We start from the raw sequence: 57,671 nt of genomic DNA on the forward strand, positions 1-57,671 counted from the left end.
GTTATCTAGTTTTGAGAGAATAAGTTTTAAAAAAACACTTGATTTTCTCAAGAATACATAGTATAATGTTAAATGTCACTGAAATTGTCTGGTGATGATGGCGAAGAGGTCACACCCGTTCCCATGCCGAACACGGAAGTTAAGCTCTTCAGCGCCGATGGTAGTCGGGGGTTTCCCCCTGTGAGAGTAGGACATCGCCAGGCAGACTTCATTCCGCAGTAGCTCAGTGGTAGAGCTATCGGCTGTTAACCGATCGGTCGTAGGTTCGAATCCTACCTGCGGAGCCATTATTGGAGAGCTGTCCGAGTGGTCGAAGGAGCACGATTGGAAATCGTGTAGGCGGTCAACTCCGTCTCAAGGGTTCGAATCCCTTGCTCTCCGCCACTGATACCTATACATAATTACAATTGAAAGTCTGGGCCCGTTGGTCAAGCGGTTAAGACACCGCCCTTTCACGGCGGTAACACGGGTTCGAATCCCGTACGGGTCATTATATGATGGAGGATTAGCTCAGCTGGGAGAGCATCTGCCTTACAAGCAGAGGGTCGGCGGTTCGAGCCCGTCATCCTCCACCATTATCATCGCGGGGTGGAGCAGTTCGGTAGCTCGTCGGGCTCATAACCCGAAGGTCGCAGGTTCAAATCCTGCCCCCGCAACCAAATTATATGAATGAAATAAGGAGTGCCCGAAGGGTGCAACTAAAATAATTCAATACGGTCCGGTAGTTCAGTTGGTTAGAATGCCTGCCTGTCACGCAGGAGGTCGCGGGTTCGAGTCCCGTCCGGACCGCCATTTAAATAATAAGGCTCGGTAGCTCAGTTGGTAGAGCAACGGACTGAAAATCCGTGTGTCGGCGGTTCGATTCCGTCCCGAGCCACCACCTATGCCGGTGTAGCTCAATTGGTAGAGCAACTGACTTGTAATCAGTAGGTTGGGGGTTCAAGTCCTCTTGCCGGCACTGTTTTTTCAAAACTTAATGTGGAGGGGTAGCGAAGTGGCTAAACGCGGCGGACTGTAAATCCGCTCCCTCAGGGTTCGGCAGTTCGAATCTGCCCCCCTCCACCATTTATAGGGGCATAGTTTAACGGTAGAACAGAGGTCTCCAAAACCTCCGGTGTGGGTTCGATTCCTACTGCCCCTGCCAAATTTATGACATCTTGAGATTATGGCGGTTGTGGCGAAGTGGTTAACGCACCAGATTGTGGCTCTGGCACTCGTGGGTTCGATTCCCATCAATCGCCCCATATTATCATTGGGCTATAGCCAAGCGGTAAGGCAACGGACTTTGACTCCGTCATGCGTTGGTTCGAATCCAGCTAGCCCAGTCTCACTTTTATATCAACTGCATATGATGTATTAAGTCCCTAAGATGCGGAAGTAGTTCAGTGGTAGAACACCACCTTGCCAAGGTGGGGGTCGCGGGTTCGAATCCCGTCTTCCGCTCCAATTACGGCGGCATAGCCAAGTGGTAAGGCAGAGGTCTGCAAAACCTTTATCCCCGGTTCGAATCCGGGTGTCGCCTTTCTTTTGCCGGGGTGGTGGAATTGGCAGACACACAGGACTTAAAATCCTGCGGTAGGTGACTACCGTGCCGGTTCAAGTCCGGCCCTCGGCACCAATTTTACTTACTAAGTTGAATTGGTGTTTGTTCGTTTAAAGTTATAACTAATCATATTAATGATCTACATAAGTAGATCATTTTTTATTGTTTTGATTTATCAGCGGCTAAGTTTTGATACATGATCATAAAGCTGCTTCAGCTAAATCTCTTAACACTATTTTATTAATATATTTCCAAAAAAACTTTTTGAAATACGTTGACACTTTATAAGATCCATGATATATTTATATTCGTCGGTTAGATACGATGTAAAACTTGCCGGTGTGGCGGAATTGGCAGACGCGCACGACTCAAAATCGTGTTCCTTCTGGAGTGTCGGTTCGACCCCGACCACCGGTATACTGAAAAACCCGTTTCTCATTGGAAACGGGTTTTTATTTTTATTAAAGAAAAGGAGCTCAGCTAAGCTGGGCTCCTTTTTATATTTACTCAGCGTATTGGTCTATGATCTCTTCTAACACCTCTTCAAGACCTTCTGCATCTTCAAGCTCTAATTGGCTGAAGCGGACACGTACGAGCTGTTCTCCGTCATTATACATCTCTTCCAGCCATCCTCGCAGTCCTCTTGCTCTGCGGTCGACTTCGAAAATAATGTCTAAACCGTTTTCGTCTAAAAGAAAAATAACCTCTAATTCATCAAGCATCTGACGATAGTAGCCTGATGTCGGAACGAACTCGAATTCTTGAACAAATGGAAGTCTGCGCTGGAAGTAAGGCGCTTGTTCGCAGTCTGCTTCATGAAGGCGGAAGCCTAGGTTTTCGATGGCTTCCAGCACATTTTCAATCCAAGGGTGTGCCTCAACGAAAATGCGGTCATGGTCGGACTTATCGATACCGCCTTCGATATCAAGGTCTGTCACCACGGCGACTTCTACTTTTCCTACAGTAATCGGTGTATCTAGCGGTAGAGTGAATGAGAACGGAAATTGATGCTCTTCTCCAGGCTGAACGGTGAATGAACCAGTGACCCGGAAAGAATGAATTGTAGCGTATTTCCGGTGCTCTTCATCGTCTTTTACAATGACGTACCGTGTATTAAGCTGTACGTCAATATAGCGAATGTCCTGAGCGATTTTTCCGCCTTTGACATGTACAGTACCCCGTACTTCCTCTCCAGGATAATAGGCGTCTTTCTCTAAAATCGTATCTACTTTTGCAGCACCGATTCCGGCACTTGCAGCAAGCTTCTTAAAAAATGACATGTTAGATCTTCCCCTTTTTCTTTTTCTCAACAAATATACGTAAGAAAGAGGAAAAAAGATTCATTTGGTTCATACTTTTTTCCTATGATTCTTCAGGTTAAAGGACAGACTAAGAATAATACTGAAAGCAAAGGAGCGGATTGAAATGAATAAAGAAAGTATGGTTGCTGATAAATTACACAGAATGTTTTTGGCTGGTGAGCTGCAAATCACGGTAGAAGAGGATATCAATAATATATCTGAAAGGCTGAGAAACGGCGATCTCAGTTTAGACCGATTGGGCGGGGAAGATGCGTTTATAAAAGAAACAGTAAACGAGGCTTTAAGAAGAGTGGAGCAATAAAGGAAAGAGACGGTCTTTCATAAAATGAGAGACCGTCATTTTTTATGGCCTGTTTACAGTTCTCTGCAACATAAAAGCGAGTCGATTTAAAATGGTTTATCTAGGACAAAGCCTTTTTCCAACAGGAGTTCTGACAGTTCTCCATGCAGATAAACAGCTGCATCTAATTGATCATGCAATGCTCTTCGGAGGTGAGGGTTCGAGGTTTCCTTTATCGCGGCAGTGTACTTGTTAATGCTGTTTTTTGTTGTTGCTAAGAAATCAAGGGCAGTTGCAGGTATAGCTATGGCGTTAATCGGATCAAAGACATTGTTCAATGGCAAGCCACCTCCTGTACAGGATGTTATTTTCTTGTTCCCCTGATAAGAAAATATTTTGCTTTGTGTCTTGCTTTTATACAAAATGCTATAATGAATAACAAATTTTTCCGGGGGAGTGGGATGATGAAGCAGATTATTGCGATGGGCGGAGGGGGTTTTTCAATGGAGCCGGATAATTTGTCTCTCGATCAATATATCATCAATCAATCGGAGCGGAAGTCACCTCGCATTTGTTTTCTGCCGACGGCGAGCGGTGATTCCCAAAACTATGTTCAGCGGTTTTATGATGCTTTTCAAACACTGGATTGTGTGCCGTCTCATTTATCCTTATTTAAGCCGCCGACAACAGATTTACTATCTTTTGTTATGGAACAGGATGTAATATATGTTGGCGGGGGAAATACGAGGAATATGCTTGTACTGTGGAAGGAGTGGGGGCTGGATCTTATTCTCAGAGAAGCATGGAAGAACGGTTTGATTCTAGCTGGATTAAGTGCCGGTGCGATCTGCTGGTTTGAAGAAGGGGTCACAGATTCGGCCGGGCCGCTGACAAGTATGAAAAGTTTAGGTTTGTTGCAAGGGAGTTTTTGTCCTCATTATGATGGTGAAAAGGACCGGAGGCCGATATACCACCAGCTGATATCTAATGAATTTCTGAGTGATGGCTATGCGGCGGACGACGGAGCGGCTCTCCATTTCATAAATGATCAGCTGTTTCAGACAGTGAGTTCAAGACCGGGTGCAAAGGCATATCGGGTGATGATGGATGAATATGAAATAGCTGAAATCCAGCTGCCTGTCAAATATTTAGGATGAATTAGCTGAATATTATCTATATTCCCCTTTTTTTCAGATTGGTTTTATGTTAAGATGAGTGCGAAATCAATAGTTACTGGGGGTGCCCGCTATCGGGCTGAGAGAGAAGGCAAGCTTCTTAACCCTTTGGACCTGATCTGGTTCGTACCAGCGTGGGGAAGTAGAGGAATTGTTTTTATTATTGTCGTGCTGGGCAATAATATGTTTCTTTCTGACTGTAACCGGGTTCATTCATTTGAATCCGGTTTTTTGTGCTGGTTATGGGCTTGATTTTGTCCTTTCAAACGAAGAGAGGGGAAGGATAAGTAATGCAAAACAATTCAGTGCAGCAAGCCAACATTTCCATTATGTCGAGTTTTTCGGGGAGCAAGAAAGTGTACGTGGAGGGGTCTTCTTCGGACATCCAAGTGCCGATGAGGGAGATCGCATTGAGTCCGACGACGGGATCGTTCGGTGAAGAGGAAAACGCGCCTGTGCGTGTCTATGATACAAGCGGACCTTATACGGACCCTGATGTGACAATTAATATTGAAGAAGGTTTAAATCCTCTCCGCCAAAAATGGATCACAGAGCGCGGCGATGTGGAAGAGTATGAAGGACGGGCTGTAAAACCAGAAGATAACGGTTATAAAAAAGCAAATCCTAACGCAAGCTATCCCGGACTAAAGCGGAAACCGCTGAGGGCGAAGGCAGGTCAAAATGTCACGCAAATGCACTATGCCAAAAAGGGGATCATTACTCCTGAGATGGAGTTTATCGCCATTCGCGAGCATGTGTCTCCTGAGTTTGTCAGAGACGAGGTAGCCAGCGGCCGGGCGATCATTCCTTCAAACATTAATCACCCTGAAAGTGAGCCGATGATTATCGGAAGGAATTTTCATGTGAAGATCAATGCGAATATCGGGAATTCAGCCGTTACGTCATCCATTGAAGAAGAAGTGGAAAAAATGACGTGGGCCATACGCTGGGGAGCGGATACGATGATGGACCTTTCTACCGGAAAAGACATTCATACGACGCGTGAATGGATTATCCGCAATTGTCCTGTGCCCGTGGGGACTGTTCCGATTTATCAGGCGCTTGAAAAAGTAAACGGCGTAGCGGAGGATTTAACGTGGGACATTTATCGTGATACGCTGATCGAACAGGCAGAGCAGGGAGTGGATTATTTTACGATTCACGCAGGTGTTTTGCTTCGCTATGTGCCGCTGACTGCCAAACGGACAACCGGAATCGTGTCACGCGGGGGAGCAATTATGGCGCAGTGGTGTCTGGCTCACCATCAGGAAAGCTTCTTGTATACTCATTTTGAAGAAATTTGTGAAATCATGAAAATGTATGATATTGCTTTTTCTCTTGGGGACGGACTTCGTCCCGGATCAATCGCTGATGCCAATGACGAAGCGCAGTTTGCTGAATTAGAGACGCTTGGAGAGCTGACGCAAATTGCCTGGAAGCATGATGTTCAGGTGATGATTGAAGGGCCTGGGCATGTGCCGATGCATAAAATCAAAGAGAATGTCGATAAACAAATGGACATTTGCAAAGAAGCGCCTTTTTACACATTAGGGCCGCTGACAACAGATATTGCGCCGGGCTATGACCATATTACATCAGCGATCGGAGCGGCGATGATCGGCTGGTATGGGACAGCAATGCTTTGTTATGTAACGCCGAAGGAGCATTTGGGGCTGCCTAACCGTGACGATGTTCGGGAAGGGGTTATTACATATAAAATTGCGGCGCATGCGGCAGACCTTGCAAAAGGGCACCCCGGAGCGCAAATACGGGATGATGCTTTATCGAAAGCCCGTTTTGAATTCCGCTGGCGGGATCAGTTTAATCTATCCCTTGATCCGGAAAGAGCGCTTGAATATCATGATGAAACCCTGCCGGCAGAAGGAGCGAAAACCGCTCACTTTTGTTCCATGTGCGGTCCGAAGTTTTGCAGCATGAGAATTTCCCAGGATATTCGGGATTATGCGAAGGACAAAGAGATTAGTGAATGGGATGCTATTGAAGAGGGGATGAAGGAAAAAGCTGAAGAATTTGTGAATCAAGGCAGCCAGCTGTATAAATAATAGATTGACAGGCAAAATGGAATGCGTTTTAATATAGCTAATATCCATTTCCAATATTTGCCGATCGGGACACCGAAGGCTCTTATCTTTTAGATAAGGGCCTTTTTTGTATGAAAAAGGAGGGATCATTGATGGGAATCAAAAAAGAGAAGGGGAGAAAACGATTTAGGAAGCGAAAAACATACGGGAATCAAATTCTGCCGCTGGAGCTCCTGATTGAAAAAAACAAACGAGAGATTATGAACAGTACGGAGATGATGGAGGAAATTTATATGAAGATTGATGAGAAGCATACGGCAGTGCAATATAAAAAAACCCGCTAATGTATAGCGGGTTTTTGCATTCTATTAAGCATCTTTTTTAATCGGTAATCCAAGTCCTTCTGCCACGCGTTTTCCGTATTCAGGATCCGCTTTGTAGAAATGCCCGATTTGGCGAAGTTTGATTTCTTCTTTTTCTACCGGCTTCATGGCGTTAACGATATTTTCAACAAGGCGGGTGCGCTCATCTTCGCTCATTAAACGGTAGAGGTCACCGGCTTGTGTGTAGTGATCGTTGTGATCGTAGCTTACGCTGTCAGCCATCCCTTGTACCGGATATGCTGCTTGTTTATCCTCTGGTGATTCTTTCGGACCTCCGAAGCTGTTAGGCTCGTAATAAACGGATCCGCCGCCATTATTGTCAAAACGCATTTGTCCGTCACGCTGATAATTGTTCACTTCGTTGCGTGCGCGGTTGATTGGCAGCGCTTGATGGTTCGCACCGACACGGTAGCGGTGTGCATCATGATAAGCAAACAGTCTGCCTTGAAGCATTTTATCCGGAGAAACATCAATGCCAGGCACGAGTGTTCCAGGTGAGAATGTCGCTTGTTCTACTTCTGCAAAGTAGTTTTCCGGGTTTCTGTCAAGCACCATACGTCCGACCTCGATTAGCGGATAGTCTTTTTGAGACCAAACTTTTGTAACATCAAACGGGTCAAAGCGATACGTATTTGCATCTTCTAAAGGCATGATTTGCACATATAGTTTCCATGCAGGGAAATCACCATTTTCGATCGCGTTGAATAGATCTTCTGTATGGTAATCAGGGTTTTCACCGGCAATTTTTGCCGCCGTATGAACATCAAGGTTTTTCACGCCTTGTTCTGTTTTAAAGTGATATTTAATCCATACGCCTTCACCTTCGGCATTTGTCCATTTGAATGTATGGCTTCCAAAGCCGTGCATGTGACGAAGTGTCGCAGGAATTCCACGGTCTGACATCAGAATTGTCACTTGGTGCAGTGACTCTGGTGAAAGTGACCAGAAATCCCATACAGCCGTAGGGTTTTTCAGGTGTGTTTTTGGATCTCTTTTTTGTGTATGGATGAAATCAGGGAACTTAATCGCATCGCGGATGAAGAATACTGGAGTATTGTTGCCAACGATGTCGTAGTTTCCTTCTTCAGTATAGAATTTAACAGCAAATCCGCGCGGGTCGCGAACTGTGTCAGCCGAGCCAAGTTCACCGGCAACTGTTGAGAAACGGACGAACAACGGTGTGCGTTTGCCGACTTCAGAAAGGAAAGCGGCTTTCGTGTATTTTGTTACATCGTTTGTTACTTCAAAATATCCGTGTGCGCCTGCTCCTTTGGCGTGAACAACACGTTCAGGAACTCGTTCTCGGTTGAAATGGGCCAGTTTTTCGAGTAAATGTACATCTTGGATTAAAGTTGGTCCGCGAGAACCGGCAGTCATCGAATTTTGATTATCTCCAACCGGAGCGCCCCAGCTAGTTGTCAGTTTATTTGAACTCATGTTATCACCTCTTGGAATTTATAAGAACATAATATCATCTCTAAGTAAAAAGTCAATATTATTTTATAATTATTATAAAATAGTTATCTCTATTAAGCGATATCTAGTATTGAAATTATTGATAAACCCTTGTTGCAACAGTCTATAATAGAGAAAAAAGTTTTTCGGGAAATGATTTTTTTCTTTCCTACTTGCGAAACAAGCAGAGTAAGTGATAAACGAGGATGTTAAAAATCTTGTTTAAAAAAGAGTTGACATATCGGAATAATTTGAATTAACATGATATTCAAACAAAAAAACAATTGGGCAGCTGATCGGACCGCCGAAGGCTCTCATCTCTACAACGAACAGAGATGGGGGCCTTTTTGTTTTTTGAAGGCGGGGTTGGCAGAAAGAGAGGGATAAAAGTGGCTGTGACCATCAGCATCAAAGAAAAGGCATTTGTTCATGAAGGCCGCAAAACAACGGTCTTGGAGAACATTCAATTATCAATCGCGCCAGGTGAATTTCTAACAGTCATCGGACCGAGCGGGTGCGGAAAAAGCACTTTGTTAAAAATTATTGCAGGACTTGATTCTGAGTATGAGGGGAGTATTGAAATTAACGGACGCAGCGTAAGAGCTCCGGGTATTCAGCAAGGATTTATTTTTCAGGAGCATCGCCTCTTTCCTTGGCTGACGGTTGAGCAGAATATTGCCGCTGATTTGAACTTGAAAGACCCAAAAGTCAAACAGAAGGTGGATGAATTGATCGAGATTGTCAGATTGAAAGGATCGGAGAAAGCGTATCCGCGCGAGCTGTCAGGCGGTATGTCACAAAGAGTGGCTATCGCACGGGCTCTTCTGCGGGAGCCTGAGGTGCTGCTTTTAGATGAACCGTTTGGTGCACTCGACGCTTTTACAAGAAAACACCTGCAGGACGTGCTGCTGGATATATGGCGGAGGAAAAAAACAACGATGATACTCGTCACTCATGATATAGATGAATCTGTTTATTTAGGAAATGAGCTTGCGATCCTTAAGGCCAAACCGGGGAACATTCATAAGCTGATGCCCATTCATTTGGCGTATCCGCGAAACAGGACGACTCCGGATTTCCAAGTGATCAGACAGAAAGTGCTGTCGGAATTCGAGAAAACAGAAGAACTAGAGTACGCTGAAGGATCAGGGATATAGAAAGGGCGGAAGCAGAAATGAAAAAAAGACTCATCGTATTCGTTACCGTTTTTTTTCTGCTGGCAGGCTGCGGAGCAAATGGAGCCAGCGGTGACAGCAAACAATTGAAAGAGATCCGAATCGGTATTCAGCAAAGCTTGAGCCCGCTTTTGATTGCAAAGGAAAAAGGCTGGTTTGAAGATGCATTTGAAAAAGAAGGCATCAAGGTGAAGTGGGTGGAGTTTCAAAGCGGTCCGCCCCAATTTGAAGGCCTTGCGGCAGACAAACTTGATTTTTCTCAGGTCGGCAATTCACCTGTGATCTCGGGACAGGCGGCAGGCATTGATTTTAAAGAAATTGGCTTATCTCAGGATGGGTTGAAAGCGAACGGCATCCTTGTCAACCAAAACAGCGGCATTCAGGACGTCAAGGACTTAAAGGGAAAGAAAATTGCAGTCGCTAAAGGCAGCAGCGGTTTTGATTTTCTGTATAAAGCACTTGATCAAGTGGGACTGTCAGCTAATGATGTAACGATCATTCAGCTTCAGCCCGATGAAGCCGCCTCCGCGTTTGAAAACGGATCTGTTGATGCCTGGTCCATTTGGGAGCCGTACTTGTCTTTAGAAACAATCAAACACGGAGCAAAAATCCTTGTAAACGGGGAAAGCACAGATTTATATTCACCCGGATTTACTTTAGTAAGAACAAAGTTTGCGGAAGAGCACCCTGATGAAGTGGTCCGTTTTCTGAAGGTGTTTAATAAAGCCGTTGTGTGGCAAAAGGAACATCTGGATGAAGCCGCGGATTTGTATGCAGACATTAAAGATCTCGATAAAAAGGTCGTCGAAAATGTGCTGAAAAATACTGAGCCTCTGAATGAGGTCATCAGTGACGACATTGTGAAAGCGCAGCAGGAGACAGCAGATTTTCAATATCAAACGAAGGCAATAGACAAGAAGATTGATGTCAAAGAGGTTGTTGATAACACATTTATTAAAAAAGCGTTAAAGGAAAATTCCTCCGGAGGTGATCAATGATGAAGGCGGAGGCTGCAGGCTCGCTGCCCAAAACGAATACGGAAGCTGTCAAAAAAAAGCCCAGAAGGAAAAAATACGACTGGATGAAAGGGCTTTTGCTGCCCGCCGCCATCATTGCCATCTGGCAGATCATCGGCGGTCTTGGGGTTGTGTCTGCTACAGTGCTGCCTACGCCCGTTACAATCGTCCTGACCTTTAAAACACTTATTTTGTCTGGTGAGCTGTTCGGCCATCTGCAAATCAGCATCTATCGGGCGGCACTTGGTTTTTTGCTTGGCGCGGGGCTTGGCTTGATCTTCGGCATTTTGGCCGGATTCTCCAAACGAACGGAGCTGTATCTTGATCCGTCATTGCAAATGCTTAGAACCGTACCCCATCTGGCGGTTACGCCGTTGTTTATATTATGGTTCGGTTTTGATGAAGTATCTAAAATATTGCTGATTGCGCTAGGTGCCTTCTTTCCGGTCTACATTAATACATTTAACGGCATCCGCGGGGTTGATGCGAAGCTGTTTGAAGTTGCCCGGGTGCTTGAATTTAAATGGCATCAGCAGATTTCCAAAGTGATATTGCCTGCATCACTGCCAAATATATTGCTGGGCATTCGCTTATCGCTAGGTATTGCATGGCTCGGTCTTGTTGTGGCAGAGCTGATGGGCTCAAGCTCGGGTGTCGGCTACATGATTATGGATGCCAGACAGTTTTCACAAACGAACAAAGTGTTTGCAGGGATTATCATCTTTGCGGTGGTGGGAAAGCTGACGGATTCCTTTGTCAGGCTGCTTGAACGAAAACTATTAAAGTGGAGAAACAGTTACGAAGGGTAATCTATATAAAGGGGAGATGGGCATGGAAATTCTTTGGTTTATACCGACTCATGGAGACGCGAGGTATTTAGGATCTGAAAGCGATGGCCGGACTGCGGATCATCTTTACTTTAAACAAATCGCGCAGGCGGCAGACAGGCTGGGGTATACGGGTGTTCTACTGCCGACGGGAAGATCGTGCGAGGACCCGTGGCTTACAGCGTCGGCGCTGGCGGGAGAAACAAAGGATCTAAAGTTTTTAGTTGCGGTAAGACCCGGTTTAATGCAGCCTTCTCTGGCAGCCAGAATGACATCTACTTTAGACCGAATATCAGACGGCCGGCTGCTGATCAATGTTGTGGCAGGAGGCGATCCGTACGAGCTGGCTGGGGATGGCCTGTTTCTCAGCCATGATGAACGCTATGAAGCAACAGATGAATTTTTAACGGTTTGGCGGAGACTTTTGCGGGGAGAGACGGTTACCTATGAAGGAAAGCATATCAAAGTGGAAAACAGCAGTCTGCTTTTCCCGCCGCAGCAAGCGCCGCATCCGCCTATCTATTTTGGAGGATCCTCACAGGCGGGGATTGACGCTGCCGCAAAGCATACAGATGTGTATTTAACATGGGGCGAGCCGCCTGAACAAGTAAAAGAAAAGATTGAGAGAGTCAAAAAGCAAGCTGAAAAAGAGGGGAGATCCGTTCGATTTGGCATCAGGCTGCATGTCATTGCCCGTGAAACCGAGGAGGAGGCGTGGGAAGCGGCTGAACGCTTGATCAGCCACTTGGATGATGACACCATCGCCAAAGCGCAGGCAGCTCTAAGCCGATACGATTCTTCAGGCCAGCGCCGGATGGCCGTTCTTCATCAAGGCGATCGGGCGAAGCTTGAAATCAGCCCGAATCTGTGGGCGGGGATCGGACTGGTCAGAGGCGGGGCAGGCACAGCCCTTGTCGGTGATCCGCAGACTATTGCCGACCGGATAGCGGAGTACCAGGCACTCGGAATAGATTCGTTTATTTTCTCCGGCTATCCTCATTTAGAAGAAGCGTATTATTTTGCAGAGCTAGTGTTTCCTCTTTTGCCATTTGAAAATGAGCGGACAAGAAAACTTCAGAACAAAAGGGGAGAGGCGGTCGGGAATACTTATTTTGTTAAAGAGAAGAATGCCTCGGTTTAAGAAAAAATGAAATCGCCAGTATCAAGATGCGTTATTGTATGAAGCAGAATTGCATCATTCGAAACGGGCGGCTTTCAGCCGCCTGTTTTGACAAAGCGGTATGCTTGCTTTTTTTTAGTGTGCATGGTACATTTTAAATCGTAATTATTTCGATTTAACAAGGAGGCTTTGTCTTGGCTAAGAAATCAAAAGTAGCAAAAGAGTTAAAACGCCAGCAGCTTGTTGAACAATACGCCGCTATTAGACGCGAGCTAAAAGAAAAAGGAGATTACGAGGCACTCAGCAAGCTGCCGAGAGATTCAGCACCGGGAAGGCTCCACAATCGATGCATGGTAACGGGGCGCCCGAGAGGATATATGAGAAAGTTTAAAATGTCCAGAATCGCTTTCAGGGAGCTGGCCCATAAAGGCCAGATTCCCGGTGTGAAAAAAGCAAGCTGGTAAGAAAAAACTCCGGCCGATTACAGCGCGCCGGAGTTTTTTTCGTTTTTCTTGAAAGAGATGACGTAGGATAGGTGCTGAATGATCATGATAATAAACACAATAAGAATAGGGAAAAACGGAATACGCGATTGAAAAAGCGGATAAAAAATGAGAAGAACCGCTGCGGCAGGAAGAGAGAAGTAGACGGCGATATATGACGCGCGGCATGCTTTTGCCGTCATCATCCGCTCTCTTTCATCCTGCTCTTCAAATTCATCAGGCAAAAGAAGCTTTTTTGCAGCAGGGCGGCTTTTTTTCTGTAAGTATAAATAAACCGCAGACGCCGCAACAAACAGAATAAAGGGGGTGAGATTTAATTCAAACACCATCTCGCCGCTCTTTGTGCGGAAAAAAGACGCTATGCCTTCTGAAGCTTCAAAGTATGAAATCAGCGTCCAGCATGCAAGGCCAAATAACACAAGTTGAAATGCGGCTTTTGTTTTCATGCTCATCTTAGTTTTCCTCCTCTAACCAAAAGACATCCTCCATTTTCATGGAGAAGGCTTTGCAGATTTTCAGTGCTAACAGCAGTGAGGGAACATAATCGCCTTTTTCGATTGCTGCCACAGTCTGTCTTGTGGCACCGACTGTGTTTCCTAGTTTTTCCTGAGAATAGCCGAAGCGTGCCCTCAGTTCTTTTACTTTATTTTTCATCATAGCGTCTGTCCCCTTCACATTCTCAATTGATTACATTGTATAGTATACTTAACATTATGTAAATGAAACTTAACATCTTTACAAAAAGAAAACTTTTTTTCGACAAAATTTTTATATTCCCTTGACGAAAAATCAATAAACATGTAATATTAGAAAAGTCAGAGCGGTACTGTTACTGACAAACAGAAATGCGGGTGTAGTTTAGTGGTAAAACCTCAGCCTTCCAAGCTGATGTCGTGAGTTCGATTCTCATCACCCGCTCCATACATACGTTATTAACGCAGTGTTTCGTTTCTCAGATAAACGAAGTATTGCGTTTTTTTATGTAAAAAAGAACACGTTTTTCGTGTTCTTTTACGTAAGCCAATGTACTGTATGGATCCCGCCGTGAATTTGTTCAAACATTTTCGTTAATGATGATAAGAGTTTAACAGCGCTGCTTTTTTCAGTGGATGGCGGGAAAAAGATGATTTGCAGCATGTGCTTGGTCTCGCTTGAAACGGGATAACGATTGGCGCTGTTTTTCAAATCGCCAAATATGCCGTTTTCATCAGAGAAAAGCAGTATGTTTTGTTTTTCTCCCAAAGAGATGCGGACTGGCTCATGTAGCTTGCCGGCATCATAAATCATAATCGGCAGAGAATATTTTAATGCGAAAAAATCGATGGTGTCATGGGCTGAGTTCTTGCTTTCCCTGAATTGTTCTTTGGATATCGGGACCAGCATGTCCTCCATCGGGGTTGTTTCTCCTTCAAATAAAGGGTTAAGCTGTTTAAAGAGTTTCTGCCATTCCTTGACGAAGGGTTCATCTGATATTCCGCCGTCCGCATAATCGAAAAACAGGGATTCTTGAAATAGGCGGAGCCTGCCTTTCAGCATTTGCGGAGAGGAGCCCACTTCGATATTCTCATAAATCACAGCGGCCGCATGTAAGCCGGCTGCACGTTCAGTAATAACAGAATCAAGTTTGATATTCACAAGCATTCACTCCAGTTACGAGATATCAACCTATTATAAACGCTCTACCGTTTTATCACAAAGAAAGGAGGCTGTGCAAAACATGAACGTTTATCAGCTCAAAGAAGAATTAATTGAATACGCGAAAAGCATTGGCGTGGATAAGATTGGTTTTACGACCGCTGATACTTTTGACAGTTTAAAAGACCGTTTGATTCTGCAAGAATCATTAGGCTATCTTTCCGGCTTTGAAGAGCCTGATATCGAAAAAAGGGTGACGCCGACACTGCTTTTGCCGAAAGCGAAATCAATTGTGGCGATTGCTCTCGCATATCCTTCCAGAATGAAGGATGCGCCGAGAAGCACGAGAACGGAGCGCAGGGGCATTTTTTGCAGAGCCTCCTGGGGCAAAGACTACCATGATGTGCTGAGGGAAAAGCTCGATCTGCTGGAGGAATTTCTGAAAAGCAAGCACGAGGATATCAGAACAAAGTCAATGGTTGATACAGGTGAATTGTCTGATCGGGCGGTTGCAGAACGGGCCGGCATCGGATTCAGTGCGAAAAACTGTATGATCACAACGCCTGAGTACGGCTCTTATGTGTACTTGGCGGAAATGATCACAAATATCCCTTTTGAGCCAGATGTGCCGATTGAAGATATGTGCGGCTCTTGCACGAAATGTCTGGACGCCTGCCCGACAGGAGCATTAGTGAATCCGGGACAGCTTAATGCGCAGCGCTGCATCTCTTTTCTGACCCAGACAAAAGGATTTTTGCCTGATGAATTCCGGACAAAGATCGGGAACCGCCTGTATGGGTGCGATACATGCCAAACGGTGTGTCCTCTCAATAAAGGGAAGGACTTTCATCTTCATCCGGAAATGGAGCCCGACCCAGAGATAGCCAAACCGTTATTGAAGCCGCTCTTGACCATCAGCAATCGTGAATTTAAGGAGAAATTCGGCCATGTCTCGGGTTCTTGGCGCGGAAAGAAACCGATTCAGCGGAACGCCATTCTCGCCCTTGCCCACTTTAAGGATGCTTCCGCACTGCCTGAATTGACTGAGCTGATGCATAAGGATCCGCGTCCTGTCATCAGGGGAACAGCTGCATGGGCGATCGGGAAAATCGGAGACCCCGCTTACGCGGAAGAGCTTGAAAAAGCGCTGGAAAAAGAGAAGGATGAAGAGGCAAAGCTGGAAATAGAAAAAGGAATTGATTTGCTAAACGCTTCAGGCATGACTAAACAAGGCCTGTCCTGACATACGTATAGAACAGAAGGAAAAAAAAAAAGTATGGCGGGTGGGGTGAGCTTGAAGCACATTTTAGAGCAATTGGCGGAGGAGCGGCTGAGCTATTTGGTAAACGGGCATGCTATGAGACAGGAGTCTGAAGTCGGAGACCTTGAAGTCATGGAGCGAAAGAAGAAGCTTCTGGAAAAGCGTAAAGTTGATATCATCAAAGCGAAAGCAAAGGCCGTCATCAATCATGTACGGGTTGAGGATGACGGAACGACCTGTCTTACGTATACCATTCATTACGAATACGTGTATAAGGAACAGGACGACAGCTTGTATATGGAAGAGCAAATGGAGGAGCGGATGGCTTTTCTTTATGATCACATTTTGATTAGTGACCAGGAAATTGCGAAAACACCGGCTGGTTTTCATGAAGGCACTAGTATTATTGACTATTCTCAAGAGGAAAGGGAAGCGTTTGGCAGAGCCTTTCAATACGATCGTCTCGGCGCTGTGCAATATGCCGAGAAATTTTGGAACAAGCGCAATCCGGTTTATAAAAATTTCAGCGATAACTGCACGAATTTTATTTCTCAGTGTCTCCATGCTGGAGGCGCGCCGATGCGCGGCCATCCGAACAGAGGATCAGGCTGGTGGATGAAACAAAGTTCCTGGAGCTACAGCTGGACGGTTGCTCATTCTATGAAAATGTATTTATCGAATTCGAAGGCAGGCCTGCGTGCGGTGCGGATGAAATCTGCGGAAGAGCTGATGCCTGGCGATGTAATTTGCTATGACTTTGAAGGAGATGGCCGGTTTAATCACACAACGATTGTTGTGGCAAAGGACAAAGGCAATATGCCGCTTGTCAATGCCCAGTCCTATGACAGCCGGATGAGATATTGGTCATACGAGGATTCAACAGCATACACGCCGTCAATACGATATGCCTTTTTTCATATTGTTGATGATACGACAAAAGAGTAATTAATGTTATAATGGTGGGCGGATAAGAAAAACAGAGGTGAACATTGTGGCATTACATGTCGTTTTATACCAACCAGAAATTCCCGCCAACACAGGGAATATTGCACGGACTTGTGCAGCAACAAATACAACGCTCCACCTGATTCGTCCGCTCGGCTTTTCAACGGATGATAAAATGCTGAAGCGTGCAGGACTCGATTATTGGGAGTTCGTTAACGTGGTGTATCATGATTCATTAGAAGAATTGTTTGAGGAATATCAAAAAGGCCAGTTTTTCTTTATTACGAAATTCGGCCAGCAGCCTCATACCTCATTTGATTACACAGATCTTAACGAGGATTATTTCTTCGTGTTTGGAAGAGAAACAAGCGGTTTGCCAAAGGATTTGATCCAAAATAACATGGACCGCTGCCTGCGTCTCCCGATGACTGAGCATGTCAGATCATTAAACCTGTCCAATACAGCGGCGATTCTTGTTTATGAGGCGCTGCGCCAGCAAAATTACCGTGATTTAAAATAGTAAAAAAAGTCCGCCCATTATGATGAGCGGACTTTTTTTGTCAGCATGAGAGGCTTTGTTTTATTTTTTTGGGCTTAACAACGTAACAGTGTTATGTTACAATGTATCCATCAAAGGAGCTGGATTTATGGAGGAACAATTAATCTCTAAAAAAGAATTACTCGAAAGAACATCAATTTCATACGGGCAGCTGTATCGGTGGAAGCGGAAAAACTTAATACCTGAGGAATGGTTTATCCGTAAGTCCACATTTACAGGGCAAGAGACGTTTTTTCCGAGAGAGGATATTTTAAAACGGATTTCAATGATTCAAAAGATGAAGGAAAATTTGTCATTAGATGAAATGAGGGAAATGCTGTCGCCAAAAATGAAGGATGTCAGCATGACCGCTGATGAATTGCTCCATAAAGGGTTGATTTCAAGACCTGCTCTTGATGTCTTTTCAGAAGGCAGTGGGAATCCGGTTTTTTCTTCCCGTGATCTGCTTTCGCTGTATGTGCTTGAAGGATTGCTTCAGTCGGGAAATATCAGTCTGGCAGAAGCGAAAATGGCTGCAGAGGTGTTAAAGCAGTATGATACTGAAGAGATCAAGAAACAGACGGAGCTGATTGTGCTGCGCAAGCTCGGTGTTACGACTTGTTTTATAGCCGCTGCTGCAGACGGCATTCTCTTTGAGTCATCCGTTAAGGTTGTGGAACGGGTAAATTTAGCTAAGGCGTCAGAGGAATTAAAAACAGCATATATGCAGGAGGGTCATCAATGGATGTAATGGAAAAGCTGGTGATAAACGGATCAGGAAGTTCAAAGGGCGGAATATTTCAATCAGTTGAAATTAATGGCAGCGGAACAGTCACTGGGGACGTGGAGTGTGACACTTTTTCTTTTAATGGAACCGGTAAAGCTGACGGCAGCGTCAAAGCGAAAATGGTAACCATCAGCGGTTCTGGCAAGATACATGGAGACGTTGAAGCAGAATCAATTCGGATTAATGGAACAGGTTTTATTGAAGGGGAGGTAGCTGCAAAACAATTGAAGATTGCTGGAGCATCCACATTTGGCGGCACAGTTAAGGCAGAAGACATTGACATTAGCGGAAAAGCAGTCATGGAAGCGGATTGTGAAACCGAAACCTTTCAAGCGGAAGGAAAATGCAAAGTCAGCGGGCTTTTAAACGCTGATCAGGTGATCATAAAGCTTTCTGCAGGGGAAAGCTATGCACGTGAGATCGGCTGCCGGCATCTTCAAGTGACGGGAAGAAAAGGGATGCTGACATTGCTAAGATTGATGCCGCAGCCTGTTTTAACAGCTGAACTAATTGAGGGTGACGTAATTGAACTGACCAATACTAAGGCGAAAACCGTGCGCGGAAATAAAGTGATCATCGGCCCGAATTGCGAGATTGAAACGGTAGAATACAGCGGGGACTACACCTGTGATCCTAGCGCATCGGTTGAAATATCCACGAAGGTGTGAGGAGGGTTGTAATTGGAGACAACCAAACTGGGAAATTTAAAATTATATGGTGCCGGACATGCTGCAGGCGGCGTTTATCATCATGTCAGCATCAAAGGTGAAGGTGTGGTCGGTGAGGAGCTGTCTGCTGTGAGCTGCAGAATACTCGGAACAGGCTGTTTTCTCGGAAAAGCAGAGGCTGAGCGGCTGTGTGTTTATGGAGAAAGTGAGTTTAAAGACAATCTGGCAGCCGGAAGAGTCACGATATACGGCACAATGAAAGTCATCGGCTCACTTCAATTTGACCGTTTTAAACTGAAAGGCCTGACTGAAATTGGCGGGAATATGACTGGAGAATCGTGTGATGTGAAAGGGCAGCTTAGCATCAAAGGCGATTGTGAAACGGAAATGTTTCATGTGACAGGCTGCATAAATGTATCAGGCTTATTAAATGCGGGTGACCTCAAGCTTGGATTGAGCCATGATGTAAGCCGTGTGCGGGAAATCGGCGGAACATCAATTACAGTGAAAAGGCGTGCAGGCTTTTTTAACCGAAGGAAAGCAAAACTGATGGCCGATCTCATTGAAGGGGATCAGATTTATTTGGAGAATACCGAGGCGGCAGTTGTCAGGGGAAATGAAGTGATGATCGGCCCGGGCTGCAGCATTGGAACAATTGAGTACACAAACAAATGCAAATGTGATCATCACTCAAAGATTAAAGAAACAATCAAACTGTAAAACATTGTTCTGTTATACAAAAAGGGTGCTCCTGAGAGGAGCACCCTTTTTTATTCTTTCCCCGGCTTGCTTTCGTACCCTGCAGTAAAAATTGATACTAAAAAAGTGACAATGACACCCATCATGATGATTGTTTTCACCGTCTCTCCCCCTCTTCAATTTTCCGCGCTGCCAAGTCTGGATGATTCTGTATTTTTCTTTATTATGAACGGTCGCGGTCTTCCTTGTCAACGCTGTGCCAGTATCTTTATTTTTAAGAAACCAAAGCATGTATCACAAGATACCGGCATAGATTGTATTAAAGTACCTTATTTGCATAGCGCATCAAACATGATAGAGGAGGTCCTTATGGATATATTAAAGAAAATTGAACAGTACAGAGAGGAAGAGCAGCGGCTGAAATGGGAAGGAACATTCGCCGATTATTTGGAGATTATTAAAGAAAATCCAATGGTTGCGCAATCTGCTCATTCTCGTGTTTTTAATATGATAAAAGACAGCGGGATAGAGGAGATTGACGGACGGAAGAAGTACAGCTTTTTTGACCGCGAGCTGTTTGGGCTTGAGGAATCCTTGGAGCGACTCGTGGAAGAGTATTTTCATCCGGCCGCGAAACGGCTTGATGTCAGAAAGCGGATTCTTTTGCTAATGGGACCTGTGAGCGGAGGTAAATCCACGCTGGTTACGATGCTTAAAAAAGGTCTCGAAGCATACACGCTGACGGATAATGGCGCTGTATATGCGATTAAAGGCTGCCCGATGCACGAGGACCCTCTACATTTAATCCCCCATCATTTGCGTGATGACTTTTACAGAGAATACGGCATAAGAATAGAAGGAAGTCTTTCTCCTTTAAATGTCATGAGGCTAGAGGAAGAGTACGGCGGAAGAATTGAGGATGTGAAGGTGGAGCGGATCTTCTTCTCGGAAGATAAACGTACGGGAATTGGAACATTCAGCCCGTCTGATCCGAAATCTCAGGATATTGCCGATCTGACGGGAAGCATTGATTTCTCAACCATTGCCGAATACGGTTCAGAATCAGATCCGCGCGCTTACCGGTTTGACGGAGAGCTGAATAAAGCGAACCGCGGGATGATGGAGTTTCAGGAGATGCTGAAATGTGATGAGAAGTTTCTCTGGCATTTGCTTTCATTGACACAGGAAGGGAATTTCAAGGCCGGGCGATTTGCGTTAATTTCTGCTGATGAACTGATCGTGGCTCACACGAATGAAACGGAGTATCGCTCATTTATTTCTAATAAGAAGAATGAAGCCCTGCACTCAAGAATCATTGTGATGCCGGTCCCTTATAATTTAAAAGTGTCTGAGGAAGAGAGAATTTATGAAAAAATGATTGCAGAAAGCGATGTGTCGGATGTTCATATTGCCCCGCATACGTTAAAGGTCGCTGCGATGTTTTCGATCCTGACCCGATTAAAGGAGCCGAAGCGGTCGGATATTGACTTGGTCAAGAAAATGAGACTGTATGATGGAGAAAGTGTGGAAGGCTATAATTCTGTCGATGTTGAGGATATGAAAAAAGAATATAATGATGAAGGAATGAGCGGAATTGATCCGCGGTACGTGATCAACCGCATCTCTTCAACAATTATCAGAAAAAACATGGAATCGATTAATTCTCTCGATGTTCTTCGTTCCCTAAAAGAAGGTCTTGATCAGCATCCTTCGATTTCTAGCGAGGACAGGGAGCGATACTTGAATTTTATTTCTGCCGCCCGCAAGGAATATGACGACATTGCGAAAAAGGAAGTTCAAAAAGCGTTTGTGTATTCGTATGAAGAATCAGCAAAAACGCTGATGGACAATTACCTTGACAACGTGGAGGCCTATTGCAATAAAAATAAGCTTCGGGATCCTTTGACAGGAGAAGAAATGAATCCTGACGAAAAGCTGATGAGATCAATCGAAGAGCAGATCGGCATTTCGGAAAACGCCAAAAAAGCGTTCCGTGAAGAAATCTTAATCCGCATCTCAGCCTATGCGAGAAAAGGCAAGCGGTTTGATTACAATTCGCATGAAAGACTGCGTGAAGCCATTCAGAAAAAGCTGTTTGCTGATCTGAAGGATGTCGTTAAAATTACGACTTCAACAAAAACGCCGGATGAGCAGCAGCTGAAAAAGGTAAATGAAGTCGTGGCCCGTTTAATTGATGAGCACGGCTACAACTCGACGAGCGCCAATGAGCTGCTGAAATATGTCGGCAGCCTGCTGAACCGATAAGCAACGTGACCCGTCCGAATAGGGCGGGTTATTTTGTCCCATTTTCTAAATAGTTTGTCAATTAACCGTGCTTTTGTGCATATGATGAATATAAATCTTTTCGAAAGACTTGTTTCATAATCTGGCACAAGCAGGAATACGTATGTATCACGACCACAAATGGTTAAGGAGGGGAATTCATGTCCCAAAATGACAGCGGCCATTTTTTGATTTCTGAGGAAAACTGGTCCCTCCATCGCAAAGGCTTCGATGACCAGCAGCGCCACCAGAAAAAAGTGCAGGAAGCCATCAAAAACAATCTTCCGGACCTCGTGACTGAGGAAAGCATTATTATGTCTAATGGAAAAGATGTAGTGAAGATCCCAATCCGTTCACTGGATGAGTATAAAATCCGTTATAATTATGATAAAAATAAACACGTAGGGCAAGGGGACGGCGACAGCCAGGTTGGAGATGTTGTGGCCCGGGATGGTTCAGACAAAAAACAGGGACCCGGAAAAGGGCAGGGCGCCGGTGATCAGGCTGGCGAAGATTATTATGAAGCGGAAGTTTCATTAATGGATTTAGAAGAAGCGCTTTTTAAAGAATTAGAGCTTCCGAATCTCCAGCAAAAAGAGCGGGACAACATCATTCATACAGATATTGAGTTTAATGATATCCGTAAAACGGGGTTAACCGGTAATATAGATAAGAAAAGAACGATGATGTCAGCTTTTAAACGAAACGCGATGACAGGGAAGCCGTCGTTTTATCCGATTTATCCGGAGGACCTGAAGTATAAGACGTGGAATGACATCACAAAACCCGAATCAAAAGCCGTCGTTTTAGCAATGATGGATACAAGCGGCAGTATGGGTGTTTGGGAAAAATACATGGCCAGAAGCTTCTTTTTCTGGATGACCCGTTTTTTGCGGACGAAATATGAGACTGTAGAAATTGAATTTATTGCCCATCATACAGAAGCAAAAGTCGTCTCGGAGGAGGACTTCTTCTCAAAGGGTGAGAGCGGCGGAACAATCTGTTCTTCCGTATACCGAAAGTCGCTTGAACTGATAGATGAAAAGTACGATCCCGCCCGCTATAACATTTACCCGTTTCATTTTTCTGACGGTGACAATTTGACGTCTGATAACGCGCGCTGCGTAAAGCTGGTCAATGATATTATGAAGAAAGCGAATCTTTTCTGCTACGGCGAGGTCAATCAATACAACAGGCATTCAACACTCATGTCTGCATACAAAAATGTGAAAGACGAGAAATTTAAGTACTATATTTTAAAACAAAAGTCAGATGTTTTTCAGGCGCTGAAGAACTTTTTCAGAAATGAAGAGTCTGGTGTCAGCCATCAATTTTCGTAAAAAAAGCCCGTTTCAGGGCTTTTTTTTATTTAATAAAAGCAAGAAAACGGTTGCGAAAAAAATACTGGAGAAAAAGAAATTTTTCCTTTGACAAATCTCCTTTCATTTATTAATATTTTATCTTGTGAACTATTATTGAGGAATGAGGTGAAAAGGAGTTGACTGAATCAGAACGTGCTTTGCTCACTTTTGAACAGCTCTTCGATACGTCTCGGGCAATTTATAAAAAACAGAAGAAGATATTGGAGATTGTGCTTGAGCCTTTTGATATTACAGTCCTTCAATATCTGCTGATGTTTAAAATTCATCAAAGCGGAAGCACCCCGTTAAGCAAGCTGGCGATGTCGCTTGATCTTAAGCCTGCTTCTGTGACGCGAATGACAGATATTCTGTATAAGCGCCAATTGATGAATCGATATGACAGTCCGGATGACCGCCGTATCGTCATGATTCAGTTAACCGAAGAGGGGGAAGAACTGATTGAAAAAGCCGCTGTGCAATATGCAAAAATGGGTGCTGGCTTGTACCAAAAGCTTGATACCTCCCAGCTGCAGTATTTGCGCAAGCTCGCCGGAAGCTTAACAAAGCTTGCTGAGGGCTGTTCAGAAAAAAGCGGTAATTAAAAACTTCTCACATATTTTCACCAGCTTTCCACAAAATGATAGAGGATGAAACGAAAGGAGAAAACAAAATGAACAGAGGACGTTTAATTCTGACCAACATTATCGGTTTGATTGTTGTTCTTGCAATTATAGGCGGAGGTGCTTACTACTATTATCAAAGCACAAACTATGTGAAAACAGATGAAGCAAAAGTAGCCGGCGATATGGCAGCTATCTCAGCTCCAGCAGCAGGTAAAGTATCCGACTGGGATCTTGAAGAAGGAAAAACAGTGAAAAAAGGCGACACAGTTGCAAAAATCAAAGGTGAACAAACTGTTGATGTGAAATCCATCATGGATGGAACAATTGTGAAAAACGAAGTGAAAAACGGACAAACCGTACAAGCTGGTACAACAATTGCGCAAACGATTGATATGGACAACCTGTACATCACAGCAAATATTAAAGAAACAGATATTGCCGATGTTGAAGTAGGAAATAGTGTCGATGTAGTAGTTGACGGAGATCCTGATACAACTTTTGACGGTACTGTAGAAGAAATCGGCTATGCGACTAACTCAACTTTTGATATGCTTCCATCTACAAATTCAAGCGGAAACTACACAAAAGTAACGCAAAAAGTTCCTGTTAAAATTTCAATCAAAAACCCATCTGATAAGGTGCTTCCTGGTATGAATGCATCTGTTAAGATTTCTGAGTAAAACAGATCAGTCATCAAACCATGAAAGGAGGTTGTCTTAGATGGCTACAGGCAAAGAAAAAAATACAAAAAGCCCCATGACATTGCTGATTGTGCTAATGGCGGGTTTATTTTTGGCAATACTAAACCAAACATTGCTTAACGTCGCAATGCCGCACTTAATGACTGAATTTGGTGTGAGTGCAACGACGATTCAGTGGCTGACAACAGGTTACATGCTTGTTAACGGCGTATTGATTCCGTTATCTGCCTTCCTAATTACACGGTTCGGCCAACGGAGTCTCTTTCTCGTCGCGATGTTCTGTTTTACGCTCGGTACGTTAGTCTGCGGTATCGCACCTAACTTCTCTGTAATGCTGATCGGCCGTTTGATCCAGGCCGTGGGCGGAGGTATCTTGCAGCCGCTCGTTATGACAACCATTCTGTTAATCTTCCCGCCTGAAAGCAGGGGGAAAGGAATGGGGATTTTCGGACTTGCGATGATGTTTGCTCCAGCGGTCGGTCCGACTCTTTCTGGGTGGATTATTGAGCATTACACATGGCGCATCATGTTTTACGGACTTGTGCCGATCGGCGCAATTGTTATCATCGTGGCTTTCTTCATCTTTAAGAATCTGGTGGAGCCGCAAAAAATCAAACTCGACACACTTGGAGCGATCCTCTCGATTGTCGGATTCGCATCCTTGTTATACGGAGTCAGTGAAGCGGGTTCTGACGGCTGGACCGACCCGATTGTACTGTCTACAGTTATAATCGGCGTCATTGCAATTGTTGCTTTTGTAATTCAGCAATTGCGCCATGATGATCCGATGCTTGATTTCAGAGTGTTTAAATACGACATTTTCTCACTTTCAAGTGTCATTAATATTATTATTACAGTAGCATTGTACACCGGTATGTTCCTGTTACCGATTTATCTCCAAAATCTGGTCGGCTTTACGGCGCTTCAATCCGGTCTGCTTCTGCTTCCGGGTGCGATTGTCATGCTGATCATGTCACCGATCTCAGGTATTTTGTTTGATAAATTCGGTCCGAGACCGCTTGCAATTATCGGGCTTCTTGTTACAGTGGTGACGACATATCAATACACGCAATTAACGATTGATACACCATATACACACATCATGCTGATCTACTCAATCCGTGCATTCGGTATGTCACTCTTAATGATGCCGGTTATGACAGCGGGTATGAACCAGCTTCCTGCCCGTCTGAACAGCCACGGTACGGCGATGAGCAACACGCTTCGCCAAATCAGCGGATCAATTGGTACAAGCTTAATCACGACGATCTATACAAACCGTACGACGTTCCATTATTCACAAATTGCAGATAAAACAAGCACGGCGGACCCGAACTTCCTCCATGCATTCCAAAATGCAGTTTCTAATTTAATGGTGAATTTGAACATGTCTTATGATACAGCGAAAACGTATGTTTACTCTCATCTTTATAAACATGCGTCACTTGATTCAAACGTTATGGGGATTAATGATGCCTTTATGTGGGCAACAATATTCTGTGTGTTCGGTTTGATTCTAAGTCTGTTCTTGCGTGACGTGAGAAAAGATAAAGTGCGTGCGGAGAAAAAGAAAAAAGAGGAGCTTTCATTGCTTCCGGCTCCTAAAGAAGTGAAGGAATCTTAATCTGTACAAGGGGGTTTCCTGCATGAAAATTTATGTAGTGTATGACAGTGAAGGTGAACATACAAAGGCTCTTGCAGAAGCGATTGCTGAAGGTGCAAGAGAAAACGAGGCGGCTGAAGTGTTGATCGATCATGTCGATCAAGCAGATATCCGCAAGCTGAAAGATATGGATGCGATTATTTGGGGATGCCCGGGGCATTTCGGAACAATCAGCTCCGGCCTTAAAACTTGGATCGACAGACTTGGCTACTTATGGGCTGAAGGCGAGCTGATCAACAAAGTCGGCGCTGTTTTCTGCACAACGGCAACAACTCACGGAGGCTTGGAAATGACCATGCACAACTTGATCACGCCGATGTTCCATCAAGGCATGATCGTTGTCGGCCTACCTGGCAATGTGCCTGAAAACGCACTGTACGGCTCTTATTACGGTGCGGGCGTCACTTGTCCGGTTGACAGTGATGAGTTAATGTCTGAGGAAGGTATTCAGTTGGGACGTGCTCTGGGAAGACGCGTCAGCCAAGTCACAGGAAACCTAACAGCAGGACAGTAAGGAGAGGTTGAAATGGCCATTATTATAGCAATTATTGCTGCTGTCATTGTCATTGCGGCTCTTATTACATTCAATGTCCGCAACGCCTCTCCTGGACCCGAGAAGCAAGAAACAACCGAAAGAATTGCCCCTCCGGAAGAGGAAAGTAACAAAGCGCAATATCCTGCTGAAGCAAGGGCTGCCGAGCATACCCCGGCCGTTGTAAAAACCGATTCTCCAAAAGAGAAACGTGACACAATGGGTGACGATATCTACAGGCAGGCGCTGCAAAAATTTAAACATTCTGATGCAGATCAGGCAGAGGAAGAGGTCACTGAGAATAGTGACAAAATGCAGGACAGCAGCTATCGTGATGCGCTGCTCTCCATGAAAAATAAGAAGAAGTAATGAAAAAAGGCAAATCCGTGTACTCATGGCGGATTTGCCTTTTTGCTGTTTTTATGTATGTATTATGATTTTTTATCAAATTAATCCATGGGATATGTTGTATTACGCCTTGATCTAGTGTACTATGTTACTCATACACCGAAGAGGCTTCCGGGAGGTAAAGACATGGATTCTTTTTTAGGTCTGTTAAAGAAGGATATGAAAATTTCAAATATATGGCTGATAGTCTGGTTATGCGGAATCATTTTCTTATTAATGACAGGCCATATCATAGCTTCTCGCACGCAAGAACCTCTTGTTAATTTTGGTTTCTTTGTTGCAGTTGCTTTTTTTCTGCTTTTCTTATCCCCTGTCTTTGTGTTTTATCATCTTCACAAAGAGGGGAAAACACAGCTTTGGCTGTACAATCCGAATGGTGGTTTTTGGCTGCTTTCTTCTAAATTGGCAGCATCTTTGCTTTATCAATTTCTTATTCAATTGGCTTTAACTGCTTACGGTACTTGGATTTATCATATGCTCTCTGTGAAAAACCTGCTGGCGCATCAAGTTGATCTAACAAGTACAGTGGTTTTACTGAATATATACGGGCTTATTTCCTCGTTATATATGTCAGTGACAGTCGTTGTGTTTTGGACTGTTTTTCACTCTCTTAGAAATTGGCGCGGAATGCGGTGGGCGGCGATGGGGCTGCTGGTTACAGTATGGTTCTTCTTCGATGAATACATCATAAGCCCTTTAGTGGAATCCCAAAAGCATTTTTGGCCTGTAGCAGTCTATTGCAATGTTGATTTCCAATTCCGCAGCGTTTGGAGATTGGAATTAAAACCGGTACATTTGTCTGTGCTTGGGTTTCCTATTGCTATAGCCATCACGATCTTGCTGCTCATCATGGCTTCAAAACTGCTTGATCGTAAAGTAGAGGTGTGAATATGGACAATCAATTCCAATCCTCGAAACCGATTTATCTGCAGATCGCTGACAAGATCTTTTATCGGCTGGTCAGGAAGGAGCTGCTCCCAGGAGACAAACTTCCTTCTGTAAGAGAAATGGCGATTCAAACCAAGGTAAATCCCAATACAATTCAAAGAACATACAGTGAGATGGAAAGGCTGGGTATTGTGGAGACAAGAAGAGGTCAAGGGACGTTTATTGCGGAGAAAGCAGAAATCGTAGATGAACTGAAAGACAGGCTGACACAAGAAGTGCTGGAAGGCTTTGTGAAGCAGATGACAGAGCTGGGGCTAACGAAAGAAGAAATGGTGGAAGGGATAAAAAAATTCACTGAGGGAGGCTAAAATGGAAATCACTTTAGAACATGTATCAAAAAAATACGGCCGCCAAACTGCCGTCAATGACGTGTCGATCACCTTATCATCGGGGCGGATTTATGGTTTGGTCGGGCCGAACGGCAGCGGCAAATCAACGACCTTAAAAATGATGGCTGGCCTTCTCTTTCCGACTTCAGGATTCGTTAGAGCGGATGAAAAGCCGGTAACGAGAGATATGGTCCTTCAAACGGCTTATCTCACAGAGCTTGATATGTTTTATCCGCATTTTACTGTTAAAGATATGGTGAACTTTTACCAATCGCAATTTCCTGATTTTCAAACAGAACAGGCCTATAAGCTGTTGAATGAAATGCAGCTTGATCCGGGAAAAAAGATCAAAAAGCTATCAAAAGGAAATCGGGGAAGGCTGAAAATCGTCCTTGCTTTGGCAAGAAGGGCATCCGTCATCTTGCTGGATGAACCCTTTTCCGGGCTTGATCCGATGGTCAGGGATTCCATCGTAAACAGCCTGGTGTCTTACATTGATTTTGAGCAGCAGATTGTGGTGATCGCAACGCACGAGATTGATGAAATTGAAACCCTGCTTGACGAAGTAATCATACTCGCAAATGGAGAAAAAGTTGCGCAGCGTGATGTGGAAGATATTCGTGAGCAGGAAGGCATGTCTGTTTTGCAATGGTTTAAATCAAAAATGGAAGTTTGCTAGAAAGAGGAGGAACATGATGACGACAGTATTGGAATTAAAAAATGTGACGAAAAACATCAGAGGCCGGACAATCATTGATGATTTGAGCTTTGCGATTCGTGAAGGAGAAGTATTCGGTTTTTTGGGGCCGAATGGAGCAGGAAAAACAACAACCATCCGAATGATGGTAGGTTTAATGAAACTGTCAAAAGGTGACGTCTTCATTTGCGGCCAATCCATTACAAAGGATTATGCCAAGGCGATTAAGCATATTGGAGCGATCGTAGAGAACCCAGAGCTTTATAAATTCTTAAGCGGATATAAAAATCTGCAGCAATACGCAAGGATGGTCAAGGGCGTCACGAAGGAAAAAATTGATGAAGTCGTTGAACTGGTCGGTTTAACAGACAGAATCCATGACAAGGTAAAAACGTATTCTCTTGGGATGAGACAGCGTCTTGGCTTGGCCCAATGCCTTCTGCATGATCCCAAAGTGCTGATTTTGGATGAGCCGACAAACGGCCTTGATCCGGCGGGGATCAGGGAAATCAGGGATCATTTAAAGAAGCTGACCCGTGAAAGAGGCATGGCTGTCATCGTTTCAAGTCACTTGCTGTCAGAAATGGAACTGATGTGTGACCGAATTGCGATTTTACAAAAAGGGAAGCTTATTGATATTCAAAATGTGAGAGATGACATCACTGATGAGAACGATACATATTTCTTCCAAGTTGAGCAGCCGAATAAAGCCGCGTCTGTTCTAAAGGAGTACGATTTGGTGAGCAGGACAAACGGTGTAGAAGTCAAACTGGCTAAAGACGAAGTCCCTGCGGCCATTGAATTGCTGGTGATGCAGCAAATTAGCATTTATGAAGTCAAAGTAATCACAAAATCATTAGAGGACCGTTTCTTAGAAGTGACAGGTGAAGCAAAAGAGGAGGTTCAGCATGCTTAATTTGATTTATAATGAGTGGATCAAAATTTTCAGCCGTGCCGGAACATGGGTGATGATTGGGATTCTGGCGTTGACCATGATTGGATGGGCGTTCTTAACAAACCATTTTTCATCGGATGAACCAAATCCGAAATGGAAACAAACGCTTCAAGCAGAAAATACCGCATTAAAGAAAGAAATGAAAGAGGATCCTTCATTGAAAGATGACTATGAAGAAACCATTACAATCAACAACTATCGTATTGAACATAACATTCCGGATGACGCTGGATATACTGTATGGTCTTATGTAACGGATTCAGCAAACTTTACCATCCTTACCGGTCTGTTCACCATTATTATCGCAGCTGGAATTGTCGCGAACGAATTTAATTGGGGAACCATTAAGCTATTAATGATCCGTCCGCTCAGCCGTTTTCAGATTTTGCTCTCTAAATATATTACAGTTCTCCTGTTTGGGTTCTTATTGCTGTTTATTTTATTTATGGGATCTACTTTATTAGGGTTGATCTTCTTCGGAACAGGCGGTGACACTGCGGCGAATGTTCATTTAATCTACAAAGACGGCCATGTCCTAGAGCAAAATATGATGGGATATTTGGCAAAAACGTATCTCTCAGAATCAGTTGCTGCTTTAATGATCGCAACGATGGCATTTATGCTGTCGGCTGTTTTTAGAAACAGCTCACTTGCAGTAGGCTTTTCCATCTTTTTATTGGTAACGGGTACGACAGCCACTGCATTTATTGCGATGAAGTTTGATTGGGAAAAGTATATTTTATTTGCCAATGTCAGTTTAATGCAATATGTAGAGGGGACACCGTTAGTAGAAGGGATGACAATGACTTTCTCCGTTATTATGCTGGTGATTTACTTTATTATCTTCCTGTTGCTTGCTTTCGGAACCTTCATGAAACGGGATATTGCAAACTAATGAAAAAAGCTGTTTTGCTTAAGCAAAACAGCTTTTTTATCGAAATAAAAACTGCAGGTTTTCACCTGCAGTTTTGCATATCAATTTATGCTTACGCTTCTTTAGTTACGTTAGCAGCTTGTGGTCCGCGGTTACCTTCAACGATTTCGAAAGAAACAGCTTGGCCTTCTTCTAAAGTTTTGAAGCCTTCGCCTTGAATAGCAGAGAAATGAACGAATACATCGTCTTGACCTTCTACTTCGATGAATCCGAAACCTTTTTCAGAGTTGAACCATTTTACTTTACCTTCTAACATGAAATTTCCTCCTAAAGCGATCATAACGCTTAAATTCACTATTCTTGCTCTTAACAAACTTCCAAGACGAAAACTCTTACAAAACTTTCTTCTCAAAGATAGTTCGAACAAAAATAATTACCTTTACTCTACCAGTAATCTTCAGAAAAAACAACTGCTAAATGAAACTTTTTTCGGAAAATACCATATTAATTTTTCAATTTGATATTTATTCACGGGAATTCATCTGCTTTCTCGATACGTGATCATACGTTTGCCTTAGCTATTTATTCTTTATGGGAAGGAAAATGTAATAGGAATTGACAACCTTATTGGATATGAGTAAGGTAAAAGTTAATCAATATTACAAATGACAACGTTTATCAACTAAAGAGAGCGTATGATTTTTATGCCTGATATTGCTTGCATGCTCTAATACATAGATAGGAGTATGGTCACCAATGAAAAAGTGGCTTATAGGCAGTTTTGTTTTTATTTTGCTCGTTTCATTCACAGGATGCTCACCGTCAGCAGAACATGAAACGATCAAAATCGGAATTGCTGAGTCTGACAAGGCAATATGGAATTATATTGCTGAAAAGGGAGAAGAGGCAGGGCTGGATATTCAACTGATTCCTTTTTCGGATTATGCAGAGTCTGATATCGCGCTTGCGAACAAAGAAATTGATGCGAACGCCTTTCAAACCATTTCATATTTTCAATCGTTCACTGAAAAATACAAACATAAACTGGCACCGCTCGGTACGACATACATAACGCCTATGGGCATCTATTCAAAACAATATGACCGAATCCAAGATATACCGCGCGGAGCTGTTATTTCTGTTCCGGATAAAGCGTTCGATTTTGGCAGGGCGCTTACAGTGCTTCAGGAAGCGGGCTTGCTAACATTGAAAAATGGATTTAACGGAACAGGGTCGGTCGATATGATTAAAGATAACCCGAGACACCTGAAATTAAAGGCTGTCCGGTTGCAGGATGCAGTGAGCGGCGCCGATGTGTTTGTCATGAAGCCATCTGATGCAAAAAAAGCGGGTCTAGACCCGAAACAACATACCATAAAGAGCGGCGGACGAATATCTGAGGAAGAGATGAATTTGATTGTTGTCAGAGCGGAGGATCAAGATCGGGAAGCACTGCAAACCATTCTTGAGCTCTATCAAGCTGATGATACAGCAGCATTTATAGAAAATGAGTATCAGGGGGATTTTATCCCGGCTTTTCTGCCTATAAAGCGTCTTTCAGATTGGAAGAATGAATTCAAAAATTGAATTCATTCTTTTTTTTCTGAAACACATACTTTGTTCCGTCCTGTTTCTTTCGCTTTGTACAGCATTTGATCGGCAAGAATCGGCAAAGATTCTGGATGCACTGTATTATCAGGGTAATGAGCGGCTCCCAGTGATATCGTAACTGACAGCTCTTCTCCATTTGTTAGTGTAATGGGTGAACCACTGACAGCGCATCTGATCCGTTCCGCGATTTGCCTGGCTTTATCAAGCGTACAGTTCGGCAGGAGTACGGCAAATTCTTCACCGCCAATCCGTGCGGCAGGATCAGTGTTTCTGATGCTCTGCTTCAGACGTGAACCCAGTTCTTTCAGCACCTGGTCTCCTTCATGATGGCCGTATAGGTCATTGATGCTTTTAAAATGGTCGATATCCATATAAATCAGTGCGAATTGAAAATGATGGGTATTGGCAGCTTGTTGATACAGGGCTTGTGTGATTTCTTCAAACTTTCTCCTGTTATAAATGCCGGTTAAAAAGTCAAAGTGCGCCTGAAATTTATATTGTTTAAAGAGAAGATGCGCATTTGTTTCATGATCAATAATATATAAACTGAGCATTCCGCCCGCTATTGAGATCATCCAAAAATATAAGTGAAGTTCATATGAATGTAAATCTACAAGAAAATAAAAGGAAAAGGAGATCATACTATTTGTGATGATTAAAAGATAGAAAGCATGTTTTAATTGAACTTTTTTTCTTCTGGAAACAATGAGTGCCGGGATGGCAGCAATACAAATTGTAATAACTGAGTATATTGCAGATGCGTTCATCGTGATCAGCATACGGCCTGCAGCGATGATAACCAAGGCCATTGCCGTTGAAACCCAGCCTCCATAAAGAGCGGCGATCATAATAGGGATATTTCGAAAATCAATGATTGAATGCTGATAGGTAAATCCAAAAACCATCAGAATAACCCCGAGGAAACCGCAGGCCAGTCCTTTAACAGCTTGGAAGGATATGCTGTCTTTTTTATGTACTAACCTTTCTTTAAACAGGTGGGTGAAGAGATAATTAAATGTGATTAAAATGGTCAAGTTTACAAACAGCTCTTTCAGCAAATATTATCACCCTTATATAAGGTACTAAAGATGGAAGGGAAAGAAAAGGACAAATAAGGGATTAAATAAGTTTTTTTGACTTATATTTATAAGTTTGAATAATTCGCACTTGACCCATCGGAATTAGTATAATATAGTATATGAGAAAATTTGAAGGGAGAGTTTACCTGCTTTGGAGACTTTACTAGTCGTATTACATGTATTTATTTTATTTTTACTTATCTGTGGGCTTTTTGTGATGCAGAAGAAACACGTTTCCTTCTCTAAACGTGTATTTACTGCACTGGGGCTGGGGATTGTATTCGGATTTGCGCTTCAGCTGATTTACGGCCCGACTTCAAATATAGTCATTCAAACAGCTGACTGGTTTAATATTGCCGGGGGCGGATATGTCAAATTGCTTCAGATGGTTGTCATGCCGCTCGTCTTTATTTCTATTCTCGGCGCATTTACAAAGCTGAAGCTGACAAAAAATCTTGGAAAAATCAGCGGTTTGATTATCGGGATTTTAGTTGCGACAACAGCTGTAGCTGCAGCTGTCGGTATTGCGTCCGCACTTTCTTTTGATCTGCATGCGATCCAGGTTGACCAAGGAGATACTGAGCTTTCACGCGGACAGGAGCTTGAGCAGAAATCAGAGGATATGACAGCGAAAACGCTGCCGCAGCAGATTGTTGAACTGCTGCCGGGAAACCCGTTTTTAGATTTTACAGGAGCTAGACCAACTTCAACGATTGCAGTGGTTATTTTTGCGGCTTTCCTCGGAATCGCGTTCCTTGGCGTGAAACGTAAACAGCCGGAACAGGCAGAAACATTTAAAAAACTGGTTGATGCCGTTTATGCCATTGTCATGCGCGTTGTCACCCTTATCTTGAGACTGACGCCTTACGGGGTGCTCGCCATTATGACAAAAACGATCGCGACGAGTGATATTGACAGCATTCTAAAACTGGGAATGTTTGTGATTGCGTCTTATGCCGCGTTAATCACAATGTTTATTATTCATCTGCTGCTGCTGACGCTCAGCGGCTTGAATCCGATTGTTTATTTGAAAAAAGCAGTGCCTGTACTTGTATTTGCATTTACATCACGGTCAAGCGCGGGTGCTTTGCCGCTGAATATTAAAACACAGAGAAGCATGGGTGTGCCGGAAGGAATCGCAAACTTTGCCGGTTCATTCGGTCTTTCGATCGGCCAAAATGGATGCGCCGGCATTTATCCTGCGATGCTGGCGATGATGATTGCCCCGACGATCGGCCAAAACCCGTTTGACCCGGTGTTTATCATCACAGTTATCGCAGTCGTTGCCATCAGCTCTTTTGGTGTTGCCGGAGTTGGCGGCGGAGCGACTTTCGCGGCGCTTCTTGTTTTATCATCATTAAATATGCCTGTTGCGCTCGCCGGTTTATTAATCTCAATCGAACCGTTAATTGACATGGGGCGTACTGCTCTGAATGTCAGCGGAAGTATGACATCTGGTCTCATTACGAGTAAGATCACGAAGGAAATCGATTCAGGGGTATTCAATGATCAATCCAGAGTGATTGAAGCAGAAGAAGCGTAATCGTGTTAATCCGTCTCAATAAAAGACCCATGAACCCTTCAATATAAGGGGTTCATGGGTTCTTTTTTTGATTTGCTTTTACTCCAGTTACTAAAAATGCTGGAAACAAAGGTCGGTGGACACCTTAGGTAAATCCTGTTTTCACAAAGTTTGTTGTTTAAGAAGCGGTTATTGCTTTGTTTGTAAAGTAACATATAATGGAAGTTGATTATGCTTCATACAAGCTGCTTTAAATATAATGTCGTTGGGAAGGAGATTGATATGATAATTAAGATGAATCAATCTAATATGAAAGATTTCAATAAACCAAATGAACCTTTCGTTGTTTCAGGCAGAATTATACCTGCGTTTAAAAACAATATTTGGAAATATACAGAGGGATTATTTTCTGAACCTTATGTCAAGAAATATGAAGATGATGAAATTGATGTTAGTTATATTGAAGAAGAGGGAAAAATTGTTTTTTTACAATATGATGAAAACAACTGCATCGGTCGGATTAAGATTCGTTCTAATTGGAATGGATATGCACTAATAGAGGACATTGCTGTTGCCGAAAATTATAGAAAGAAAGGTGTTGGAACAGCATTATTAAATAAAGCTATTGAGTGGGCAAAGGAGAATAACTTTAGCGGTCTTATGTTAGAAACACAAGATATTAATGTTTCAGCTTGTCGTTTTTATGCCAAAAACCGCTTTGTAATAGGGGGAGTTGATACTATGCTTTATTCCAACTTCCCAACGGCAAAGGAAATTGCGATTTTTTGGTACTGTCAATTTTAAGGGATAATATCTCAGCAATCTCGGAGATGGTCATTTGATGTTTCGTCTTTTAATGCTTCTTTCATGTCCGTTACATGAAGGAGGAAGGATAAAAAGTGGAAAGAAATGAACTGTTTATCTATGCTAAAGAACGAAGAGGGATTATATGTTTATTTTTGAAAACATTTACTCCTTTTAATTCGAAAAATATTTTCTGGACAGGCATAAAATTTGAAGTATCAATTGATTATTTGTTAAAAGATTCTGTTGAGCCGCATCGTGACAATAAAGAAGGATATTATGTAAGCAGAGAAATGGCAGACGGCTTTTTATTGCAAGAACGCAAAGTTTCCAAATATGTTTCTTTCGGGCTGAGCCTGCTTATTTTATCCACTGTCCCTTATTTGGTTTTTAAACAAGTACTAGCCATCTATACACTTCTTATCATGATTATCGCTGTACTTGGCAGTGGGGCAATTGTGACTGGATTGATTGCAGCTGAAGATAAATACAAGGTACTGAAGAAAGAAGCTCTGGTTTTTGACCAACATCACCATAAAGAGCTGGCGATAAAATATAAAGATATGAAAAGACGGTATACTGCTGTCTTGGTCACTGGTGTTTGTTCCATTGTAGCAGGGGGAATTCCTTTTTTTCTGGAAAGAAAACACATCGTCTCAGGCTTTATCCAGCTTGTGTTGTTTAGATAGCTATTGGTGTCTACATTTTAATTCGTACCTTGCCGATAATGGAGGCTTATCAAATCATGGCGAAAAATAAAGAGTATGTAAATAGGTTCGGCTTTAAGCTAAGTAAAAAAGTAAGAAAAAGAGTGGATGATTTTTAACAAAAGAGCCAAAAATGAAGTGCACCCCAACTTGTAGACACAGTCTAAAAGTTGAAGGTGGTTTTCTTTTTGGATAAATTTACAAGTGGGGAAGCGATTAACGCGCTTACGCTATAATTGCATTATTTTTCTATTAACATTGAATACTTTCGATACACTTTATAGAAACTGATGGCAAATAAAACAACCATTAGGGCGGGAAGCGACCTCAAAAGAGCGAATGGAGTTTCAAATAAAAATGCTTTCCAAAACCATGCACCTTTCATACTCCAAAGACCTTCAGTTAAATATAAACCTGAATCCTTATAGATCATATAAGAAAAAAACAAACACATGAAACCTAACCCAGAAGAATAATTCATCAATCTTTTATAATAATTACTCTTTGATTGGCGATCCGAGAAGATTTCATTTTGACCATCATCTTCTTTTTGCCAATATCGAATTCCACTAAGCCAGGGGCCATTTATATAAATCCAACCGAAGTCTTCATATATCCCTTTGTAATCTTTAAACTTTTTCTTTGGTAAAATATCTTGATAATCCAGTCGGATCACATATCTCTTGTCGGTTTTTTCGAAAGTGTATATTCCTAATCCACTAATATTTGTACAACGATAGCCTTTCTGTAATTGCTCGTTCAGCCATTGCTCCTCTTTTTCAATATCAAAAAACATCCTACATTTCTTCATTTGATTCACTTCCTTCGTACAGGGATAAAATATGCAATAACCTGTTTTGTTCCATTTTCAAAATGGCGCTTCCTTCTTCAGTGATCATATAAACTTTTCTCCGGCCTGATTCTCCAACAGGTTCAATCCAACCATGCTTATTCAAGTTTTCAATCGCACCGTATAATGTACCAGCTGCTAAAATAACAGTACCGTTACTTATCTTTTCTATCTTCTGCATTACGGCATAGCCATGGAGCGGCTCACGCAAAGCTAATAAAATATAATGCATGGTTTCAGACAACGGTAATAATTTATGTTTCATGTCTTCACCCTCTCTTCAGTTCAACTGTATAGTTCAACTTAATAATAACGTAATACAGTTCAACTGAATAGTCAACAACATTTTCAAAATTAGTCAAAGGAATTCAAAGTAAGAAGCTTGATGAGAAGGGGAAAATCAATCTAAAAAGTCGCTTTCCTTAGTAATGGAAAGCGACTTTTAGTGCAGTTTTATCTCAAAATAATAATCTTCAAGATAGATGTTTAACTTTTGTTCAAAAACAGGATTTCAAACACTTCAGTGAATATTATATGTTGGGCGTTGAACAAAGAAACAAAATAAAAATAGAAGTGGGATTATATTGGGAAGGCAGCATAAATAAAAAAAATCCCTCAAGCATTCTTTGTTGAACGAAGGAAGGATTTTTTTGATGAAAACCAGTAAAAGCGAAAAACATCTAAAAGAAAAACCAATATTATTATCCAATTATGCAATCCCTACGTCTTTTTTAACGTCCCGGTTCTAAGTCCTCCAGCATTTCCATCATCGTGTTGTCGTCCATCACATTCATTGCGCTTTGTTCAAAATGAATGGGTTCAGCATAATGCGGCTGTCTTTTTTTCGCTGTCTCGGTCTGTCTAGTTTGAGTCTGTGTATGCTGATGCTGGGTTTGCTGCTGACCGGCATGCTGATGCTGACGGCCATTTTGCTGTTGGCTTTGATTTTGCGAACGTTCCTGATGATTACCGCCGCCAAGTGCTTGTTTGACCATATTTCCTACATTAGAAGCATCAAACATGTTATTTTTAGAATTCTGTTTGTTCATTTGACCTGTAATAAAACCGCTGATTCTTTGGCGGATCTGTGGTGATAAAGCAGCAATAAGCATAGTTGAACCAATAACTAGGGCTGTCGGACTGATTCCTTTTCGCTGATTGAACAACGTGATCCCTCCTTTATAAGTGTATTGATATTTTCCCCTCTAATTAGACAAATTAATCGCTTTATTTCCCGGGAAAGCATTTCCTTCAGAATTACATGCATAATTAAAACCATTTAGAAAAACCTATAAGTAAAGTGATAAAGGAGGAATTCACATGCTTGGAAAAAAACAAGTCCTTGCGTCCATGCTTCTTATCCCTTTGCTTATGACTGGCTGCGGAATGGCCAACCAGGGTGAGGGCAGACGTGATAATTTAGAACCAGAAAATGTTAATTACCGCAATCCGGTGAACGATAATGGCACAAGAAATATTAACGATGCCAATAATAATCGTGACAATGTCGATAATAATGTAACTGACAATGTCAATAATAACAATAACGGCAACAACAACAACGGGAATGATAACCGTAAACTAGAAGTTGCTGACGATGCTGCCGACAAAATCACTGAAATGAAAGAAGTAAAACATGCAAATGTAATTGTTGCCGGAAATCAAGCATATGTTGCAGTTGTATTAACAAATGGAAATAAAGAAGTTGGAAAAGACCTCAAAAAGAAAATTTCTGATAAAGTGAGAAACACTGATAAAAACATGGATAATGTTTATGTGTCTGCGAATCCGGACTTTGTAGACCGAATGCAGGGATATGGCGAGCGGATACAAAATGGCGATCCGATTGCTGGATTCTTTGATGAGTTCAGTGAAACTGTACAGCGTGTATTCCCGCAAGCTGAATAAATGAAAAAAGCCGCATAATTTGTGCGGCTTTTTTCTTTGCGTTAATGGCACACCGCGAACTCAGGCTGCATAAAGTAAAAATAAAAGGTACAAGACGGACCGGCTCAGGGAGGGAGACGTTTGCGGGATGGCATAGGAAAGCGTGCGGCATCCGCTCTATTCCTGTGCGGAGTCCTTGTGATGCTGGCTGTTAGTTCGGCCATCGTATCAAGCACGATGTATATCCTGTCTTTGCCAGGGCAGGCATCTGGTATAACAAAAGAACAAGTGACGAAGCACATGGAGAAAGAGTCAATCAAACAGGCCGATATTTATTACACTTCTAAGGAAAAGTCCTTACTGCCATTGACGAAAGAAACGCTTGAATATGCGGTCAGTATTAACCAGATTATGATTGGATATTCGAATCAGAAGCCTATTGATATTATTTTTTTTCCTAATGAAAAACAGATGGAGGCGTACTCCGGTTTACTGGATGTCGTCGGTTTTTATTCTGAAAGGGAGCAGCTGATTGGATTATTGCCTGAAGAGAAAAAGAAACTTTTAGAAGGCGACGAAGTAGCGGTTTATTTGTACCAGAGGTTGTTGATTCATGAATACACACACCATGCGTTTCACCAGAAATTAAAGGAGCTGGAAGCAGATCCCGATGAGTTTCCGTTATGGTTTCATGAAGGGTTAAGTGAGTGGATCGCGAACTATGAATTGCTTATAGATCCGATCACGTTTTCTGTCGTGCCCTTTGACCGTTTGCAGACAGATCAAGATTGGCAGAAAGCACGAGCTCAATATGACACTGACGTCTATATGCAAAGCTTTTATATGATCAATGAGCTGACTGACAAATACGGGAAAGGCATTATTTCAGAAATGATAAAGGAAACGGCAAAAAAAGGGGACTTTAAAAAAGGATTTAAATCGGCAACAAAGGAAAGCCTTAATCAATTTGAAAAGGATTTTAAGAAAACATATGAAGAAAACAGTGAGGCATTGGATAGGATTTATCCAATGCCTTTGTTATTAATGAAGTCCTTGCTGTTGCTGTCCCATACCGCCTTGAGTTGGAGCCATTTGCCCTTGTGCCGGAGCAAATGAATTTCTCAATTGTTCCATATCCTGCGCATCTAGCTGAGGAACTTGGTAATAGCCGTGTTTGTTTTGGTATAGGAAAATTTCAAAAGCCATTTCAACATACTGCTGAATTTGCGCAGACAGTACACGTCTTACGGCTGGGTTTGTCATTTCCAGAGAGGCCATTGTCAGCATGGAAGCCTGTGCTTTAATCGCGCAAAGCATTTGTCTGCTGATGATGCTGTCATCAATATCATTCATGGATTGAACAGGTTTTTTAGGCTGTGCCGGCTGCATGCCGTAAACAGTCTGGTTGTCTTCCTTCATCATATAAGTTGCTGTTTTTTGAGAAGGTTCGCTTCCTGTTTTGAAGCATTCAGCAGTTAAGTTATATTGAGACGTAATGAATTGATATTGACGATCAAGGATGTTTAATAATTCCTGATCCTTACAAAATTGTCTCAGCATCATAAACTGATCAAGCACAGTAAGTGTTCCGGAAAGTACCTCGTGCATATCAAACATTTCATGTCCGCCGTGGTTTTTATGCGGTTTGCCAGGGATGCCTTTGTTCATTTGAGATTGCTGCTGATTTAACTGATCCAAACCGAATTCCTCCTTTTTTTTCAGATCATCTGTATTTTGTGTCAGTCTGCCGCGTTTTATGCAGAAGACTGAAAGGAATTATATGCTGTCTGTCGAAATGATTAGCAGACAAAGTCGTTTATATTAGGAGGAAAAATGATGAGGCGTATTCTGCATATTGTGCTGATCACGGTATTGATGTTCTTGAATGCGATGTACACGTGCGAAGCTGTAAAGGCAGCTGAACCGCAAAAGCCGATATCGGTTGATAAGGCGATACAGCAAAAAGAAGGACAGGCGCTTGTCGAAGGGTATGCTGTCGGCCAGGCTGTTTCCCCGCAGCATTATAAGCTGACAAGCCCTTTTTCAAATAATTATAATGTTGCGCTGGCAGACAGCAAAAACGAGAGTTCGCCCGATCATATTCTCCCTGTGCAAGTCCCCTCCGCCTTCAGAAGCCAATTCGGGCTGCAAACCAATCCGCTTCTTCTTGGAAAAAAGATCACGGTTCAAGGAAAACTCGAAGATTACTTTAACACCACTGGACTTAAGAACGTTCAGTCAATGGTGTTAACAGATGGCACGCAAACTCCGCCGGCTGAAAAGCCAGTGACGATAAATGAAGCGCGGGGGCGGCTGAATGAGGAAGTCACAATAAAAGGGATGGTTACTGCTGACCAAAGTGCGGTCGGAGGCGGGAAGCTGTCAACCTTTATGCAGGACGAAACCGGAGGCATTAACATTTATTCGCCTGCCCCTGAACAATTTCCCGAATTAAAAGAAGGTATGGATGTCACGGTGACAGGGAAAATCACAACATACCAAGGGCTGACAGAGATCGTTCCAAACTCATCAGGCATCAAGATCAACCAGTCAAATCAACCTCTCCCCGCTCCTAAACATTCAACAATCAATGAACTGGTTAACAGCAGTCTAGGTGATCAGTATGAAGGCTGCCTTGTAACACTAAAAGCGTTTGTTTCTTCAATCCCAAATTCGCCTGCCGGCGGCGGTTACAATGTTACGATAATTGATGAAGACCATCATGCGATGACTCTCCGGATTATGAATGAAACAGGGATAATAGACGAACTTGATAAGGGAAAATGGTATGAATTTACCGGTGTGTTGAGCAGATACCAGTCCTTTCAGCTGCTTCCGCGAAAATCGTCTGATATGAAGCCTCTTGAAGAACAGCCAGCTCCTCCATCTGCGGAGGGTGAGTATAAAGGTGTTGTTGATCGGGTTGTTGACGGAGATACCATTCATCTCAAATCTCCGGTTCTTGGAACGACAAAAATCCGGTTTGTAAATGTAGATACACCTGAAACATACCACACACCAAAAAATGAAGCAGACGAAAATCAATTAAGATTTGGCAAAAAAGCATCTGATTATTTAAATACGGTTCTGTCCCCAGGAGATAAAATTACGGTTAAGGTCGGAAGGGAAGCAAAGGACAGCTATGGCAGACTTCTCGGACAGGTCATAACCGAGTCGGGTTTAAACGTGAACTTAGAGCTTGTGAAAAATGGCTATGCTCCGACGTACTTTATTTGGCCAGTTGACAATGAAAAGGATTATCAGCAGTTTCAGTCTGCTGTAGCGACTGCGAAAAAAGATCAAAAAGGAATTTGGAATGAAGAAGATCCCCTCATGGAAATGCCGTTTGAATTTAGAGCCAGAGAGCAGGGGAAAGGCCTGACAAGATATGTGGGAGACTCATCAAATAAAACATACGTGCAGCCGGCAGAATGGAAACAGGTAGCTGTGGAAAACAGAATTTTCTTCGCCTCATCAAGTGAAGCGGAGGACGCAGGATATCATAAGAGGCAAACGGCCCCTCAACAACATGTGCCGCTTCGAATTCTTAGCATGAATGATCTGCATGGCAAGATCGATCAGCAGTATGAGCTTGATCTTGATGGAGACGGTACTGCAGATGGCATCTTTGGGCGGATGGACTATGCGGCCGCTTACTTGAAAGAAAAAAAGGCCGAAAAGAAAAACACACTGATTGTGCATGCGGGAGATATGATCGGAGGCAGCTCTCCAGTTTCATCCCTTCTTCAAGATGAACCGACTGTAGAACTCATGGAGGATATCGGATTTGATGTCGGAACTGTCGGCAACCACGAGTTCGATGAAGGTACGGATGAACTGCTGAGGATCCTAAATGGCGGAGATCACCCGAAAGGCACAAGCGGATATCATGGACAGAACTTTCCCCTTGTATGCGCCAATTGTAAAATGAAATCGACCGGAGAGCCTTTTTTGCCGGCATATGACATCATAAACGTGGAGGGCATACCCGTTGCTTTTATCGGGGTTGTCACCCAGTCGGCAGCTGGCATGGTCATGCCTGGCGGAATAAAAAACATCGAGTTTACAGATGAGGTGACAGCAGTAAATGAGGCGGCCGAAGAGCTAAAGAAAAAAGGCGTGAAAGCCATCGCAGTTCTCGCACATATGTCAGCCGAACAAAATGGCACCGCAATTACCGGTGAATCTGCAGATCTTGCCAATAAAACAGATTCTGAAATTGATGTGATTTTTGCAGCGCACAATCATAAGGTTGTTAACGGTGAAGTGAATGGAAAACTGATTGTTCAGGCATTTGAATATGGAAAAGCGATAGGTGTTGTTGATGTAGAGATCGATAAAACAACTAAAGACATCGTTAAAAAGTCAGCAGAAATCGAATATGTCGATCAAAGCAAAATAGAACCAGATCCCGGCGCGGCAGCCATATTAAAGAAATACCAAACGCTTGCTGAACCGATTATCAGCGAGGTTGTCGGCGAAGCGGCTGTTGATATGGAAGGCGGGTACTCGAATGACGGCGATACACCTCTTGGAAACCTGATTGCGGATGGCATGCGAGCGGCCATGAAAACTGATTTTGCCCTTATGAATGGAGGCGGAATACGGGAAGCGCTGAAGAAAGGCCCCATTACGTGGGGAGATCTTTACAATATCCAGCCGTTCGGAAATGTGTTAACGAAGCTTGAGATTAAAGGAAAAGACTTACGAGAGATTATCAATGCGCAAATCTCGCCGGTTTTTGGGCCTGATTACAGCATAAGCGGTTTTACGTATACTTGGGATAAAGAAACCGGAAAAGCTGTCGAGCTGAGAATGGCAGATGGCACCGAGATTGAGCCCGATGCCACATATACACTGACCGTCAACAATTTTATGGCGACGGCGACAGGAACCAAATATCAGCCAATCGGACTGCTTGGGAAAAATCCGGTGACAGGCCCTGAGGATTTGGACGCGACCGTTGAGTACGTGAAAAGCTTTGATGAGCCAATTGCTTATACAAAAGAGGGAAGAATTCAGCTGGCAAAAGCCGGTGACAATGAAGACCCAGTAACAGAAGAGCCTGGAGATGATCCGGCGACGGAGCAGCCGGTTAAAGAGGATCCAGAGCCCGGGGAAGACCAGACTGATATAAAAGAGACTCCGGGTACTGTGCCGGTTCATCAGCTGACGCCTTCAGACATTTTGAAATTAGGCGAATTACCGAGTGATGAAAAAAATGCTGACATTTCCGGCAAGATCAGCACATTGCCTTTACAAAACGAGACTGCAGAAAACGGGTCTGATCATCAGCTTCCAGATACATCAGCGGGCTACTATAACATTATGGTGATCGGTGCGGCGGTGACGCTGTCCGGTACTTATCTATATGTCAGAAGAAAAAGGAGCGCCTCCAGAACGTGAAAAAGGTTATTCCACTCGTCATCATTGCAGCCGGGCTTTTAATCACAGGCTTTGGGGGCTACAAATTGATCGATACGAATATGAAGACTGAACAAACATTAAAAGAAGCAAAACTGGCGGCTGAAAAGCCCCAGGAAGCTTCGGCTGCGAAAAAAAGCGCAGATCAAGCAAAGAAAGCATCATTTCAGCCTGAGACAGGCCAAGCCAGCGGCATTTTGGAAATACCGAAAATCAACGCAGAGCTTCCGATCGTGGAGGGCACAGATGCAGATGATTTAGAAAAAGGGGTCGGACATTACAAGGACAGCTATTATCCTGATGAAAACGGACAAATTGTGCTGTCGGGACATCGGGATACCGTGTTTCGCCGGACGGGAGAGCTGGAAAAGGGGGACCGGCTTCGTATTCTGCTGTCATATGGAGATTTCACATATGAAATTGTAAAAACAAAGATTGTTGATAAAGATGACACTTCCATCATTACGCTTCAGCATGAGAAGGAAGAACTCATACTGACGACCTGCTATCCGTTTTCATATGTGGGCAATGCTCCGAAGCGCTATATTATATACGGAGAACGAGTGACTTAAAAAAGCCGCAGGCAGTGCCTGCGGCTTGTCTTTATGAGAAATATGCGTGGCAAAGGCTTTCTAAATCAGCTGGGAAAGGAGCTTCAGCAACAATGAGCTCGCCTGTTATCGGGTGAACCGCTTGTACTTTTTTTGCGTGCAGCGCCTGCCTGTTTAGCAGCTTGCTTCCCCCTCCGTAAAGTGAGTCTCCTGTTAGCGGATGGCCGATGCTCGCCATATGGACACGAATTTGGTGCGTTCTGCCTGTTTCTAGCTCTAATTCAACGAGCGACAGCCGCTCTTTCGTATTGCTGGCAATCACCTTGAAATGAGTGACGGCTGTTTGCCCGCCTGGTGAAACCCGGCGTCTTGTCGGGTGTGATCGGTCTCTGCCGATCGGTGAATCAATTGTTCCTTTTTTCATTTTAAGCTTTCCTTCAGCAATGGCCGTATATGTACGCTTCAGCGTCTTTTTTTCTAACTGCTGGTCTAAGATGGCGTGTGCCAAACGATGCTTGGCAAAAACGACTGCGCCAGATGTATCCTGATCAAGTCGATGGACGTGGCGCACCTTGCATGCTTCGCCATTCACCTGATAATGGTAGGCAATCAAATTAGCCAGTGTGCCGGTTTGCCCATCCTCATTCGGATGTGTCGCTATGCCAGCGGGTTTATTGACGATGAGCATGTGACTGTCCTCAAATAAAATATCAAGCTCTCCATACTCCGGAATGACGGAAGATTCTTCAATTTCCTGAAGATCAATGAAGACGCGGTCTCCCTTTTTTAGAATGACGTTGGTAATGACGGATTCGTGATTGACCTTTATCTGATGGTTGGTTACCCAAGCTTGGATCACGGGTTTAGAGGCTTTGAGTGCTGTTTTCAATACAGAAAACAGCCATTGTCCATCCTGTTTGTCATTGATGAGGAACTCAAGCCCTCTGCCTTTTTGTTTCATGTCAAATGGCTCCTTTTCGAAGCGAAAGTCCGTTGTTTCTCATAGGAAACACTTACCTTAGCTTTCGAGTTTTTTTCTGTGCTATTCTTGATTAAGACTTAGGATATTCGATGGCAAGAAAGGTGATTGACGTGAGAATTGTGAACGCAGCAACTGCAGAACAGGAGAGCTTTATCAAGGAGCTGTCAATGGAGCTTTTCCATGATGTATTTCCTCTTTATTTCTCCGAACTGGATATTCAGCGCTTTAAAAAGAAAGGCGTTCTGTCTTTAAATAACCATTATTACCAAGGAACTTTAAAAGAAGCGTTTCAAATTATGGCTTGTCTGCAAATGATACATATTATCCTGACAAAGCCTTCGCCGCACTTTGATGTGAGTGATCAGGCGATTTTTGAGAAAAACAGCAAGATGCTGAATGATTTCGGAATTTATTTTCCGTTTGCTTTTTCTGACTTTCAATTGAAATCCAACAAAGCCTTTTTCGGTCACAGAAGGCTGATATAATCCGGCTGCAAGAGCTTTTCCATTTTCAGAAAAGCTCTTTTATGCATCAGGGAAATCATATCATAAAACCTTTCCTCTAACTCCCTTTTTAATCGGCACGTGTCTGAACATACTAATGTTTGAAAGGGGTGCTGACAATGAGTTCAGTAAAAGATACAATGACAACGCAGGTGGCAACCGTTTCACCGAATCAAACGATTCAGGAAGCGGCTTCTCTCATGAAACAGCATAACGTCGGGGTGATTCCCGTTGTAGAGCAAGGTGCTTTAAAAGGAATGCTGACTGACCGTGACATTGCATTAAGAACTACAGCTCAGGGCCGAGATGGCCAGACACCCGTTTCAGAAGTGATGTCAACAGACCTCGTATCAGGAAATCCTAATATGAGTCTGGAAGACGCGTCGCAGCTGATGGCCCAGCACCAAATCCGCCGCCTTCCTATTGTAGATCAAAACAATCTAGTCGGGATCGTTGCGCTTGGAGACCTGGCAGTCAATCAGATGTCGAACGAGTCTGCTGGAGAAGCACTGACAAACATTTCTCATCAAAACATTCATTAATAAGAAAGAGCTTGCTGCGTGCAGGCTCTTTCTTCACATAACCCCTTACTTTTTGAAAGCAGGCACGTTTAGGGGTATAGTTATACATATGTCTCAATTCGGACTAAAGGAGTTGTACGCAGTGATTAAAGCGTTAATTTTTGATTTTGACGGGCTTATTCTCGATACAGAAACACACGAATATGAAGTCCTTCAGGAAATATTTGAGGAACACGGCTCAGTCCTGCCGCTATCCGTCTGGGGAAAGGTCATTGGAACAGCCGCGGGATTTAAGCCGTTTGAATATTTAGAAGAGCAGATCGGCAAAAAGCTGAATCATGAAGAGCTGACAACATTGCGAAGAGAACGGTTTGCGAAACGCATCGAAACAGAAAAAGCAAGACCGGGTGTCGAGGCGTATCTGAACGCGGCAAAGGATTTAGGCTTAAAAGTAGGCCTCGCCTCCAGCTCTGATTATAAATGGGTATCGGGCCATTTGAAGCAAATCGGCCTGTTTGATGATTTTGAGGTCATTCAAACGGCGGATGATGTGGAAGAGGTAAAGCCAAATCCAGAACTATATTTATTGGCAGCAAAGAATCTCGGCGTATCGCCGTCTGAATGTCTCGCGTTTGAGGATTCTGTCAACGGTTCGATTGCTGCGAAAAGAGCGGGAATGAAGTGTGTCATCGTCCCGAATAAAGTAACAAGCACCTTGATGTTTGAAGATTATGATCACAGGCTGGAATCAATGGCGGAGATGGAGCTCGCCCTATTGCTTGATCAGCTGAACAAACAACACTAGAAAGGAGCGAGTAGATTGTCTGAGAAATTAGATTTGACCCGTTTTGAAAAGAAAATGGTCATTCGCAATATCGAAGAGAAAGACATTGACAAGATTATCGATCTTCAAAAGGACTGCTTTCCGGGAATGGAGCCTTGGAAGCGGGAGCATTTAATCAGCCATTTGGAACATTTTCCTGAAGGGCAGTTTTGTGCTGAATTCGAAGGTGAAATTATCGGTTCGTGCTCAAGTCTCCTGATTAATTTTGATGAGTATGATGACCGCCATACGTGGCAGGACATTACAGATGACGGCTATATCACCAACCATAACCCCGACGGCTTGAACATGTACGGAATTGAGGTCATGGTGCATCCGAAATACAGACGAATGAAGATTGGCCACCGTTTGTACGAGGCGAGAAAGGACTTGGCCCGGCGCTTAAATCTGAAAAGCATCATCATAGGCGGAAGAATTCCGAACTATCACAAATATGCAGAAGAAATGACGGCGAGAGAGTATGTTGAACAGGTGACTCGCCACCAAATTTACGATCCGGTCCTATCTTTTCAGCTGATGAATGGCTTTACGCTTATGCGGATTAATCCGAATTATCTCCCGGACGATACAGCTTCGATCAAATATGCGACGCTGATGGAATGGAACAATGTCGATTATCTTCCTCAGCAGACAAAACGCTATTATAAATCGGCGTTCCCTGTTAGAATTTGTGTGATTCAATACGAAATGAAGAAAATTTATTCCTTTGAGGAATTTGCGAACCAAGTAGAATACTATGTCGATGTCGCTTCTGACGCGAGATCTGATTTTGCGGTGTTCCCGGAAATTTTCACAACCCAGCTGATGTCCTTCCTTGAGGAACGGTCACCGAGCTTGGCGGTACAGAGAATTACCGAGTATACAGAAGATTACATCAGCCTGTTTACTGATTTGGCTGTGAAGTATAATGTCAACATTATCGGCGGATCTCATTTTGTCGAAGAGGAAGGCAAGATCTATAATATCGCTTACCTGTTCAGACGGGACGGAACGATCGAGAAGCAATATAAGCTCCATATTACGCCGAATGAACGCAAATGGTGGGGAATCAGCGCTGGAGACCAGGTTCGCGTGTTTGATACGGACTGCGGAAAAATCGCGATTCAGATCTGTTATGACATTGAATTTCCTGAGCTTGCCCGGATTGCGGCGGATAAGGGTGCAAAAATTATTTTTACGCCGTTTTGTACAGAAGACCGCCAAGGCTATCTGCGTGTCAGATACTGTTCGCAAGCCCGAGCGGTTGAAAATCAAATTTATACGGTTATCTCCGGAACGGTTGGAAACCTTCCGCAAACGGAAAATATGGATATACAATACGCTCAATCAGGCATCTTCGCACCATCTGATTTTGAATTTGCCAGAGACGGCATTGTCGGTGAAACAAATCCGAATATCGAAATGGTCGTCATCGGCGATGTTGACCTGGAAATTCTCAGAAGACAGCGCCAAAACGGCACAGTGCGCCAGCTCAAAGACAGACGGCGTGATATTTATCATATTCAATATAAAAAATAATTCCCAAAAAACCCGCCTGAATTGGCGGGTTTTTTTAAACAAAAGCGGAATTGTTTAGGTGCTTTCTTTTAAAAAAAGTAAATTGTATAGTGGAGGTGCTTATGGAGTTTCTGTATTTTCGCCATTTCCTATATCATACAGAAAACGGCTAGGCTTCAACTGCTATTGCAATGGCTGTCCAAGTTGTTTCGACCTTTATCAGCACGATGCTGAGTATTGTCACCTTGCCTGTTTTGCTTTGGATGCTGCATCTTCTTAATGGAGGGGATGTTTTATTATTTTGGGGGTTTATTGACTCCAACCCCGTCTGGCTTTATATTGAAGGCAGGGAAATCATCACTAAGACATCACATAAGAGAAGGTCTGGTTAAACTGGATTGGCGCTTTAGTGAACGTTAATGAAATGGAGATGATGGGGATGGAAAACATTCAGCAAAATCAGGGATTAAAGCAAAAAGATGAGCAATTTGTGTGGCATGCCATGAAGGGAGCGCATCAAGCGGACAGCCTGATTGCCCAAAAGGCTGAAGGGGCCTGGGTGACCGACATAGACGGACGCCGCTATTTGGATGCCATGTCCGGTTTGTGGTGCGTCAATATCGGCTACGGCAGAAAGGAGCTTGCGGAGGCTGCCTATGAGCAATTAAAGGAGCTGCCTTATTACCCGTTAACGCAAAGTCATGCACCGGCAATTCAACTGGCGGAAAAGCTGAATGAATGGCTTGGCGGTGATTATGTCATCTTTTTTTCCAACAGCGGATCGGAAGCTAACGAAACGGCTTTTAAGATCGCCCGCCAGTACCATCTTCAAAACGGCGACCACAGCCGTTACAAATTCATCTCAAGATATCGTGCATACCACGGAAACACATTGGGAGCGCTCTCAGCAACAGGGCAAGCGCAGCGGAAGTATAAATATGAGCCTTTAAGCCAGGGATTTCTGCATGCAGCCCCGCCAGATGTATATCGGAATCCTGAGGATGCTGACACGCTTGAAAGCGCAAACGAAATTGACCGCATCATGACATGGGAATTAAGCGAAACAATTGCCGGGGTCATCATGGAGCCTATCATAACAGGCGGAGGCATCTTAATGCCGCCTGAGGGATATATGAAGAAGGTGGAAGACATTTGCCGCCGCCACGGAGCTCTTTTGATTTGCGATGAAGTCATCTGCGGATTTGGACGGACAGGCGAGCCATTCGGATTTATGCATTACGGCGTGAAGCCTGATATCATTACGATGGCGAAGGGAATCACCAGCGCGTATCTGCCTTTGTCAGCAACTGCTGTAAAACGGGACATTTTCGAAGCGTACCAAGGGGAAGCGCCTTATGACCGTTTCCGCCATGTGAACACGTTCGGCGGAAGCCCGGCTGCCTGTGCATTGGCGTTAAAAAACCTGCAAATTATGGAGGACGAACAGCTGATTCAGCGATCCCGCGACCTTGGAGCAAAGCTTTTGGGTGAGCTTCAGTCCTTGAGAAAACACCCGGCAGTCGGGGATGTTAGAGGAAAAGGACTGCTGATCGGAATCGAGCTCGTCAAAGATAAATTGACAAAAGAGCCGGCTGATGCCGAAAAAGTAAACCAGGTGGTTGCGGCTTGTAAAGAAAAAGGGCTGATCATCGGCAAAAACGGCGATACAGTTGCCGGCTACAACAACGTTATTCAGCTAGCGCCGCCGTTTTGCCTGACAGAAGAGGACCTTTCCTTTATCGTGAAAACGGTGAAAGATAGCTTTCAGACGATTTAATATAAAAGTGATTGATTAAAGGAGCACATGATGAGTTTTCACAATCAGCCTATTTTACCGGCTATTCGAAATATGAAGCAATTTGATGAGTTTTTGAACAGTTCATTTTCCTACGGTGTTATTCTGGATATTCATCTCGGCCAGCTGAAGGGCGTAATCCGAGAGGCAAAAAAGCACGGAAAGAACATGATGGTGCACGTCGATCTCATCCAAGGGATCAAGCATGATGAATACGGAGCAGAGTTTATTTGCCAGGACATCAAGCCCGCTGGGATTATTTCAACAAGATCGAACGTGATTGCCAAAGCGAAGCAGAAGAAAATTTATGCGATTCAGCGTCTGTTTCTGCTGGATACAAGTGCGATGGAGAAAAGCATGGAGTTTGTCGGCAAGCATAAGCCTGACTTTATTGAAGTGCTGCCCGGCATCGTTCCGTCACTCATTCAAGAAATAAAAGAGAAAACGGGAATTCCTATCTTTGCTGGCGGTTTCATCCGTACGGAAAAGGATGTAGAACAGGCGTTGAAAGCGGGGGCTGTTGCTGTCACAACGTCAAACACCAAATTATGGAAGAAATATGAAAACTTTTTGACAGAAAGTGATTGACACCGCTTTCATCCACTGATACAATTGCACTAGGTTAATACATTGTGATGGAGAACTCGGAGACCACAGCAGCTCTTTACGGTAAATGTCTATGCACCCGTAAAGCGGTTTGTTGTGGTTTTTTTCTTCTCTATCATACTTCTTAATCGTGACTCTAGGAGGAATGTGCTATGACAGCATTTTGGGGAGAAGTCATCGGTACGATGCTGCTGATCATTTTTGGAGCAGGGGTTTGTGCAGGTGTCAATTTAAAGAAATCGCTTTCATTCCAGTCTGGCTGGATTGTTGTTGTATTTGGGTGGGGATTGGGTGTTGCCATGGCGGCTTATGCAGTTGGCGGCATAAGCGGAGCACACTTGAATCCGGCGCTAACGATAGCGCTTGCTTTTGTTGGAGATTTTCCGTGGAAAGAGGTTCCCGTTTATATTGCAGCACAAATGATCGGTGCGATCATCGGTGCGGTGATTATCTATTTGCATTACCTTCCGCATTGGAAGTCAACGGATGATCCCGCTACCAAGCTGGGTGTTTTCTCAACAGGCCCCAGCATTCCGCATACATTTGCAAACGTTTTAAGTGAAGTGATCGGGACTTTTGTCCTTGTGCTTGGAATCCTGGCTATTGGGGCAAATCAATTTACAGAAGGTCTTAATCCTTTAATCGTCGGTTTCCTCATTGTGGCGATCGGTATCTCTCTTGGAGGCACCACCGGCTATGCGATTAATCCGGCCCGTGACTTAGGCCCGCGGATTGCCCACGCTTTTCTTCCGATTCCGGGGAAAGGCTCATCAAATTGGAAATACGCATGGGTTCCGGTAGTAGGCCCGATTTTAGGCGGATCATTCGGCGGCGTATTTTACAACGCTGCATTTAAAGGGCACATCACAAGCAGTTTCTGGATTGTAAGCGTTATATTGGTTGTGGTATTGTTAGGACTCTATGTTTATACGAAATCACATTCAGCTAAAACATTATCAAATTCAAAATATATTTAATCAAAGGGGAGACATCTTATGGAAACGTACATTTTATCCTTAGATCAGGGAACGACTAGCTCAAGAGCGATTCTGTTTAATAAAGAAGGCAAAATCGTTCACTCTGCTCAAAAGGAATTTACACAATACTTCCCGCACCCAGGCTGGGTTGAGCATAATGCTAATGAAATTTGGGGCTCTGTCCTCGCTGTTATTGCATCAGTCATTTCTGAATCAGGGATCAGTGCTTCTCAAATTGCAGGCATCGGTATCACAAACCAGCGCGAGACAACGGTAGTGTGGGATAAGGATACAGGAAACCCTGTCTATCATGCAATCGTTTGGCAGTCCAGACAGACGTCCGGCATTTGTGAGGAGCTTCGTGAGAAAGGATATAATGATGTATTCAGAGAAAAAACGGGACTTTTAATCGATCCTTATTTCTCTGGCACGAAGGTGAAGTGGATTTTAGACAATGTGGAAGGCGCGAGAGAAAAGGCGGAAAAAGGAGAGCTGTTGTTTGGAACGATTGATACATGGCTCATTTGGAAAATGTCAGGCGGAAAAGCGCATGTGACGGATTATTCCAACGCTTCCAGAACGCTGATGTTTAATATTCACGATCTAAAATGGGATGATGAGCTTCTCGACATTTTAGATGTACCGAAATCCATGCTGCCCGAGGTGAAGCCGTCTTCCCATGTGTATGCAGAAACTGTTGATTATCACTTCTTCGGAAAAAATATCCCGATTGCAGGAGCGGCAGGCGACCAGCAGTCCGCACTGTTTGGCCAGGCGTGCTTTGAAGAAGGCATGGGAAAAAACACGTACGGCACAGGATGTTTCATGCTGATGAATACCGGGGAAAAAGCAATTAAGTCCGAACACGGCCTTTTGACGACAATTGCATGGGGCATTGATGGAAAAGTTGAATATGCTTTAGAAGGTAGTATTTTTGTCGCAGGCTCTGCCATCCAATGGCTCAGAGATGGATTGAGAATGTTCCAGGATTCTTCGCTAAGCGAATCTTACGCAGAGAAAGTGGATTCAACTGACGGCGTATATGTTGTTCCTGCATTTGTCGGCTTGGGAACGCCATACTGGGACAGTGACGTGCGCGGTTCGGTTTTCGGCCTGACAAGAGGCACAACAAAAGAACATTTTATCCGCGCGACACTGGAGTCATTGGCTTACCAGACAAAAGATGTGCTTGATGCAATGGAAGCTGATTCAAATATCCAATTAAAAACGCTTCGTGTAGACGGGGGTGCCGTGAAAAATAATTTCCTGATGCAGTTCCAGGGAGATCTGCTGAATGTTCCTGTGGAACGGCCGGAAATTAATGAGACAACTGCACTTGGCGCGGCTTATTTGGCAGGTATTGCTGTGGGATTCTGGAAGGACCGTTCTGAAATCGCGAACCAGTGGAAGCTGGATAAACGGTTTGAACCTGAATTAGAAGAAGAAAAACGAAATGAGCTGTATAAAGGCTGGCAAAAAGCCGTGAAAGCAGCTATGGCTTTTAAATAAAATCATACTATGATATAATGGTTACAAGTTAATAAGAACGGTCCTGAGATGAGGAGAGACCACAGCACCAAAGTGTAAGCACGCACTTTGGCTGTTGTGGTCTCTTTTTCTATTTACCGTGACAACAAGGAGGAAACGTAATAATGAAACATCAATTTTCAAGTCTTGAAAGAGATCGCATGCTGACAGACATGACGAAAAAAACATATGACCTATTTATTATCGGCGGAGGAATTACAGGAGCGGGAACAGCTCTTGACGCGGCATCAAGGGGAATGAAGGTCGCGCTCAGCGAAATGCAGGATTTTGCGGCGGGAACATCAAGCCGGTCAACGAAGCTGGTTCATGGCGGCTTGCGCTATTTAAAACAATTTGAAGTGAAAATGGTGGCTGAGGTAGGGAAAGAACGAGCGATTGTTTATGAAAACGGTCCGCACGTCACCACACCGGAATGGATGCTGCTTCCGTTTCATAAAGGCGGCACATTCGGCACATTCACAACCTCTATCGGGTTAAGAGTGTATGACTTCTTAGCAGGTGTGAAAAAATCAGAACGAAGAAGCATGCTTTCAGCAAAAGAAACGCTGCAAAAAGAGCCATTAGTCAAAAAAGACGGCTTAAAAGGCGGCGGGTATTATGTGGAATACCGCACTGACGATGCGAGACTGACAATCGAAGTGATGAAGGAAGCGGTCAAATTCGGGGCAGAGCCTGTGAATTATTCCAAAGTGAAGGAGCTCCTTTACGAAAAAGGCAAAGCAGTCGGTGTGTTAATTGAAGATGTATTAACGAAGAAAGAATACAAAGTGTACGCGAAAAAAATCGTCAACGCGACAGGCCCTTGGGTCGATCAGCTCAGAGAAAAAGACCATTCGAAGAACGGCAAGCATTTGCAGCATACAAAAGGCGTTCACCTTGTGTTTGACCAGTCAGTCTTCCCGCTGAAACAGGCGGTATATTTCGATACACCTGACGGCCGTATGGTATTTGCAATTCCTCGCGAAGGCAAAACATACGTGGGAACAACAGACACGGTTTATAAAGAGGCGCTGGAGCATCCGCGAATGACAACAGAGGATCGTGATTACGTCATCAATTCAATTAATTACATGTTCCCTGAACTGAATATCACAGCGAATGACATCGAATCAAGCTGGGCTGGGCTGCGTCCGCTGATACATGAAGAAGGCAAAGACCCTTCTGAAATTTCACGGAAGGACGAGATTTGGACATCGGACTCAGGATTAATCACCATTGCCGGCGGAAAACTGACCGGATACAGAAAAATGGCGGAGCACATCGTCGATCTTGTGCGCGACCGCTTAAAAGAAGAAGGCGAAAAGGATTTCGGACCTTGTAAAACGAAAAATATGCCAATCTCAGGTGGACACGTCGGCGGTTCTAAAAACCTTATGTCTTTCGTTACAGCGAAAACAAAAGAGGGAGTCGCGGCCGGTTTATCAGAAAAAGATGCCAAACAGCTGGCGATCAGATACGGCTCTAACGTTGAGCGGGTATTTAATCGAGTGGAAGCGCTGAAGGAAGAGGCAGAGAAACGCAATATTCCGGTTCATATTCTTGCTGAAGCAGAATACAGTATTGAAGAAGAGATGACTGCAACACCTGCTGACTTCTTTGTCCGCAGAACGGGACGTTTATTTTTTGATATCAATTGGGTAAGAACATATAAAGATGCCGTTATTGATTATATGAGCGAGCGATTCCAATGGGATGAGCAGGCGAAAAACAAACATACAGAAAACCTTAACAAGCTTTTACACGATGCGGTTGTGCCGCTCGAACAATAAATCATAACGGGCTGTCTGTCAGCCCGTTATTTCTTTTTACGTGCCGAAAGTGCCGGGTTTCAGGTTAACAAGTGACAGAGGCACCCGCTTCATATAAAATAATGGCATAAGCTGATACATAGGAGGACGAATATGACTTGGAGAAAGAGCTATGAACGCTGGAAACAGACAGACCATTTAGATCCGGAACTGAAAGAGCGCCTCACTGAATTAGAGGGAAACGAACAGGCTCTCGAGGACTGCTTCTATAAAAACCTTGAATTCGGTACCGGCGGGATGCGCGGAGAAATCGGCGCCGGGACGAATCGGATGAATATCTACACGGTGCGCAAAGCATCAGCCGGGTTTGCGGCATACATCTCGCAGCAAGGGGAGGAAGCGAAAAAACGGGGCGTTGTCATTGCTTATGATTCCCGCCATAAATCACCGGAGTTCGCGATCGAAGCGGCGAAAACACTTGCTACACAAGGCATCCAAACATACGTATTTGATGAGCTTCGCCCGACGCCGGAGCTGTCATTCGCTGTCAGACAGCTGAACGCCTATGGGGGAATAGTGGTGACAGCAAGCCATAACCCGCCTGAATATAACGGCTACAAAGTATACGGAGATGATGGCGGCCAGCTGCCTCCTAAGGAAGCGGATATCGTCATTGAACAGGTAAACGCGATTGAAAATGAGCTGACAATCACAGTAGACGATGAAAATGCTTTAAAAGAAAAAGGCTTGATCAAAATCATCGGTGAAGATATTGATAAGGTCTATACAGAAAAATTGGCGTCCATTTCCGTTCATCCTGAGTTATCCGGAGAAGTAGATGTTAGCGTTGTTTTCACACCGCTGCACGGAACTGCGAATAAGCCGGTCAGACGCGGTCTTGATGCACTCGGCTACAAAAATGTAACCGTTGTAAAAGAACAGGAGCTGCCTGATTCAAACTTCTCTACGGTTAGCTCTCCAAACCCGGAAGAGCATGCGGCTTTTGAATATGCCATTAAGCTAGGGGAGGAGCAGAACGCTGATATTCTCATCGCAACAGACCCTGACGCTGACCGCCTCGGTATTGCGGTGAAAGATGATCAAGGCAAATATACAGTGCTGACGGGAAACCAAACCGGTGCGCTGCTGCTTCATTACCTGCTTTCAGAAAAGAAAAAGCAAGGCAGCCTGCCTGACAATGGCGTTGTGCTCAAAACAATCGTTACAAGTGAAATTGGGCGTGCTGTCGCTTCTTCGTTCGGTCTTGACACGATTGATACACTGACAGGCTTTAAATTTATCGGCGAAAAGATTAAGGAATACGAGGCATCAGGCCAGTACACCTTCCAATTCGGTTATGAAGAGAGCTACGGTTATTTAATCGGGGACTTTGCCCGCGACAAGGACGCCATTCAGGCAGCGCTATTGGCAGTAGAGGTTTGCGCGTTCTATAAAAAACAAGGAATG

The 57,671-nt window shown here is 43.7% G+C and carries 57 protein-coding genes, 17 tRNA genes, 1 rRNA gene, 1 pseudogene and 1 riboswitch (1 of these 77 running past the window's edge); of the genes and pseudogenes, 63 read left to right on the forward strand and 13 right to left on the reverse strand.

Annotation, left to right across the window (positions count from 1 at the left end):
- Positions 1-87 precede the first annotated feature (87 nt).
- The 17 genes from rrf (at position 88) to MOB98_RS12825 (ending at position 1,960) form a co-directional block, all read left to right on the forward strand.
- Positions 88-203: ribosomal RNA gene (rrf, locus tag MOB98_RS12745) — 5S ribosomal RNA — on the forward strand.
- A gap of 9 nt (positions 204-212) precedes the next feature.
- Positions 213-287: transfer RNA gene (locus tag MOB98_RS12750), tRNA-Asn, on the forward strand.
- A 5-nt stretch (positions 288-292) separates the two neighbouring features.
- A tRNA-Ser gene (locus MOB98_RS12755) sits at positions 293-384 on the forward strand.
- Between the two features lie 34 nt (positions 385-418).
- A tRNA-Glu gene (locus MOB98_RS12760) sits at positions 419-490 on the forward strand.
- Between the two features lie 9 nt (positions 491-499).
- Positions 500-575: transfer RNA gene (locus MOB98_RS12765), tRNA-Val, on the forward strand.
- Between the two features lie 7 nt (positions 576-582).
- Positions 583-659, forward strand: a tRNA-Met gene (locus tag MOB98_RS12770).
- A 56-nt stretch (positions 660-715) separates the two neighbouring features.
- Positions 716-792, forward strand: a tRNA-Asp gene (locus tag MOB98_RS12775).
- Positions 793-804: 12 nt separating this feature from the next.
- Positions 805-880 (forward strand) — tRNA-Phe (locus tag MOB98_RS12780).
- 5 nt (positions 881-885) lie between these two features.
- Positions 886-958: transfer RNA gene (locus MOB98_RS12785), tRNA-Thr, on the forward strand.
- 22 nt (positions 959-980) lie between these two features.
- Positions 981-1,065: transfer RNA gene (locus MOB98_RS12790), tRNA-Tyr, on the forward strand.
- A 5-nt stretch (positions 1,066-1,070) separates the two neighbouring features.
- A tRNA-Trp gene (locus MOB98_RS12795) sits at positions 1,071-1,144 on the forward strand.
- A gap of 24 nt (positions 1,145-1,168) precedes the next feature.
- Positions 1,169-1,244: transfer RNA gene (locus MOB98_RS12800), tRNA-His, on the forward strand.
- Between the two features lie 9 nt (positions 1,245-1,253).
- Positions 1,254-1,325, forward strand: a tRNA-Gln gene (locus MOB98_RS12805).
- Between the two features lie 46 nt (positions 1,326-1,371).
- Positions 1,372-1,446 (forward strand) — tRNA-Gly (locus tag MOB98_RS12810).
- Positions 1,447-1,451: 5 nt separating this feature from the next.
- Positions 1,452-1,522, forward strand: a tRNA-Cys gene (locus MOB98_RS12815).
- 7 nt (positions 1,523-1,529) lie between these two features.
- Positions 1,530-1,618 (forward strand) — tRNA-Leu (locus tag MOB98_RS12820).
- 260 nt (positions 1,619-1,878) lie between these two features.
- Positions 1,879-1,960, forward strand: a tRNA-Leu gene (locus tag MOB98_RS12825).
- 86 nt (positions 1,961-2,046) lie between these two features.
- Here the strand turns inward: MOB98_RS12825 and spo0M are convergent.
- Positions 2,047-2,823, reverse strand: a complete 777-nt coding sequence (gene spo0M / locus MOB98_RS12830; RefSeq protein WP_268361257.1) for a sporulation control protein Spo0M — start codon at positions 2,821-2,823, stop codon at positions 2,047-2,049.
- A 139-nt stretch (positions 2,824-2,962) separates the two neighbouring features.
- Between spo0M and MOB98_RS12835 the strand changes: the two genes are divergently transcribed.
- Complete coding sequence (locus tag MOB98_RS12835; RefSeq protein ID WP_268361280.1) at positions 2,963-3,166, forward strand: hypothetical protein; 204 nt, start codon at positions 2,963-2,965, stop codon at positions 3,164-3,166.
- A gap of 86 nt (positions 3,167-3,252) precedes the next feature.
- Here the strand turns inward: MOB98_RS12835 and MOB98_RS12840 are convergent, their stop codons facing one another.
- Positions 3,253-3,483 (reverse strand): spore coat protein, encoded by a 231-nt coding sequence (locus MOB98_RS12840; RefSeq protein ID WP_268361259.1) that lies wholly within the window; start codon positions 3,481-3,483, stop codon positions 3,253-3,255.
- A 126-nt stretch (positions 3,484-3,609) separates the two neighbouring features.
- Between MOB98_RS12840 and MOB98_RS12845 the strand changes: the two genes are divergently transcribed.
- The 3 genes from MOB98_RS12845 to MOB98_RS12855 all read left to right on the forward strand — a co-directional run bounded on the left by MOB98_RS12845 (position 3,610) and on the right by MOB98_RS12855 (position 6,706).
- Positions 3,610-4,302: a Type 1 glutamine amidotransferase-like domain-containing protein gene (locus MOB98_RS12845; RefSeq protein WP_268361260.1), complete on the forward strand. Its 693-nt coding sequence runs from the start codon at positions 3,610-3,612 to the stop codon at positions 4,300-4,302.
- A 68-nt stretch (positions 4,303-4,370) separates the two neighbouring features.
- Positions 4,371-4,478, forward strand: a riboswitch (TPP riboswitch).
- A gap of 132 nt (positions 4,479-4,610) precedes the next feature.
- Positions 4,611-6,383 carry a phosphomethylpyrimidine synthase ThiC gene (gene thiC / locus MOB98_RS12850; protein WP_268361263.1) on the forward strand — a complete coding sequence of 591 codons (1,773 nt, stop codon included), beginning with the start codon at positions 4,611-4,613 and terminating at the stop codon, positions 6,381-6,383.
- Between the two features lie 131 nt (positions 6,384-6,514).
- Entirely contained in the window at positions 6,515-6,706 is a 192-nt protein-coding gene (locus MOB98_RS12855; RefSeq protein WP_268361265.1) for an FbpB family small basic protein, read from the forward strand.
- 24 nt (positions 6,707-6,730) lie between these two features.
- On the opposite strand, the gene katA is transcribed toward MOB98_RS12855, so the two are convergent.
- Positions 6,731-8,182, reverse strand: a complete 1,452-nt coding sequence (katA, locus tag MOB98_RS12860; RefSeq protein WP_268361268.1) for a catalase KatA — start codon at positions 8,180-8,182, stop codon at positions 6,731-6,733.
- A gap of 407 nt (positions 8,183-8,589) precedes the next feature.
- Here katA and MOB98_RS12865 point away from each other — a divergent pair, with 407 nt between their 5' ends.
- The 5 genes from MOB98_RS12865 (at position 8,590) to rpsN (ending at position 12,802) form a co-directional block, all read left to right on the forward strand.
- Positions 8,590-9,357: an ABC transporter ATP-binding protein gene (locus MOB98_RS12865; RefSeq protein ID WP_268361269.1), complete on the forward strand. Its 768-nt coding sequence runs from the start codon at positions 8,590-8,592 to the stop codon at positions 9,355-9,357.
- Between the two features lie 17 nt (positions 9,358-9,374).
- Positions 9,375-10,373, forward strand: coding sequence for an aliphatic sulfonate ABC transporter substrate-binding protein (locus MOB98_RS12870; RefSeq protein WP_268361271.1), 999 nt, complete (start codon positions 9,375-9,377; stop codon positions 10,371-10,373).
- Positions 10,370-11,200 (forward strand): ABC transporter permease, encoded by an 831-nt coding sequence (locus tag MOB98_RS12875; protein WP_268361273.1) that lies wholly within the window; start codon positions 10,370-10,372, stop codon positions 11,198-11,200. The genes MOB98_RS12870 and MOB98_RS12875 overlap by 4 nt, the downstream gene beginning before the upstream one ends.
- 22 nt (positions 11,201-11,222) lie before the next feature.
- Complete coding sequence (ssuD, locus tag MOB98_RS12880; protein WP_268361276.1) at positions 11,223-12,359, forward strand: FMNH2-dependent alkanesulfonate monooxygenase; 1,137 nt, start codon at positions 11,223-11,225, stop codon at positions 12,357-12,359.
- 173 nt (positions 12,360-12,532) lie between these two features.
- Positions 12,533-12,802 (forward strand): 30S ribosomal protein S14, encoded by a 270-nt coding sequence (gene rpsN, locus MOB98_RS12885; protein ID WP_019257859.1) that lies wholly within the window; start codon positions 12,533-12,535, stop codon positions 12,800-12,802.
- A gap of 17 nt (positions 12,803-12,819) precedes the next feature.
- Here the strand turns inward: rpsN and MOB98_RS12890 are convergent, their stop codons facing one another.
- Together MOB98_RS12890 and MOB98_RS12895 are read right to left on the reverse strand one after the other, a co-directional pair.
- The gene (locus tag MOB98_RS12890; protein ID WP_268361277.1) at positions 12,820-13,293 is read right to left on the reverse strand and encodes a hypothetical protein; all 474 of its coding nucleotides are present in this window, start codon (positions 13,291-13,293) and stop codon (positions 12,820-12,822) included.
- A gap of 1 nt (position 13,294) precedes the next feature.
- Positions 13,295-13,495 (reverse strand): helix-turn-helix transcriptional regulator, encoded by a 201-nt coding sequence (locus MOB98_RS12895; RefSeq protein ID WP_268361283.1) that lies wholly within the window; start codon positions 13,493-13,495, stop codon positions 13,295-13,297.
- Between the two features lie 193 nt (positions 13,496-13,688).
- Between MOB98_RS12895 and MOB98_RS12900 the strand changes: the two genes are divergently transcribed.
- Positions 13,689-13,762 (forward strand) — tRNA-Gly (locus MOB98_RS12900).
- Positions 13,763-13,852: 90 nt separating this feature from the next.
- Here MOB98_RS12900 and MOB98_RS12905 read toward each other — a convergent pair.
- Complete coding sequence (locus MOB98_RS12905; protein ID WP_268361286.1) at positions 13,853-14,476, reverse strand: B3/4 domain-containing protein; 624 nt, start codon at positions 14,474-14,476, stop codon at positions 13,853-13,855.
- An 82-nt stretch (positions 14,477-14,558) separates the two neighbouring features.
- Between MOB98_RS12905 and queG the strand changes: the two genes are divergently transcribed.
- The 18 genes from queG (at position 14,559) to MOB98_RS12995 (ending at position 30,769) form a co-directional block, all read left to right on the forward strand.
- On the forward strand, positions 14,559-15,719 hold the full coding sequence (gene queG / locus MOB98_RS12910) for a tRNA epoxyqueuosine(34) reductase QueG (protein ID WP_268361288.1): 1,161 nt from the start codon (positions 14,559-14,561) through the stop codon (positions 15,717-15,719).
- Between the two features lie 33 nt (positions 15,720-15,752).
- Positions 15,753-16,682 (forward strand): amidase domain-containing protein, encoded by a 930-nt coding sequence (locus MOB98_RS12915; protein WP_268361290.1) that lies wholly within the window; start codon positions 15,753-15,755, stop codon positions 16,680-16,682.
- Positions 16,683-16,719: 37 nt separating this feature from the next.
- Entirely contained in the window at positions 16,720-17,202 is a 483-nt protein-coding gene (trmL, locus tag MOB98_RS12920) for a tRNA (uridine(34)/cytosine(34)/5-carboxymethylaminomethyluridine(34)-2'-O)-methyltransferase TrmL (protein ID WP_166853836.1), read from the forward strand.
- 127 nt (positions 17,203-17,329) lie between these two features.
- Positions 17,330-17,971, forward strand: coding sequence for a YhbD family protein (locus MOB98_RS12925; RefSeq protein WP_268361292.1), 642 nt, complete (start codon positions 17,330-17,332; stop codon positions 17,969-17,971).
- Entirely contained in the window at positions 17,962-18,675 is a 714-nt protein-coding gene (locus tag MOB98_RS12930; protein WP_268361294.1) for a polymer-forming cytoskeletal protein, read from the forward strand. The genes MOB98_RS12925 and MOB98_RS12930 overlap by 10 nt, the downstream gene beginning before the upstream one ends.
- A gap of 12 nt (positions 18,676-18,687) precedes the next feature.
- Positions 18,688-19,395: a hypothetical protein gene (locus MOB98_RS12935; RefSeq protein WP_268361297.1), complete on the forward strand. Its 708-nt coding sequence runs from the start codon at positions 18,688-18,690 to the stop codon at positions 19,393-19,395.
- A 348-nt stretch (positions 19,396-19,743) separates the two neighbouring features.
- Positions 19,744-21,639, forward strand: coding sequence for a serine/threonine protein kinase PrkA (gene prkA, locus MOB98_RS12940; RefSeq protein WP_003224051.1), 1,896 nt, complete (start codon positions 19,744-19,746; stop codon positions 21,637-21,639).
- Positions 21,640-21,818: 179 nt separating this feature from the next.
- Complete coding sequence (gene yhbH, locus MOB98_RS12945; RefSeq protein ID WP_268361300.1) at positions 21,819-22,997, forward strand: sporulation protein YhbH; 1,179 nt, start codon at positions 21,819-21,821, stop codon at positions 22,995-22,997.
- Between the two features lie 158 nt (positions 22,998-23,155).
- Positions 23,156-23,620, forward strand: a complete 465-nt coding sequence (locus MOB98_RS12950) for a MarR family transcriptional regulator (RefSeq protein WP_003233431.1) — start codon at positions 23,156-23,158, stop codon at positions 23,618-23,620.
- Between the two features lie 35 nt (positions 23,621-23,655).
- Positions 23,656-24,321, forward strand: a complete 666-nt coding sequence (locus MOB98_RS12955) for an HlyD family efflux transporter periplasmic adaptor subunit (protein ID WP_003239622.1) — start codon at positions 23,656-23,658, stop codon at positions 24,319-24,321.
- Positions 24,322-24,361: 40 nt separating this feature from the next.
- The gene (locus tag MOB98_RS12960; protein ID WP_019257869.1) at positions 24,362-25,966 is read left to right on the forward strand and encodes an MFS transporter; all 1,605 of its coding nucleotides are present in this window, start codon (positions 24,362-24,364) and stop codon (positions 25,964-25,966) included.
- A gap of 22 nt (positions 25,967-25,988) precedes the next feature.
- A complete protein-coding gene (locus MOB98_RS12965) occupies positions 25,989-26,519 on the forward strand; it encodes an NAD(P)H-dependent oxidoreductase (protein ID WP_268361302.1) in 531 nt (176 codons plus the stop codon).
- A 12-nt stretch (positions 26,520-26,531) separates the two neighbouring features.
- A complete protein-coding gene (locus MOB98_RS12970) occupies positions 26,532-26,906 on the forward strand; it encodes a hypothetical protein (RefSeq protein WP_268361304.1) in 375 nt (124 codons plus the stop codon).
- 165 nt (positions 26,907-27,071) lie between these two features.
- Positions 27,072-27,833, forward strand: a complete 762-nt coding sequence (locus MOB98_RS12975; protein WP_268361307.1) for a hypothetical protein — start codon at positions 27,072-27,074, stop codon at positions 27,831-27,833.
- 2 nt (positions 27,834-27,835) lie between these two features.
- Entirely contained in the window at positions 27,836-28,201 is a 366-nt protein-coding gene (locus MOB98_RS12980) for a GntR family transcriptional regulator (protein WP_268361309.1), read from the forward strand.
- A gap of 1 nt (position 28,202) precedes the next feature.
- Entirely contained in the window at positions 28,203-28,901 is a 699-nt protein-coding gene (locus MOB98_RS12985) for an ABC transporter ATP-binding protein (protein ID WP_268361311.1), read from the forward strand.
- A 16-nt stretch (positions 28,902-28,917) separates the two neighbouring features.
- A complete protein-coding gene (locus MOB98_RS12990; protein ID WP_268361314.1) occupies positions 28,918-29,835 on the forward strand; it encodes an ABC transporter ATP-binding protein in 918 nt (305 codons plus the stop codon).
- Positions 29,828-30,769, forward strand: coding sequence for an ABC transporter permease (locus tag MOB98_RS12995; RefSeq protein WP_268361316.1), 942 nt, complete (start codon positions 29,828-29,830; stop codon positions 30,767-30,769). The genes MOB98_RS12990 and MOB98_RS12995 overlap by 8 nt, the downstream gene beginning before the upstream one ends.
- A gap of 91 nt (positions 30,770-30,860) precedes the next feature.
- Here MOB98_RS12995 and cspB read toward each other — a convergent pair whose 3' ends face one another.
- Positions 30,861-31,064, reverse strand: coding sequence for a cold shock-like protein CspB (gene cspB / locus MOB98_RS13000; RefSeq protein ID WP_003224086.1), 204 nt, complete (start codon positions 31,062-31,064; stop codon positions 30,861-30,863).
- Between the two features lie 440 nt (positions 31,065-31,504).
- On the opposite strand from cspB, the gene MOB98_RS13005 reads away from it, so the two are divergent.
- The gene (locus MOB98_RS13005; RefSeq protein ID WP_268362499.1) at positions 31,505-32,335 is read left to right on the forward strand and encodes a MetQ/NlpA family ABC transporter substrate-binding protein; all 831 of its coding nucleotides are present in this window, start codon (positions 31,505-31,507) and stop codon (positions 32,333-32,335) included.
- A gap of 2 nt (positions 32,336-32,337) precedes the next feature.
- On the opposite strand, the gene MOB98_RS13010 is transcribed toward MOB98_RS13005, so the two are convergent.
- A complete protein-coding gene (locus tag MOB98_RS13010) occupies positions 32,338-33,417 on the reverse strand; it encodes a diguanylate cyclase domain-containing protein (RefSeq protein ID WP_268362501.1) in 1,080 nt (359 codons plus the stop codon).
- A gap of 172 nt (positions 33,418-33,589) precedes the next feature.
- Here MOB98_RS13010 and tcyP point away from each other — a divergent pair, with 172 nt between their 5' ends.
- The 3 genes from tcyP to MOB98_RS13025 all read left to right on the forward strand — a co-directional run bounded on the left by tcyP (position 33,590) and on the right by MOB98_RS13025 (position 36,453).
- Complete coding sequence (tcyP, locus tag MOB98_RS13015; RefSeq protein ID WP_268362503.1) at positions 33,590-34,981, forward strand: L-cystine transporter TcyP; 1,392 nt, start codon at positions 33,590-33,592, stop codon at positions 34,979-34,981.
- A 261-nt stretch (positions 34,982-35,242) separates the two neighbouring features.
- Positions 35,243-35,764, forward strand: coding sequence for a streptothricin N-acetyltransferase SatA (gene satA / locus MOB98_RS13020; protein WP_268362506.1), 522 nt, complete (start codon positions 35,243-35,245; stop codon positions 35,762-35,764).
- Between the two features lie 95 nt (positions 35,765-35,859).
- Positions 35,860-36,453, forward strand: coding sequence for a transcriptional regulator (locus MOB98_RS13025; RefSeq protein WP_268366701.1), 594 nt, complete (start codon positions 35,860-35,862; stop codon positions 36,451-36,453).
- Positions 36,454-36,712: 259 nt separating this feature from the next.
- On the opposite strand, the gene MOB98_RS13030 is transcribed toward MOB98_RS13025, so the two are convergent.
- The 3 genes from MOB98_RS13030 to MOB98_RS13040 form a co-directional block, all read right to left on the reverse strand.
- Entirely contained in the window at positions 36,713-37,282 is a 570-nt protein-coding gene (locus tag MOB98_RS13030) for a DUF2812 domain-containing protein (protein ID WP_268362509.1), read from the reverse strand.
- The gene (locus MOB98_RS13035) at positions 37,269-37,586 is read right to left on the reverse strand and encodes a PadR family transcriptional regulator (RefSeq protein WP_268362512.1); all 318 of its coding nucleotides are present in this window, start codon (positions 37,584-37,586) and stop codon (positions 37,269-37,271) included. The genes MOB98_RS13030 and MOB98_RS13035 overlap by 14 nt, the downstream gene beginning before the upstream one ends.
- Before the next feature lie 466 nt (positions 37,587-38,052).
- Entirely contained in the window at positions 38,053-38,433 is a 381-nt protein-coding gene (locus MOB98_RS13040) for a hypothetical protein (protein WP_268362522.1), read from the reverse strand.
- Between the two features lie 208 nt (positions 38,434-38,641).
- On the opposite strand from MOB98_RS13040, the gene MOB98_RS13045 reads away from it, so the two are divergent.
- Together MOB98_RS13045 and MOB98_RS13050 are read left to right on the forward strand one after the other, a co-directional pair.
- Positions 38,642-39,229, forward strand: coding sequence for a YhcN/YlaJ family sporulation lipoprotein (locus tag MOB98_RS13045; protein WP_268362514.1), 588 nt, complete (start codon positions 38,642-38,644; stop codon positions 39,227-39,229).
- A gap of 120 nt (positions 39,230-39,349) precedes the next feature.
- Positions 39,350-40,324, forward strand: coding sequence for a hypothetical protein (locus MOB98_RS13050; RefSeq protein ID WP_268362517.1), 975 nt, complete (start codon positions 39,350-39,352; stop codon positions 40,322-40,324).
- Here the strand turns inward: MOB98_RS13050 and MOB98_RS13055 are convergent.
- Positions 40,250-40,906 (reverse strand): spore coat protein, encoded by a 657-nt coding sequence (locus tag MOB98_RS13055; protein ID WP_268362519.1) that lies wholly within the window; start codon positions 40,904-40,906, stop codon positions 40,250-40,252. The genes MOB98_RS13050 and MOB98_RS13055 overlap by 75 nt on opposite strands.
- 82 nt (positions 40,907-40,988) lie before the next feature.
- Between MOB98_RS13055 and MOB98_RS13060 the strand changes: the two are divergent.
- Together MOB98_RS13060 and srtA are read left to right on the forward strand one after the other, a co-directional pair.
- Positions 40,989-44,614, forward strand: a pseudogene (locus MOB98_RS13060) (5'-nucleotidase C-terminal domain-containing protein).
- Entirely contained in the window at positions 44,611-45,204 is a 594-nt protein-coding gene (gene srtA, locus MOB98_RS13065) for a sortase SrtA (RefSeq protein WP_268362520.1), read from the forward strand. Before MOB98_RS13060 ends, srtA begins: the two are co-directional and overlap by 4 nt.
- 31 nt (positions 45,205-45,235) lie before the next feature.
- On the opposite strand, the gene MOB98_RS13070 is transcribed toward srtA, so the two are convergent.
- Positions 45,236-46,144 (reverse strand): RluA family pseudouridine synthase, encoded by a 909-nt coding sequence (locus MOB98_RS13070; protein ID WP_268362521.1) that lies wholly within the window; start codon positions 46,142-46,144, stop codon positions 45,236-45,238.
- 110 nt (positions 46,145-46,254) lie between these two features.
- On the opposite strand from MOB98_RS13070, the gene MOB98_RS13075 reads away from it, so the two are divergent.
- From MOB98_RS13075 to pgcA, 10 genes are all read left to right on the forward strand, one after another.
- Positions 46,255-46,650 (forward strand): YhcU family protein, encoded by a 396-nt coding sequence (locus MOB98_RS13075; protein WP_268366703.1) that lies wholly within the window; start codon positions 46,255-46,257, stop codon positions 46,648-46,650.
- A gap of 137 nt (positions 46,651-46,787) precedes the next feature.
- Positions 46,788-47,210, forward strand: a complete 423-nt coding sequence (locus tag MOB98_RS13080; RefSeq protein ID WP_003239592.1) for a CBS domain-containing protein — start codon at positions 46,788-46,790, stop codon at positions 47,208-47,210.
- Positions 47,211-47,331: 121 nt separating this feature from the next.
- Positions 47,332-47,994, forward strand: coding sequence for an HAD family hydrolase (locus MOB98_RS13085; RefSeq protein ID WP_268359248.1), 663 nt, complete (start codon positions 47,332-47,334; stop codon positions 47,992-47,994).
- A 15-nt stretch (positions 47,995-48,009) separates the two neighbouring features.
- A complete protein-coding gene (locus tag MOB98_RS13090; protein ID WP_003245514.1) occupies positions 48,010-49,551 on the forward strand; it encodes a bifunctional GNAT family N-acetyltransferase/carbon-nitrogen hydrolase family protein in 1,542 nt (513 codons plus the stop codon).
- Between the two features lie 403 nt (positions 49,552-49,954).
- Entirely contained in the window at positions 49,955-51,307 is a 1,353-nt protein-coding gene (locus MOB98_RS13095; RefSeq protein ID WP_268359252.1) for an aspartate aminotransferase family protein, read from the forward strand.
- 27 nt (positions 51,308-51,334) lie between these two features.
- Positions 51,335-51,913, forward strand: a complete 579-nt coding sequence (gene glpP, locus MOB98_RS13100) for a glycerol uptake operon antiterminator GlpP (RefSeq protein ID WP_268359246.1) — start codon at positions 51,335-51,337, stop codon at positions 51,911-51,913.
- Positions 51,914-52,083: 170 nt separating this feature from the next.
- Positions 52,084-52,908: a glycerol uptake facilitator protein GlpF gene (gene glpF, locus MOB98_RS13105; RefSeq protein WP_268359244.1), complete on the forward strand. Its 825-nt coding sequence runs from the start codon at positions 52,084-52,086 to the stop codon at positions 52,906-52,908.
- Between the two features lie 18 nt (positions 52,909-52,926).
- Positions 52,927-54,417 (forward strand): glycerol kinase GlpK, encoded by a 1,491-nt coding sequence (gene glpK / locus MOB98_RS13110; RefSeq protein WP_268359242.1) that lies wholly within the window; start codon positions 52,927-52,929, stop codon positions 54,415-54,417.
- Positions 54,418-54,557: 140 nt separating this feature from the next.
- Positions 54,558-56,225, forward strand: coding sequence for a glycerol-3-phosphate dehydrogenase (glpD, locus tag MOB98_RS13115; protein ID WP_268359251.1), 1,668 nt, complete (start codon positions 54,558-54,560; stop codon positions 56,223-56,225).
- A gap of 132 nt (positions 56,226-56,357) precedes the next feature.
- Positions 56,358-57,671, forward strand: partial view of a phosphoglucomutase gene (gene pgcA / locus MOB98_RS13120; protein ID WP_268359241.1) — the 5' portion only. Its footprint extends 432 nt past the window's final position; the window shows 1,314 of its 1,746 coding nt (coding positions 1-1,314); its start codon is at positions 56,358-56,360; its stop codon lies beyond the right edge, outside the window.

This window comes from Bacillus sp. N13C7 (genome assembly GCF_026790065.1).
Lineage (GTDB): Bacteria > Bacillota > Bacilli > Bacillales > Bacillaceae > Bacillus.

Coding starts and splice junctions, on each gene's coding strand:
- glpK (WP_268359242.1), top strand. CDS start 52,927: ATGGAAACGTACATTTTATCCTTAGATCAGGGAACGACTAGCTCAAGA.
- prkA (WP_003224051.1), top strand. CDS start 19,744: ATGGATATATTAAAGAAAATTGAACAGTACAGAGAGGAAGAGCAGCGG.
- MOB98_RS13045 (WP_268362514.1), top strand. CDS start 38,642: ATGCTTGGAAAAAAACAAGTCCTTGCGTCCATGCTTCTTATCCCTTTG.
- yhbH (WP_268361300.1), top strand. CDS start 21,819: ATGTCCCAAAATGACAGCGGCCATTTTTTGATTTCTGAGGAAAACTGG.
- MOB98_RS13070 (WP_268362521.1), bottom strand. CDS start 46,144: ATGAAACAAAAAGGCAGAGGGCTTGAGTTCCTCATCAATGACAAACAG.
- glpF (WP_268359244.1), top strand. CDS start 52,084: ATGACAGCATTTTGGGGAGAAGTCATCGGTACGATGCTGCTGATCATT.
- MOB98_RS12960 (WP_019257869.1), top strand. CDS start 24,362: ATGGCTACAGGCAAAGAAAAAAATACAAAAAGCCCCATGACATTGCTG.
- MOB98_RS12980 (WP_268361309.1), top strand. CDS start 27,836: ATGGACAATCAATTCCAATCCTCGAAACCGATTTATCTGCAGATCGCT.
- MOB98_RS13030 (WP_268362509.1), bottom strand. CDS start 37,282: ATGAAGAAATGTAGGATGTTTTTTGATATTGAAAAAGAGGAGCAATGG.
- MOB98_RS12895 (WP_268361283.1), bottom strand. CDS start 13,495: ATGAAAAATAAAGTAAAAGAACTGAGGGCACGCTTCGGCTATTCTCAG.
- MOB98_RS12930 (WP_268361294.1), top strand. CDS start 17,962: ATGGATGTAATGGAAAAGCTGGTGATAAACGGATCAGGAAGTTCAAAG.
- satA (WP_268362506.1), top strand. CDS start 35,243: ATGATAATTAAGATGAATCAATCTAATATGAAAGATTTCAATAAACCA.
- MOB98_RS12915 (WP_268361290.1), top strand. CDS start 15,753: ATGGCGGGTGGGGTGAGCTTGAAGCACATTTTAGAGCAATTGGCGGAG.
- MOB98_RS12975 (WP_268361307.1), top strand. CDS start 27,072: ATGGATTCTTTTTTAGGTCTGTTAAAGAAGGATATGAAAATTTCAAAT.
- MOB98_RS13035 (WP_268362512.1), bottom strand. CDS start 37,586: ATGAAACATAAATTATTACCGTTGTCTGAAACCATGCATTATATTTTA.
- katA (WP_268361268.1), bottom strand. CDS start 8,182: ATGAGTTCAAATAAACTGACAACTAGCTGGGGCGCTCCGGTTGGAGAT.
- MOB98_RS12925 (WP_268361292.1), top strand. CDS start 17,330: ATGGAGGAACAATTAATCTCTAAAAAAGAATTACTCGAAAGAACATCA.
- MOB98_RS12985 (WP_268361311.1), top strand. CDS start 28,203: ATGGAAATCACTTTAGAACATGTATCAAAAAAATACGGCCGCCAAACT.
- MOB98_RS12845 (WP_268361260.1), top strand. CDS start 3,610: ATGAAGCAGATTATTGCGATGGGCGGAGGGGGTTTTTCAATGGAGCCG.
- MOB98_RS13005 (WP_268362499.1), top strand. CDS start 31,505: ATGAAAAAGTGGCTTATAGGCAGTTTTGTTTTTATTTTGCTCGTTTCA.
- MOB98_RS12875 (WP_268361273.1), top strand. CDS start 10,370: ATGATGAAGGCGGAGGCTGCAGGCTCGCTGCCCAAAACGAATACGGAA.
- MOB98_RS12855 (WP_268361265.1), top strand. CDS start 6,515: ATGGGAATCAAAAAAGAGAAGGGGAGAAAACGATTTAGGAAGCGAAAA.
- ssuD (WP_268361276.1), top strand. CDS start 11,223: ATGGAAATTCTTTGGTTTATACCGACTCATGGAGACGCGAGGTATTTA.
- cspB (WP_003224086.1), bottom strand. CDS start 31,064: ATGTTAGAAGGTAAAGTAAAATGGTTCAACTCTGAAAAAGGTTTCGGA.
- MOB98_RS12970 (WP_268361304.1), top strand. CDS start 26,532: ATGGCCATTATTATAGCAATTATTGCTGCTGTCATTGTCATTGCGGCT.
- MOB98_RS12995 (WP_268361316.1), top strand. CDS start 29,828: ATGCTTAATTTGATTTATAATGAGTGGATCAAAATTTTCAGCCGTGCC.
- MOB98_RS12955 (WP_003239622.1), top strand. CDS start 23,656: ATGATAGAGGATGAAACGAAAGGAGAAAACAAAATGAACAGAGGACGT.
- MOB98_RS13040 (WP_268362522.1), bottom strand. CDS start 38,433: ATGCTTATTGCTGCTTTATCACCACAGATCCGCCAAAGAATCAGCGGT.
- MOB98_RS12890 (WP_268361277.1), bottom strand. CDS start 13,293: ATGAGCATGAAAACAAAAGCCGCATTTCAACTTGTGTTATTTGGCCTT.
- queG (WP_268361288.1), top strand. CDS start 14,559: ATGAACGTTTATCAGCTCAAAGAAGAATTAATTGAATACGCGAAAAGC.
- MOB98_RS13095 (WP_268359252.1), top strand. CDS start 49,955: ATGGAGATGATGGGGATGGAAAACATTCAGCAAAATCAGGGATTAAAG.
- thiC (WP_268361263.1), top strand. CDS start 4,611: ATGCAAAACAATTCAGTGCAGCAAGCCAACATTTCCATTATGTCGAGT.
- MOB98_RS12990 (WP_268361314.1), top strand. CDS start 28,918: ATGACGACAGTATTGGAATTAAAAAATGTGACGAAAAACATCAGAGGC.
- glpP (WP_268359246.1), top strand. CDS start 51,335: ATGATGAGTTTTCACAATCAGCCTATTTTACCGGCTATTCGAAATATG.
- MOB98_RS12965 (WP_268361302.1), top strand. CDS start 25,989: ATGAAAATTTATGTAGTGTATGACAGTGAAGGTGAACATACAAAGGCT.
- MOB98_RS13075 (WP_268366703.1), top strand. CDS start 46,255: ATGGCAAGAAAGGTGATTGACGTGAGAATTGTGAACGCAGCAACTGCA.
- MOB98_RS12870 (WP_268361271.1), top strand. CDS start 9,375: ATGAAAAAAAGACTCATCGTATTCGTTACCGTTTTTTTTCTGCTGGCA.
- spo0M (WP_268361257.1), bottom strand. CDS start 2,823: ATGTCATTTTTTAAGAAGCTTGCTGCAAGTGCCGGAATCGGTGCTGCA.
- MOB98_RS13080 (WP_003239592.1), top strand. CDS start 46,788: ATGAGTTCAGTAAAAGATACAATGACAACGCAGGTGGCAACCGTTTCA.